Origin of the sequence: Bacillus sp. 0909A (assembly GCF_036765115.1) — a bacterium.
Lineage (GTDB): Bacteria > Bacillota > Bacilli > Bacillales > Bacillaceae > Bacillus > Bacillus mojavensis.
In genome coordinates this window covers 115,343-173,013 of the sequence record NZ_JBAIZU010000006.1, presented here as the reverse complement: position 1 = coordinate 173,013, position 57,671 = coordinate 115,343, and the positions used below count along the sequence as shown (strand labels likewise).

Annotated in this window: 57 protein-coding genes and 2 pseudogenes (2 of these 59 running past the window's edge); 41 read left to right on the top strand and 18 right to left on the bottom strand. The window is 44.2% G+C overall.

Features of this window, described 5'->3' with window-relative positions; genetic code table 11:
* From V6D42_RS18415 to V6D42_RS18390, 6 genes are all read left to right on the top strand, one after another.
* Positions 1-184: the end of a carbonic anhydrase gene (locus V6D42_RS18415; RefSeq protein ID WP_333514199.1), read on the top strand. Its footprint begins 344 nt before the window's first position; 184 of the gene's 528 nt are visible here — the last part of the coding sequence; the start codon falls outside the window, past its left edge; the stop codon is at positions 182-184.
* 62 nt (positions 185-246) lie between these two features.
* Entirely contained in the window at positions 247-537 is a 291-nt protein-coding gene (locus V6D42_RS18410) for a DUF6407 family protein (protein WP_333514198.1), read from the top strand.
* A 56-nt stretch (positions 538-593) separates the two neighbouring features.
* Positions 594-956, top strand: a complete 363-nt coding sequence (locus tag V6D42_RS18405; protein ID WP_333514197.1) for a DUF2294 domain-containing protein — start codon at positions 594-596, stop codon at positions 954-956.
* A gap of 654 nt (positions 957-1,610) precedes the next feature.
* The gene (locus V6D42_RS18400; RefSeq protein WP_003234907.1) at positions 1,611-1,913 is read left to right on the top strand and encodes an ArsR/SmtB family transcription factor; all 303 of its coding nucleotides are present in this window, start codon (positions 1,611-1,613) and stop codon (positions 1,911-1,913) included.
* 127 nt (positions 1,914-2,040) lie between these two features.
* Positions 2,041-3,213 carry an MFS transporter gene (locus tag V6D42_RS18395; RefSeq protein ID WP_333514196.1) on the top strand — a complete coding sequence of 391 codons (1,173 nt, stop codon included), beginning with the start codon at positions 2,041-2,043 and terminating at the stop codon, positions 3,211-3,213.
* A gap of 235 nt (positions 3,214-3,448) precedes the next feature.
* Entirely contained in the window at positions 3,449-3,790 is a 342-nt protein-coding gene (locus tag V6D42_RS18390; protein ID WP_333514195.1) for a hypothetical protein, read from the top strand.
* Positions 3,791-3,936: 146 nt separating this feature from the next.
* Here the strand turns inward: V6D42_RS18390 and V6D42_RS18385 are convergent, their stop codons facing one another.
* Positions 3,937-4,935: a serine hydrolase domain-containing protein gene (locus V6D42_RS18385; protein WP_333514194.1), complete on the bottom strand. Its 999-nt coding sequence runs from the start codon at positions 4,933-4,935 to the stop codon at positions 3,937-3,939.
* Positions 4,936-4,940: 5 nt separating this feature from the next.
* Positions 4,941-5,771 carry a MerR family transcriptional regulator gene (locus V6D42_RS18380; protein ID WP_333514193.1) on the bottom strand — a complete coding sequence of 277 codons (831 nt, stop codon included), beginning with the start codon at positions 5,769-5,771 and terminating at the stop codon, positions 4,941-4,943.
* Positions 5,772-5,905: 134 nt separating this feature from the next.
* Here V6D42_RS18380 and V6D42_RS18375 point away from each other — a divergent pair, with 134 nt between their 5' ends.
* From V6D42_RS18375 to V6D42_RS18360, 4 genes and pseudogenes are all read left to right on the top strand, one after another.
* The gene (locus tag V6D42_RS18375; RefSeq protein WP_333514192.1) at positions 5,906-6,886 is read left to right on the top strand and encodes an alpha/beta hydrolase; all 981 of its coding nucleotides are present in this window, start codon (positions 5,906-5,908) and stop codon (positions 6,884-6,886) included.
* A gap of 13 nt (positions 6,887-6,899) precedes the next feature.
* The gene (locus V6D42_RS18370; protein WP_268506168.1) at positions 6,900-7,571 is read left to right on the top strand and encodes a response regulator transcription factor; all 672 of its coding nucleotides are present in this window, start codon (positions 6,900-6,902) and stop codon (positions 7,569-7,571) included.
* Positions 7,568-8,554, top strand: a complete 987-nt coding sequence (locus tag V6D42_RS18365) for a sensor histidine kinase (RefSeq protein WP_333514191.1) — start codon at positions 7,568-7,570, stop codon at positions 8,552-8,554. Before V6D42_RS18370 ends, V6D42_RS18365 begins: the two co-directional genes overlap by 4 nt.
* 57 nt (positions 8,555-8,611) lie before the next feature.
* A pseudogene (locus V6D42_RS18360) lies at positions 8,612-8,874 on the top strand (hypothetical protein).
* Here the strand turns inward: V6D42_RS18360 and V6D42_RS18355 are convergent.
* Positions 8,859-9,629, bottom strand: a complete 771-nt coding sequence (locus V6D42_RS18355; protein ID WP_333514190.1) for a serine/threonine protein kinase — start codon at positions 9,627-9,629, stop codon at positions 8,859-8,861. The pseudogene V6D42_RS18360 and the gene V6D42_RS18355 overlap by 16 nt on opposite strands.
* A gap of 128 nt (positions 9,630-9,757) precedes the next feature.
* Entirely contained in the window at positions 9,758-10,615 is an 858-nt protein-coding gene (locus tag V6D42_RS18350; RefSeq protein WP_333514189.1) for a hypothetical protein, read from the bottom strand.
* A gap of 128 nt (positions 10,616-10,743) precedes the next feature.
* Between V6D42_RS18350 and V6D42_RS18345 the strand changes: the two genes are divergently transcribed.
* From V6D42_RS18345 to V6D42_RS18330, 4 genes are all read left to right on the top strand, one after another.
* A complete protein-coding gene (locus tag V6D42_RS18345) occupies positions 10,744-11,919 on the top strand; it encodes a DUF4885 family protein (RefSeq protein WP_333514188.1) in 1,176 nt (391 codons plus the stop codon).
* Positions 11,920-12,274: 355 nt separating this feature from the next.
* Positions 12,275-13,663 (top strand): amino acid permease, encoded by a 1,389-nt coding sequence (locus tag V6D42_RS18340; protein ID WP_333514187.1) that lies wholly within the window; start codon positions 12,275-12,277, stop codon positions 13,661-13,663.
* A gap of 111 nt (positions 13,664-13,774) precedes the next feature.
* A complete protein-coding gene (locus V6D42_RS18335; RefSeq protein WP_010332841.1) occupies positions 13,775-14,023 on the top strand; it encodes a sigma-G-dependent sporulation-specific acid-soluble spore protein CsgA in 249 nt (82 codons plus the stop codon).
* Between the two features lie 17 nt (positions 14,024-14,040).
* Positions 14,041-14,232, top strand: a complete 192-nt coding sequence (locus V6D42_RS18330) for a DUF5370 family protein (RefSeq protein ID WP_044162226.1) — start codon at positions 14,041-14,043, stop codon at positions 14,230-14,232.
* 30 nt (positions 14,233-14,262) lie between these two features.
* Here V6D42_RS18330 and blaOXA read toward each other — a convergent pair whose 3' ends face one another.
* A complete protein-coding gene (blaOXA, locus tag V6D42_RS18325; protein ID WP_333514186.1) occupies positions 14,263-15,072 on the bottom strand; it encodes a class D beta-lactamase in 810 nt (269 codons plus the stop codon).
* Between the two features lie 159 nt (positions 15,073-15,231).
* Between blaOXA and V6D42_RS18320 the strand changes: the two genes are divergently transcribed.
* Positions 15,232-16,485 (top strand): cytochrome P450, encoded by a 1,254-nt coding sequence (locus tag V6D42_RS18320; protein WP_333514185.1) that lies wholly within the window; start codon positions 15,232-15,234, stop codon positions 16,483-16,485.
* A 40-nt stretch (positions 16,486-16,525) separates the two neighbouring features.
* Here V6D42_RS18320 and V6D42_RS18315 read toward each other — a convergent pair whose 3' ends face one another.
* The gene (locus tag V6D42_RS18315; RefSeq protein ID WP_024120051.1) at positions 16,526-16,786 is read right to left on the bottom strand and encodes a hypothetical protein; all 261 of its coding nucleotides are present in this window, start codon (positions 16,784-16,786) and stop codon (positions 16,526-16,528) included.
* Between the two features lie 372 nt (positions 16,787-17,158).
* Between V6D42_RS18315 and V6D42_RS18310 the strand changes: the two genes are divergently transcribed.
* Positions 17,159-18,778: a Na/Pi cotransporter family protein gene (locus V6D42_RS18310; protein WP_442893256.1), complete on the top strand. Its 1,620-nt coding sequence runs from the start codon at positions 17,159-17,161 to the stop codon at positions 18,776-18,778.
* A 25-nt stretch (positions 18,779-18,803) separates the two neighbouring features.
* On the opposite strand, the gene V6D42_RS18305 is transcribed toward V6D42_RS18310, so the two are convergent.
* Together V6D42_RS18305 and glpT are read right to left on the bottom strand one after the other, a co-directional pair.
* On the bottom strand, positions 18,804-19,703 hold the full coding sequence (locus V6D42_RS18305; protein ID WP_333514183.1) for a glycerophosphodiester phosphodiesterase: 900 nt from the start codon (positions 19,701-19,703) through the stop codon (positions 18,804-18,806).
* A gap of 98 nt (positions 19,704-19,801) precedes the next feature.
* Positions 19,802-21,136 carry a glycerol-3-phosphate transporter gene (gene glpT, locus V6D42_RS18300; protein WP_333514182.1) on the bottom strand — a complete coding sequence of 445 codons (1,335 nt, stop codon included), beginning with the start codon at positions 21,134-21,136 and terminating at the stop codon, positions 19,802-19,804.
* 288 nt (positions 21,137-21,424) lie between these two features.
* Between glpT and V6D42_RS18295 the strand changes: the two genes are divergently transcribed.
* The 3 genes from V6D42_RS18295 to V6D42_RS18285 all read left to right on the top strand — a co-directional run bounded on the left by V6D42_RS18295 (position 21,425) and on the right by V6D42_RS18285 (position 23,934).
* The gene (locus V6D42_RS18295; protein ID WP_229149585.1) at positions 21,425-21,673 is read left to right on the top strand and encodes a YbeF family protein; all 249 of its coding nucleotides are present in this window, start codon (positions 21,425-21,427) and stop codon (positions 21,671-21,673) included.
* Between the two features lie 93 nt (positions 21,674-21,766).
* The gene (locus V6D42_RS18290; protein ID WP_333514181.1) at positions 21,767-22,684 is read left to right on the top strand and encodes a bifunctional helix-turn-helix transcriptional regulator/GNAT family N-acetyltransferase; all 918 of its coding nucleotides are present in this window, start codon (positions 21,767-21,769) and stop codon (positions 22,682-22,684) included.
* The gene (locus V6D42_RS18285; RefSeq protein WP_333514225.1) at positions 22,681-23,934 is read left to right on the top strand and encodes an MFS transporter; all 1,254 of its coding nucleotides are present in this window, start codon (positions 22,681-22,683) and stop codon (positions 23,932-23,934) included. Before V6D42_RS18290 ends, V6D42_RS18285 begins: the two co-directional genes overlap by 4 nt.
* A gap of 26 nt (positions 23,935-23,960) precedes the next feature.
* On the opposite strand, the gene V6D42_RS18280 is transcribed toward V6D42_RS18285, so the two are convergent.
* The 3 genes and pseudogenes from V6D42_RS18280 to V6D42_RS18270 all read right to left on the bottom strand — a co-directional run.
* Positions 23,961-24,389, bottom strand: coding sequence for a hypothetical protein (locus tag V6D42_RS18280; protein ID WP_268506184.1), 429 nt, complete (start codon positions 24,387-24,389; stop codon positions 23,961-23,963).
* 60 nt (positions 24,390-24,449) lie between these two features.
* Positions 24,450-26,627 (bottom strand): glycoside hydrolase domain-containing protein, encoded by a 2,178-nt coding sequence (locus V6D42_RS18275; RefSeq protein ID WP_333514180.1) that lies wholly within the window; start codon positions 26,625-26,627, stop codon positions 24,450-24,452.
* A 59-nt stretch (positions 26,628-26,686) separates the two neighbouring features.
* Positions 26,687-26,883 (bottom strand): annotated as a pseudogene (locus V6D42_RS18270) (EamA family transporter); the annotation flags it as partial.
* A gap of 209 nt (positions 26,884-27,092) precedes the next feature.
* Here V6D42_RS18270 and V6D42_RS18265 point away from each other — a divergent pair.
* The 12 genes from V6D42_RS18265 to trhO all read left to right on the top strand — a co-directional run bounded on the left by V6D42_RS18265 (position 27,093) and on the right by trhO (position 37,879).
* Positions 27,093-28,151: an iron-containing alcohol dehydrogenase family protein gene (locus V6D42_RS18265; RefSeq protein WP_333514179.1), complete on the top strand. Its 1,059-nt coding sequence runs from the start codon at positions 27,093-27,095 to the stop codon at positions 28,149-28,151.
* A 99-nt stretch (positions 28,152-28,250) separates the two neighbouring features.
* Entirely contained in the window at positions 28,251-29,405 is a 1,155-nt protein-coding gene (purT, locus tag V6D42_RS18260) for a phosphoribosylglycinamide formyltransferase 2 (protein WP_333514178.1), read from the top strand.
* Between the two features lie 150 nt (positions 29,406-29,555).
* The gene (locus V6D42_RS18255; RefSeq protein WP_333514177.1) at positions 29,556-30,494 is read left to right on the top strand and encodes a trypsin-like serine peptidase; all 939 of its coding nucleotides are present in this window, start codon (positions 29,556-29,558) and stop codon (positions 30,492-30,494) included.
* Positions 30,457-30,861 (top strand): DUF2606 family protein, encoded by a 405-nt coding sequence (locus V6D42_RS18250; protein WP_333514176.1) that lies wholly within the window; start codon positions 30,457-30,459, stop codon positions 30,859-30,861. Before V6D42_RS18255 ends, V6D42_RS18250 begins: the two co-directional genes overlap by 38 nt.
* A gap of 173 nt (positions 30,862-31,034) precedes the next feature.
* A complete protein-coding gene (locus V6D42_RS18245; RefSeq protein ID WP_333514175.1) occupies positions 31,035-31,931 on the top strand; it encodes an alpha/beta fold hydrolase in 897 nt (298 codons plus the stop codon).
* Between the two features lie 187 nt (positions 31,932-32,118).
* Positions 32,119-32,658, top strand: coding sequence for a CDP-diacylglycerol--serine O-phosphatidyltransferase (gene pssA, locus V6D42_RS18240; RefSeq protein WP_010332863.1), 540 nt, complete (start codon positions 32,119-32,121; stop codon positions 32,656-32,658).
* Positions 32,649-33,137, top strand: coding sequence for a DedA family protein (locus tag V6D42_RS18235; protein ID WP_010332864.1), 489 nt, complete (start codon positions 32,649-32,651; stop codon positions 33,135-33,137). The genes pssA and V6D42_RS18235 overlap by 10 nt, the downstream gene beginning before the upstream one ends.
* The gene (locus V6D42_RS18230) at positions 33,130-33,921 is read left to right on the top strand and encodes a phosphatidylserine decarboxylase (RefSeq protein ID WP_326231959.1); all 792 of its coding nucleotides are present in this window, start codon (positions 33,130-33,132) and stop codon (positions 33,919-33,921) included. Before V6D42_RS18235 ends, V6D42_RS18230 begins: the two co-directional genes overlap by 8 nt.
* Positions 33,922-33,978: 57 nt before the next feature.
* A complete protein-coding gene (locus tag V6D42_RS18225) occupies positions 33,979-34,254 on the top strand; it encodes a hypothetical protein (protein ID WP_326231960.1) in 276 nt (91 codons plus the stop codon).
* A gap of 105 nt (positions 34,255-34,359) precedes the next feature.
* On the top strand, positions 34,360-35,700 hold the full coding sequence (locus tag V6D42_RS18220) for an erythromycin esterase family protein (protein ID WP_333514174.1): 1,341 nt from the start codon (positions 34,360-34,362) through the stop codon (positions 35,698-35,700).
* A gap of 113 nt (positions 35,701-35,813) precedes the next feature.
* Positions 35,814-36,695, top strand: a complete 882-nt coding sequence (locus V6D42_RS18215) for an AraC family transcriptional regulator (RefSeq protein ID WP_333514173.1) — start codon at positions 35,814-35,816, stop codon at positions 36,693-36,695.
* Positions 36,696-36,910: 215 nt separating this feature from the next.
* Positions 36,911-37,879 (top strand): oxygen-dependent tRNA uridine(34) hydroxylase TrhO, encoded by a 969-nt coding sequence (gene trhO, locus V6D42_RS18210; RefSeq protein ID WP_010332869.1) that lies wholly within the window; start codon positions 36,911-36,913, stop codon positions 37,877-37,879.
* Between the two features lie 38 nt (positions 37,880-37,917).
* On the opposite strand, the gene gltP is transcribed toward trhO, so the two are convergent.
* The 3 genes from gltP to nagB form a co-directional block, all read right to left on the bottom strand.
* Positions 37,918-39,162 (bottom strand): glutamate-aspartate/proton symporter GltP, encoded by a 1,245-nt coding sequence (gene gltP, locus V6D42_RS18205; RefSeq protein ID WP_101860214.1) that lies wholly within the window; start codon positions 39,160-39,162, stop codon positions 37,918-37,920.
* A gap of 139 nt (positions 39,163-39,301) precedes the next feature.
* Positions 39,302-41,197 carry a glucose-specific PTS transporter subunit IIBC gene (ptsG, locus tag V6D42_RS18200; protein ID WP_333514172.1) on the bottom strand — a complete coding sequence of 632 codons (1,896 nt, stop codon included), beginning with the start codon at positions 41,195-41,197 and terminating at the stop codon, positions 39,302-39,304.
* A gap of 12 nt (positions 41,198-41,209) precedes the next feature.
* Positions 41,210-41,968 carry a glucosamine-6-phosphate deaminase gene (nagB, locus tag V6D42_RS18195; RefSeq protein WP_333514171.1) on the bottom strand — a complete coding sequence of 253 codons (759 nt, stop codon included), beginning with the start codon at positions 41,966-41,968 and terminating at the stop codon, positions 41,210-41,212.
* Positions 41,969-42,185: 217 nt separating this feature from the next.
* Between nagB and gamR the strand changes: the two genes are divergently transcribed.
* The 3 genes from gamR to V6D42_RS18180 all read left to right on the top strand — a co-directional run bounded on the left by gamR (position 42,186) and on the right by V6D42_RS18180 (position 44,532).
* Positions 42,186-42,893: a transcriptional regulator GamR gene (gene gamR, locus V6D42_RS18190; RefSeq protein WP_010332873.1), complete on the top strand. Its 708-nt coding sequence runs from the start codon at positions 42,186-42,188 to the stop codon at positions 42,891-42,893.
* 60 nt (positions 42,894-42,953) lie between these two features.
* A complete protein-coding gene (locus V6D42_RS18185; RefSeq protein WP_326330779.1) occupies positions 42,954-43,229 on the top strand; it encodes a DUF1648 domain-containing protein in 276 nt (91 codons plus the stop codon).
* Positions 43,230-43,464: 235 nt separating this feature from the next.
* Positions 43,465-44,532 (top strand): branched-chain amino acid aminotransferase, encoded by a 1,068-nt coding sequence (locus tag V6D42_RS18180; protein WP_168746842.1) that lies wholly within the window; start codon positions 43,465-43,467, stop codon positions 44,530-44,532.
* A 35-nt stretch (positions 44,533-44,567) separates the two neighbouring features.
* Here the strand turns inward: V6D42_RS18180 and mmuP are convergent, their stop codons facing one another.
* From mmuP to V6D42_RS18160, 4 genes are all read right to left on the bottom strand, one after another.
* Positions 44,568-45,980 (bottom strand): S-methylmethionine permease, encoded by a 1,413-nt coding sequence (mmuP, locus tag V6D42_RS18175; RefSeq protein ID WP_268444165.1) that lies wholly within the window; start codon positions 45,978-45,980, stop codon positions 44,568-44,570.
* A gap of 122 nt (positions 45,981-46,102) precedes the next feature.
* Complete coding sequence (gene mmuM, locus V6D42_RS18170; protein WP_333514170.1) at positions 46,103-47,050, bottom strand: homocysteine S-methyltransferase; 948 nt, start codon at positions 47,048-47,050, stop codon at positions 46,103-46,105.
* 130 nt (positions 47,051-47,180) lie between these two features.
* The gene (locus V6D42_RS18165; RefSeq protein WP_333514169.1) at positions 47,181-48,617 is read right to left on the bottom strand and encodes an alanine/glycine:cation symporter family protein; all 1,437 of its coding nucleotides are present in this window, start codon (positions 48,615-48,617) and stop codon (positions 47,181-47,183) included.
* A gap of 21 nt (positions 48,618-48,638) precedes the next feature.
* A complete protein-coding gene (locus V6D42_RS18160) occupies positions 48,639-49,622 on the bottom strand; it encodes a glutaminase (protein WP_333514168.1) in 984 nt (327 codons plus the stop codon).
* 301 nt (positions 49,623-49,923) lie between these two features.
* On the opposite strand from V6D42_RS18160, the gene V6D42_RS18155 reads away from it, so the two are divergent.
* The 7 genes from V6D42_RS18155 to V6D42_RS18125 form a co-directional block, all read left to right on the top strand.
* Positions 49,924-51,156 (top strand): sensor histidine kinase, encoded by a 1,233-nt coding sequence (locus V6D42_RS18155; RefSeq protein ID WP_333514224.1) that lies wholly within the window; start codon positions 49,924-49,926, stop codon positions 51,154-51,156.
* A 9-nt stretch (positions 51,157-51,165) separates the two neighbouring features.
* The gene (locus V6D42_RS18150) at positions 51,166-52,110 is read left to right on the top strand and encodes a DNA-binding domain-containing protein (RefSeq protein WP_333514167.1); all 945 of its coding nucleotides are present in this window, start codon (positions 51,166-51,168) and stop codon (positions 52,108-52,110) included.
* Positions 52,111-52,292: 182 nt separating this feature from the next.
* Positions 52,293-53,219, top strand: coding sequence for a 5-dehydro-4-deoxyglucarate dehydratase (gene kdgD, locus V6D42_RS18145; protein WP_333514166.1), 927 nt, complete (start codon positions 52,293-52,295; stop codon positions 53,217-53,219).
* Between the two features lie 31 nt (positions 53,220-53,250).
* On the top strand, positions 53,251-54,717 hold the full coding sequence (gene gucD, locus V6D42_RS18140) for an alpha-ketoglutaric semialdehyde dehydrogenase GucD (RefSeq protein ID WP_333514165.1): 1,467 nt from the start codon (positions 53,251-53,253) through the stop codon (positions 54,715-54,717).
* An 84-nt stretch (positions 54,718-54,801) separates the two neighbouring features.
* The gene (gene gudP, locus V6D42_RS18135) at positions 54,802-56,169 is read left to right on the top strand and encodes a glucarate transporter GudP (protein WP_333514164.1); all 1,368 of its coding nucleotides are present in this window, start codon (positions 54,802-54,804) and stop codon (positions 56,167-56,169) included.
* A gap of 35 nt (positions 56,170-56,204) precedes the next feature.
* On the top strand, positions 56,205-57,572 hold the full coding sequence (gene gudD, locus V6D42_RS18130) for a glucarate dehydratase (protein WP_333514163.1): 1,368 nt from the start codon (positions 56,205-56,207) through the stop codon (positions 57,570-57,572).
* A 69-nt stretch (positions 57,573-57,641) separates the two neighbouring features.
* Positions 57,642-57,671, top strand: the 5' portion of a protein-coding gene (locus tag V6D42_RS18125) for a FadR/GntR family transcriptional regulator (RefSeq protein WP_333514162.1). 672 nt of this gene lie beyond the right edge of the window; the window shows 30 of its 702 coding nt (coding positions 1-30); its start codon is at positions 57,642-57,644; the stop codon falls past the right edge of the window.

The following is a 57,671-nucleotide window of genomic DNA, read 5'->3' as shown; positions in this document are numbered from 1 at the left end:
GCTAAATGAAAATAGCAGTGGCACGATTGAAAAAAGTGTTGATATCATTCGCCAACATCCACTTGTGCCGTCATATGTTAAAGTTAGAGGTTTAATTGTTGATCATAAGGATGGGGAATCCTCAATTGTGGAGGTTCCTTCTAGTAAAACAGGTCAAGCCTTACCTGATCATTGCTTGTCATGATGGAGTGAAGTGGTCAGCTTCTACACCCATATATGGGAGAAAGCAGTTCTAAGGAGAATGTAATGGGCGCTAATTTATCTGATTTTGTCAAGAGAACAATAGAGGAAATGAGTCAGTTTGATCGTGATAATGTGGAATGCATGAAAAAAGTAATTAGAAAAGCAATTGATTTTTATCATTTAAAATCTTATGAAGAAGTTGAGGAAACCCATCTAAGGAGCATTCGTATTTTGCATGTACACTCTATGATGGAAGAAAATATGTTATCCAAAATGATAGTGGTCTTAAGAAACGGTAAGACTGATTTGGATATTGAAGGTGTATATGAAGGACATGTTGTAAGAGAATATTAATGAGACGAACTCACAAATAGAATATGCTGATTATTTTGCCAGGAGATGTTTTATATATGAAGAAATCGAAGGGTTCTTATGAATCAGAGATCAGTAAGTCCATTACGCAATGGGAGAAGGATTATCTTGGGCGCGGGTCTGTGTCTGTTAAGACTGATATATTGCGGGATATGATCATTGTTAATTTAAAGGGAATTTTAACACCAGCTGAATATACAGTTTGTGGATCAAAAGAGGGTATGTTATCTATCAAACAAACTCGTTCGGAGCTAGTTGAATCAGGGATAGAAGGTCTAAAGGATATCATCCTAACGATAACTGGAGAAGAAGTGAAAAGTTTTCATACTGATTTAAGCTCTCGGACAGGTGAGCGAGTGATGGTATTTAAATTAAGTAATGATCTGGAGAAAAAATTATAATCTAAAGAATTAAAATGTCTTATTAAACACTGCTGCTCAAAAATGTCTGCGATTACTAGTAGAGCTAAGTAGAGATCTGACACATTATAGTTATTTTTACTGCCGCTTCTTTTATACTACAGTTCTTGAATCATTGATGATTTCAATTCTAAACTTAAGCGGATGTAAAGAGATATTAATTCATAACACACTGTCTTGTTGTTCCTGAAGATTCAATGGTTCATTTCGGAAAAGATCTAACATCCGCTTTCTGTTACGAGCGGATGTTTTTTTACAGTCTATGAATGCATCACGGTTGAGATGTTGATAAGCCTCGTAACTTTGCAAAGAGTGTAAGATGTTTAACCCCTTTGGCTATTTTAGTCAAAGGGGTTTTTAGTATAGTTATTTGATTTAAGTTAGAGGAGGCCTGACTACAATTAACAAAGTCACTGCCGGGTTCCCCAATAAGAGTACAATGACATGATTATGAGGCCAATGATAAATTTAAGCGGGGAAAAAAGTCTTGAGTTTTTGATTATGCTGTCTTCAGTTCCTTTTCATGAATTAGCCAGAAATAAACCCTTAAGGATGAATATCTAAAAAAGAAGCCAGGCATCAAAAATTTTAAATAAACGGATTGACATATCGAAATATAACGATATAATAATCGATATGGAACCAATTGAAGTATTCAAAGCCTTATCAAATGAATCAAGGCTGCAAATTTTGCAATGGCTGAAGGAACCTGATCGTCATTTTGCACCCCATGAAGGGATTGATATGAATACAATCGGGGTATGTGTCAGTCAAATAACAGACAAATTGAAAATGACGCAATCGACGGCTTCCCAATATCTCACCATCCTTTTAAGAGCCGGCCTAATTAAGGCGGAACGAATCGGAAAGTACACGTATTACAAAAGAGATGAAGAAGCCATTGGGAAACTTGCTGACTTTCTTAAAACAGAGATATAAAAATAAACATCAAAAAGATGTTTATTTTTACGCCATACATATCGACATATTACGATGTGTTTATTTTTTATGATAACATATCGATAATTCGTGATATGTTTATTAATAATTAAGGAGTGAATGTTTTATGTCTAACACTTGGAAGATTTATATTTTAGCCATTGTCAGCTTTTTAGTTGGAACCTCAGAGTACATCATTTCGGGAATTTTAGATCAAATTGCTCATACTCTCGGGATCACTTTGGCTGCCGCGGGCCAGCTTATTACCATTTTTTCACTTGTATATGCTCTTTCTACACCCGTACTTATGGCATTGACAGCAAGTATGGATAGACGCAGATTGATGATGTATGCTCTTGGTTTGTTTGTGTTCGGCAATATCTTGGCCTTTGTCCTGCCTGGTTATGGATGGTTTATTGCAGCGCGGATCATTATGGCGATGGGAGCAGGTGTTGTTGTTGTCACCGCATTAACGATTGCCGCTAAGATTGCGCCGGAAGGGAAGCAGGGCAGTGCCATCGCTACGGTTGTTATGGGATTTACCGCTTCTTTAATCATTGGTGTTCCGCTTGGAAGAATGATAGCAACAGCATTAGGCTGGAAGTCTGTATTTGGTGCAATTGCTTTGTTGGGAATGATCGCAATGGCCGTTATATTCTTTACTCTTCCGCATACTGAAGGAGATAAGCCCGTACCTTTGCTTCAACAGCTTGCCCTTTTCAAAAAACGGAAAGTGGCGATGGGATTATCAATCACTTTCTTCTGGCTCGGGGGATATTCTGTTGCTTATACCTATTTGTCACCTTATCTCTTGAACATTTCAGGAATAAGCGACAATCTGCTTAGCGGTGTTTTGCTTATATTTGGGATTGCCAGTTTGGTTGGATCAAAGTTTGGGGGATATAGCACCGATAAATGGGGAGTGCCCTTTACACTCGTTGGCGGGATGACATTGCATATCGTCACACTGATTCTGCTGTCACTTGTCACCCATTCCTATGTCGGAGTGTTGGTGATTCTGATATTATGGTCGTTTGCCGCATGGTCTACCGGTCCGACACAGCAATTTCACCTGGCTACAATAGAACCGGAAATGTCAGGTGTTTTGCTTAGCATGAATCAGTCAATGATGCAATTCGCCATGGCAGTCGGCGCAGGAATAGGCGGGGTTTTTGTAGAAAACGTATCATTGGCCTCGATTACTTGGATTGGTGCATTAGGGGTTATGATTGCCATTATTGCATCATTGATGATTTTTCATTCACAACCGAAACAGGCGCTAAAAGATATCAATCAATAATATACTTCTTAAAATTCAATGGGTTCATTTCGAAAGATCTAACATCCGCTCGTAAATACAAGCGGGTGTTTTTTTATAAGCCCAAGTAGAAGGCACACTGAAGCTGAAAGAGATTTTTGCCGACGGAGATCTGAGGTACAGCAATTTATAATATACTAGGAATGGAAATAACGATATGGCGGAAGGGTTCTAACGCTTCTCGCCTGTAAGATCACTACTTTGAGGATGTGTCATCGTGAATCAAAAGACGTACATTGAAATGAGAAGGACATCGCAGTACATCAACAAATTGAGAGAGTATTCAGTGCTAATTGATGGGGCTGAGATGGGAAATATCAAAGATGGAGGGAGGCTGCGAATTGATTTGCCGCCTGGTGAGCATGTTATTCAAGTGAAGATTGCTTGGTGTACAAGCCCAACTTTGAGGTTTACTTTAGCGGAAGGAGAAGTGTTGAAGTTTAGATGCGGAAGTCCGCTTCGAGGATGGAAGTTGCTTTTGGCGCTTTTTTCTGTTTTGAGCCGTCCTGAAAATCATTTGTTTATCGAGCAGGAAGAAGAGAAAAAGGCTTTGTGGTGATTTTATGTTACTACATGGATAAAATATCGCTGAATTCTGTTTTGTGAAAGTTTAATTGACATAAGAAAGAATGGCAGCCTTCTCAATATCGTGCTCCTTAGAGCAGGCTGCCAATAAGGAATTCTCGTTTGTCAATTTTCATAATTTCATTGAGAAACTAAATACTCCTTAATCAATTGCCACCTGTCACGAGCATTCATGATGAACTCCGATGCAATGGCTACAACCAGGTTTTTCTCCGGAACACAGCAAATCACATTCCCGCCATCGCCTAGTGCTGAGTATGAAAAAACACTGTCCTCATCACGCAGCCACCATAGATAGCCGTAGTTATTAGCGTTCATCGCAGTTGATTGGTCAATCCATGATTCAGGAATGATCTGTTGATTGTTCCAAGTACCATGATTCAAATAAAGGCAACCAAACCGAGCCATATCCCGCGGAGTCATCGTAAGCCCCCATCCTCCGGTTGAGTTGCCGTCAGGGTCGTTCACCCAACCCTTCACATGTTTACCGAAAAGGTCATCAAAGCCATATGATTTCATTTCATATTGCGGGATCTCTTTCATGCCGATCGGTTTAAACAGGTGTTCGTTGGCAAACTCGCGGGCGCTTTTGCCCGTACTGCGGGTGATGATGTCTGATAGCAGATGCGCGCCAGCGGTGGAGTATTTAAATGTTCCGATGGTGCCTCCTTGACCCAGCATATCCAGCGTATACATGATCCAGTCTTGCTGCATGCATATCTTGTCGAGCGGTTCGTGCCAGTCTTCAAATGGATAGGGAGCTGTCATTGTGAGAAGATGGCGTAGGGTGATGTCTCGTTTCTGTTTGTCGGAAGTATGGGGTATATATTCCGGGAAAAAGTCGAGAACGTTTTGGTCGATGTTTTTAATGTAGCCTGCATTTATAGCGAGTCCGATTAGGGCGGATATGATGCTTTTCGTTACAGATGCCACATGATGCGTATCTTCCCGTCCATAGCCATGATCATAGCGCTCATAAACGATGCAGCCATTTTTCACAACCACAATACCGTTTATATTGCTGTATTCGGACTTTATCTTAGGACCAAGCTCAGACAGTTTTTCGGCGTCCATCCCCAAGGCTGCCGGGTCTTCAGTTGGCCAGTCGTTTCTTTGCATGACAGTTACCTCTCTTTTTTCTTTATTGGAAAATACACTTCGGTCACAATATCCTCTGGAATGGCGGCATGAAGATGATCAGTTACATACACTTCATAGGGTGATTGCGTTAATTCATAGCCTTTATCTTCGACCCATTCCCTCAGCTTAGCGTATACCGAGGTTAATTCTGCATATGGGCCTTTTAAAACAGACTTTGCGCAAAGGCCTCCGGGCAAATTTCGCGTACCCTTAACAGACTCCTCTATTGGAATCGCAAATTCTGTATCATTGCCGGCGGGGTTGTACTCAGGGCTGTGATAAATTGTCATGGGCGTGCCAAGCAAGGTAAGTTTATCAACAGCAATTTTTTCATATAGCCTGCTAAAATACTTTTCGTATCCTAGGGCATAGTCATGACTGCTCATCATTTTGCGTACATACAGGATGGTTATTGGCTGGGTTTCAGCCAGCACTACTTCTATATCGTCAAGCCATGACATCATTGGTTTGCCTTTCTCTGCACGCAGAATATCGAGGTTCAATTGTGTAAGGGTATATTCATAAGCATTGATCTTTTCCTGTACTTCTTTTCTTTTTCGATGCAGGGCAGAACCAAGCTTTTCTTCAGCCAGATCCTCTTCCAAATCGAGAATGTTTTTGATTTCTTCCAGAGAAAATTGATAGGACTTTAAACGGCTAATCAAGAGCATTTTTTTCAGCTGTCTGATCGAATAATATCGATATCCATTTTCAGGGTTAATGTCTTCGGGGTGGATTAATCCAATTTCATCATAGTATCGCAATGTTTTTGTTGATACTTTGCATATCTTCGAAAATTCACCGATCGATAGCAAGCGATCACCTCCATGCTCCAAATGTACACCTTTCCGTAAGGGCAAAGTCAAATGTGAAAATAAAATTTTCCAAAGTTAATCAGAAATTTATTTTTATACCGTATCCTTTCGGTATCACGTGAAAGGAGCATCATATGAAAACGTTATGGAAAGTCGTAAAAATCTTTTTTGGCGGCATAGTTGCATTGATTTTGCTTGGGGCTGTTTCCGTTTTTATCTACCACCATTACCAACTAAATAAGGAAGCAGCACTTCTTAAAGAAAAAGGCACAGTAGTCGATGTTGACGGTAAGAGAATGAATGTGTATCAAGAGGGAAGCGGGAAGGATACGTTTGTGTTTATGTCTGGTTCGGGGGTTGCTGCGCCTGCTTATGAGATGAAGGGGTTGTACAGCAAGTTTTCAAAAGAAAACAAGATTGCTGTAGTGGATCGTGCGGGCTATGGTTACAGCGATGTGTATAATGATGACAGAGATATTGATACAATATTGGAACAGACGAGAAAAGCGCTACTGCAAAGCGGGAATAAGCCTCCTTATATTTTAATGCCTCATTCCATATCAGGAATTGAAGCGATATATTGGGCGCAGAAATATCCTAAGGAAATTAAGGCCATTATTGCGATGGACATAGGATTGCCTCAGCAGTATGTCACGTATAAATTGAGCGGGATTGACAGACTGAAAGTAAGGGGGTTCCATCTGTTAACGGCGATTGGTTTTCATCGGTTTATGCCGTCTGCTGCCTATAATCCGGAGGTGATTCGGCAGTCGTTTTTAACTGATCATGAAAAAGAAATCTATAAAGCCATTTCATTTAAGCAATTTTTCAATGCTGATATGGCGCATGAGCTGTTACAGTCTTACCAAAACGGCAGGAAATCTGTGAATCTGCCGGTACCAAAAGAAACACCAATTTTATTTTTAGATGCCATTGCTGATCAATATAAAGACTCAAAATATACAAAACAGCAACGTAAAGATTATAAAGAACTTGCAGACCAATTAGAAGTATCAGAAGTGAGAGAGTTAAGGGGCACACACAGCATATATTTATACCAGCCTGATCAGATCTATCAGCTTTCTATGAAGTTTCTCAAACAAAAACTGAAATGAAAGGTTCGCTAAGATGAAGGGTTATCATATTTTAATCGTGGAAGACGATGTCATGATTGGTGATCTGCTGCAGAAGATTTTGCAGCGTGAGGGATACGATGTCAGCTGGAAAACGGACGGAGCGGATGTGCTTTCGGTCATTCAGAAGGCTGATTTGGTTATTATGGATATCATGCTGCCGGGTGAGGACGGGTATCAAATGTCTAAAAAAATAAAAGATGTAGGGTTAAATATTCCTATCATTTTTCTGTCCGCCCGCAATGATATGGACAGCAAGCTTCAAGGATTAAAAATCGGCGAGGATTATATGGTAAAGCCTTTTGATCCGAGAGAGCTGCTGCTGAGAATGAAGAATATGCTTGAGCATCATTATGGCACCTTTACGAGAATTAAACATTTGCATATTGATGCAGACACCAAAAAGGTATTCAATGGAGATTTGCATCATGAAGTGCTGTTTACCGCGATTGAGCGGAAAATATTCTTCTATCTGTACGAAAACAAAAACAGTATCTTAACGAAGGAACATTTCTTTGATTATCTATGGCAGCTTGAAGACAGAAACCCGAATATTGTGAATGTGCACATTAAAAAAATCAGAGCGAAAATTAATGATGTAGCGGGTGAGATCATTGAAAATATCTATGGAGAAGGGTATCGGCTGAATACCGTTGTGAAGAAATGAAGCTAAAGACAAAATATCAGTTGTTATTATGTACGGCCGTCATTAGTGTTCCGGTACTGTTGCTGGCAGTTAGCATTTTGATGTCGGTGATTTATGACAGCATGTTTAAACCGATCAATCATGGCATGCCTTTTCACAGGTCTTTTGCGTATCCGGCAATGCTGGCCGTATTTTTATTATCACTTTTTTTGTTAGCTTTTTTATTTTCAAAATCAATTCATTCTCTGCTGCGTAAAATCAATCTATTGAATCAAACCATTCGGCGTTTAGCGAGCGATAAAAAGATCCCCAATAAACTGGCAGTTAAAAACGATGATGAAATTGGCGAATTGATCAAATCGGTCAACTTGTTAATTGAACGGACAACGTACCGGGAACTGGAACTAAGACAGCGAGAGGACATGAAAAAGGAGCTGATGCAAAAACTAAGGCATGATATTAATACACCTTTAACAGCTCTCAGGCTGCAGTTATTTTATTTGGAGAGCCAGTGCCAGGATCAAACTGCATTTGAATCTTTGTACCAGCAAATTGAATATATTGCGGAATTAACGAATGATTTGAATCTATTTTCCACTGAAACGTTAGAGAGTTCATATATTATAAATGAAGAAGTACGAATAAACGATCTATTAGAAACAGCGGTGAAAAAGTGGGATTATTTATACAGTGTGAATGGGATTGAATTGCACTATAAGCCAACAGATCAAGATGTGATATGGATAAGCAACGGTTTATGGATGCAAAGACTGTTCGATAACATTTTTCAAAATACGCTAAAGCATTCGAAAGCTGAAAAGCTGGAAGTCAAGATAGAAAACGGCGCTGTTTCGATTCGCGATGATGGCATTGGATTTGACAGAGAACAAGACAGTGACGGGCTTGGGCTGAAGATTATTGAGGATGTATGCCGGCTGCTTCGTATTACCTATGTGCTGCAGACAAATGAAAATGGAACTGCGTTTTTGTTTTCGAAAAAGTGATCCTGCTATGTTTTTCTTTCTTTCAGAGAATTATATATAATAGGAAGCAGAAAAGGGGTGAACAGCATATGTTTAAAAAAATCATCAAAACAATCAAGTACCTCTCAAGCAGCTCGAGTGATCGCCATCGCAGACACCGGCACTACAGCAGCAGCCGGCGCCGCCATTACCGCAGCTACAGCAGCAGCTCTGGCAGAAGAAGACATTACGATCGTTATGGCGGCAGTCACCGCTACAAACGCCGTAGCTACAGCAGCAGTTAATACAAAAAAAGTTCTTGTTCCGCATTGGGACAAGGGTTTTTTTATGTCACTGATTGAATCGCGCGGTTCAGGTCTTCGCGAATAGAAGCGGTGTGCTGATATTCTTCCTCAATGCCCAATAATTTTTTCAGCAGCAGGGTTACTTCTTTTGTCAGCGTTAATTCCTCCAGCCAAGTGGCGTTTTTCTTCTTTTTCCCTTTATATTGAGAGTACAGCAGGAACAACAGGGTTTCACCGAGGTCGAAGAAGTCATCCCGTTTTCTGAGCTTTAATTCCTCACCTTCTTCACGAGATAACTGTTTAGCAAGGCCGAAATCGATGAGACATACGTTACCGTGATTTATCATAATGTTTGGCGTTCTGATGTCACTGTGAAAAATAAGACGTTCATGCAGGTATTCTACAATGTCCAGCAGCTGAGCCATCAGCTGTAATGCCATCAGCTCTGTAAACGGCTGTTTTTGATAAAATAACAATTCCTCTATATTATCGCCCTCGATCATCTGCATGACATAGTAGGCTTGTCCGTCTATGATGAAGTCTTCTATATAGGCCGGGATTTGCGGGTGGCTGATGCTTTTGAGCAGACCAATTTCCTGCTGAAATCGGACTCTTTCCTTTTGTTTTTTAGCTTTTGTCGGACGGAGCTGTTTTAAGACGTACGGTGTTTGCGTAAGGACATCGGTGCACACATAAACCAAGCCGTAGCCGCCCATGCCGAGGCATTCTTCGATTTTGTATTGGTTGTTCAGTATGACGCCGTCCTTCAGAGGGCGGTCAAATAATAGCTTTTTTAACTGTTTTAATGCCATTCGCGCTGCACTTCCCTTAGTTGTACTGATTATAGTTTATCAAAACAATTGCATCTTGGGCTAAGTCTATTCTATGGAAGCTTAGCATAAAAAAAGAGCCGGATCATGGAACCTGCCAGCTCTGTAGATTAAAACTGCTTTGTGACATCGTATTGATAATCTATTTTTGCTTTTACATTACTCATCGTCGATTTTGCAGTCGCTAATGTATTATATTTAAAGCTCCATACCTTTGCCGCACTGAGCTGGTCTGTTAAGGATATATCATAAGATCCCGAAGTTGAGCTATTCACAACAGCACGGCGCCATTCGTTGTTTTCACTCGTCATGATGATATGTCGTGTATTTCCCTGACTTGGTGTTTGAGTAGCGGTTGTTTGGACTCTTGTTACAATGGCATCACGAGGAATTTCAGATTGGTTTGTTAAGTCAAGCCTAATGACGCTGGAGTCAGAACCTGAGGGGCTAAGGTTTGTATTTCCTTTATTTTCAGCAACGCCACTGAATTGAAATGTTCCGCTGCCGGATTTGATTCGGTCTTCAATTGAAAGTGTGAAATACATGTTCCCGGTATAGGTGCCGCGCGACACTTTCACATAGAATGTATCAGTCGTGTTTTGGGCGTCGGCATTTGCATAAATAAAAGAAGAGAACGTATTAGGATTAATGACTTCTGTGCCTTGCGAAACAGGTACTCTGTTCTTATCGTAAATTTCAATTTTCATCCCTGTGTACGCACTCTGGTATGTACTCCTTACATATACTTTTTCTCCCTTATTGGCTGTAAATGTAAAATAGGCTTCATTTTGTCCGGCATCCAGTATCGTTGTATCTATATTCTTATATTTCCAATATCCGATTGGTGCTGCTGTATCAAATGAATTGTTTCCTGTAATAGCAGTGATTCCGGCTGCTGAAGCAGAATAAGTACATGTGAATAAAACAGACAGCATGATGGCGAAATGAATCATCCATTTTTTCCTCATGAAAAAACCTCCTTTTTTTTCCATCATACATAACAAAGTCCTAAGTGTAAATAAATGTTTTATAAGGTTAATATATACAAAGAGTTGCCGATAGAAAGAGAAGAGATAACTATCCAGGAGGGAATCGAATGCGTCTGAATCGTCAATTTATCCGCACCCAGCTCATGGCACAGAATATCACAAAAAAGATTTCGGCTGACATAGTCAGGAGTACATCTGCAGAGGTGTTGGAAAAGGCATACAACCGGCTTGAGACACGGTCCTCTGAGAAGGGAATCGATCAACTTAATTACTCAAAAACCAGTGTTGCGGCAAACAACGGTACTTTCAGCAAAGTGTTTCAATCAGCAAATGACCGAACAGTGACAGACACAGGGGAAGAAACTGTGATTCAATCCAATAACCCTTATGAATCTGAGAGCGACATCAGAATCAAAATTCTAGATGAAAAGTACAGCCGGATAAATGCGATAAACAAAACGAAGTCCGATCCTTTGGGCTATATAAAAGATAAATACCAACATTCGAAGTCTCCTTATTTCAGAAGTGATCTGTCTGCTGCAGAAAGACAGGCTGCTTACGATAATGAAACAGAATGGTTATTCAAAGGAAAGGCGCAAAACTATAACCTCCAGGATGCTGTGTTTCGCAATCTTACGTTTAATGGGGAAGTGGAATCGGAGAATGCAAAGGTGTTCCAGCGAAGCCAGGTTAACCAACAGCTTCAAGTGCTCCTGAATCGGAATCATATTCAAATCCCGGTGGGCACAGAGCTTACGTTTACCATTACACCTATCGATTATAAGGTAAAGGTGAGCGGAACGGATGACAAGGAGCTCATCGGGCAAGTTGAGCGATTGCTGCAATCTGGAGACAACAGCAAAGAGCTGTTTGTACATATCATGAAAAGCCAGGCCCGTGATTCATCACAATATTCCGAAGCGGCGTATCAAAAGTATCAAGCGGTTCGTGAGATGTACGAAGTCACAGGCTACCATTTGAAGGATTTAGCAGTTGTCGATGGCCGATACATCACACCTGACGGACATGATCTATTAGAGGTATATAAAGAAAAACTTGAGAATGATCCTGTGCAAAGACAAACTGCTTCCTATGCTATATCTCACTATGGTTCACAGCTCAGTAAAATGGCGGAAATCGGGTATGATGCCATCCCAGATTTCATACTGTCAATTGGCTACAGCAATGGATCTTTGAGAGATCTGGGGCAAAGCAAGGGCTATGGGACAGGTGATACGGAGTGGCTTGAAACATTAAAACGCCAAACTGGCGTGAATTATTAGGTAAGCTGTTCATCGTGAACAGCTTATTTTTTTTATGCCCATCTCATGAAAGCAGCTGTATCATATATCATTTTCATATTGTTATGATTTCATTATATTCATATAAAAGATTTTAATTGAAGTGATAGATCAAACCCATTGAATGAAAGTGTTTACCCGAAAAAAACAATTGTATTTTCCAGAGAAATTTATTATGATGAAATAAGTAATTTTGGAGATTATCTAACAATTTTATGATTGAATTTTCTGATATTTGTAGCTTGATAAGAAATGAAGAACGTTTTGGAGGCTGAGCTGCCTTTATGCTATTTCGGTTGAGCTGTACATGTATTCGTTTTTAAGAGGAGGAAGCGGAGTGGAAAATAAAGAATTGAAGAGGGGCTTGAGCGCCCGTCATATTCAGATGATTGCCTTGGGCGGTACGATCGGTGTTGGTTTATTTATGGGTTCTGCCAGCACGATTTCATGGACTGGCCCGTCTGTCCTTCTGGCTTATGCAATTTGCGGAATTTTTATCTTTTTTATCATGCGTGCAATGGGTGAAATGCTGTATGTGGAACCGAGTACCGGTTCTTTTGCAACATTTGGCCATCAATACATTCATCCCCTTGCTGGTTATATGACGGCATGGAGCAACTGGTTCCAGTGGGTGATCGTCGGCATGTCAGAAATTATCGCAGTCGGTTCTTATATGAAATATTGGTTCCCGGATTTGCCTGCTTGGATACCTGGTATCGTAGCTATGGCAATTCTTGGTGCGGCGAACTTAATTTCTGTTAAGTCGTTTGGCGAGTTTGAGTTTTGGTTTGCGATGATTAAAATTGTGACGATTATCTTAATGATTATTGCGGGATTAGGAATTATTTTCTTCGGCTTTGGCAATGGCGGAGATGCTATCGGTTTGTCTAACCTATGGTCTCACGGCGGCTTCTTTGCGGGCGGTTTCTCAGGATTTTTCTTTGCATTGTCTCTGGTTATAGCGGCTTATCAAGGGGTTGAGCTGATCGGGATTACTGCCGGAGAAGCAAAGGACCCGCAAAACACGCTGCGCAACGCGATTCAAAGCATTATCTGGCGCATTTTGATTTTCTATATTGGTGCTATTTTTGTGATCGTGACGGTATATCCTTGGGATGAGCTGAATGCACTTGGAAGCCCGTTTGTGTCTACGTTTTCTAAAGTTGGAATTACGGCAGCGGCCGGCATTATTAACTTTGTCGTTATCACGGCGGCGATGTCAGGCTGCAACAGCGGGATTTTCAGCGCGGGACGTATGCTTTATACATTAGGTGTCAATGGACAGGCACCGAAATTCTTTGCAAAGATTTCTCGAAATGGTGTGCCGCTGTATGGCACAATCGCAGTGCTGATCGGATTAGCTGTCGGCGTTGTGCTGAACTATGTTGCGCCGCCGAAGATCTTCGTATATGTATACAGCGCTAGCGTGCTGCCGGGGATGATCCCTTGGTTTATCATTTTGATCAGCCACCTCGGGTTCAGAAAAGCGAAGGGCGCTGCGCTAGATAAACATCCGTTCAAAATGCCGTTTGCACCTTTCACAAATTATTTGACGATTGCTTTCTTGCTGATGGTTCTTGTCGGCATGTGGTTTAATGATGATACTCGGATATCTTTAATTGTAGGGGTTATTTTCTTAGCTCTTGTGGTCATCAGTTATTATGCTTTTGGAATTGGCAAGCGCGTGCAGGCGGATGTTACGAAAAGAAATCAAGCAGCTGAATAAAACAGGAAAAAGAGACATTGACTGATGTCTCTTTTTTCATTTTTTGCGTATGGATTTTTCTCATTTCAGCAACCTATAGGATAAAGAACGCAAAGGAAAGGTGCTTATATTATGGATGTTACACTCGGTTATTTGCGGGAGTCACTTTCAAATCATCTTGAAAATGAAGTCTGTCTGCGGATTTGCAAGAAGATGCTGGCGAAGCGGTATGCCAATGAAGAGGAGTTTGTAAAGGATTTGGATGACGATGAGATGTCATATTTGAATCAGGTGCTGGAAAAGGAAATTAAGTATGCCCAAGACGAACAGGATCAAAAACGGGCCAAGGAATTAAATGAGGTGTATGAATTACTGCTTTGAGAAAGGCGGGAATGAAATTGGGTGCGATTGAACGAAGCGGATATACGTTTCAGCCGGAGTTTAGTGTCGTCCGGCAAAATGGGGCGATCCACGTGTATCATCATGGAGAATTTGTTGAAGAAATTGAATTCGAGTTTAACGGTGATTACCCGGATCATGATTTAATTGAAGAGCTTGTGAATCATTATTGCTTTGAGCATGACATTTAAGAGCCCTGTGCGTTTGCAGGGCTCATTCATTTATGAAGTGATCAGGCCATATTTTTTTAAAATATCAATTGTGATGTTTTTGGCTGTTGTACCGGAGTCATCAACATTGGTGACAAACGTATAGGAGCCGTGCTCTGTTTTGATGAACCCGACAAACCACCCTAATCCCATGTCTGTCAGACGAGTTCCGGTTTTGCCGTAAAGCGTATAATGATCTCCTTCTTCTTGAATCATCATGCGTTTGACGGTTTTCATGACTGTTTTGTCAAACGGGAGCTTCTCTTTGTAAAGTTTCTCCATAAAGGCTTCTTGTTCAAACGGAGAAATTGTCAGAGAGCTTTGCAGCCAAAACTGGTCGATTCCGCCGCTGATATCTTCGTTTCCGTATGACAGGGTATGGAGCCAGGTTTTCATTCTTTCCTCGCCGATGTCCCTCGCTAATGCCTGGTAATACCAGATGGCAGATTCCCGCATGGCTGAGCCAAGTGTATGGTCGCGGTTCCATGATTCGAATTCACGTTTGACGCCATCCCAGCGTTTGACATCATATTCATCCCGGACAGCTTTCACCTGCAAGCCGATTAAGGCATTGGTCACTTTAAAGGTAGATTGCGGAGTTTGTCTTTTGTTGGCCCGTTTCTTGTTGTAGACAAATGTCTGATCCTTTTCTAAATCATGAAGAATGAAGGTTCCGTCAATATCCTTGAACTCCTTATCCACATTCATTCGGCTGACATTCAGGTGCTTTTTTGTTTCATTGGCGGGCGCTTTTGCATGGAGGGACAAACCTCCTGAACCGGCAATGACCAGCACAAGAAAAGCATATATCCATTTCTTCATTTTGATCTCCCCTTTGTTTTGATCATCTACCTTTTCTCCATTTCTGTGTTTCTACCTTTAAAAGTAATGAAAAAATGCTTGGAAGCAAATACTGTCATTGGGTTTATCTTCGTGAGATAAAGTGAAAACAGAAGTAAAAAAGGAAGGCAGGGTTGCGGGATGAATGAGCAGATTCCACATGACAAAAGCCTCGATAACAGTGTGGCTTTGATGCGGGAAGGATATTTGTTTATCAAGAATAGAAAAGAACATTACCAATCGGATTTGTTTCAGGCACGCTTGCTTGGAAAAACATTTATTTGTATGAGCGGGGCGGAGGCTGCGAAGGTATTTTATGATACTGAACGGTTTCAGCGGCAGGGTGCTCTCCCGAAACGAGTACAAAAATCGCTGTTTGGCGTCAATGCGATCCAGACAATGGATGGCGACGCTCATATCCATCGAAAGCTGCTTTTTCTGTCATTGATGACACCGCCGCATCAAAAACGACTGGCTGAGCTGATGACAGAGCAGTGGAAAGCGGCTGTAACAAGATGGGAAATGGCGGATCAGGTTGTGTTGTTTGATGAAGCGAAAGAAATCTTATGCCGGGTGGCCTGCTATTGGGCGGGTGTTCCGCTGAAGGAAACGGAAGTGAAAGAGAGAGCGGACGATTTCATTGATATGGTAGACGCGTTTGGTGCTGTGGGACCGCGGCATTGGAAGGGAAGAAGAGCTAGACCTCGGACGGAAGAATGGATTGAAAAAATGATTGAAGATGTCCGCGGCGGCAGGATGAAAACAGAACATGGATCAGCGCTGCATGAAATGGCTTTTTATACGCAAGAGAATGGGAGCCAGCTTGATGCCCGCATGGCAGCCATCGAGCTCATTAATGTGCTGCGTCCGATTATAGCGATTGCTTACTTTATCTCGTTTTCAGCGTTGGCGCTGCATGAACACCCAAAGTATAAGGAATGGCTTCGTTCTGGAGGCAGTCAGGAAAGAGAAATGTTTGTGCAGGAGATGCGCAGATTTTATCCGTTCGGACCGTTTTTAGGAGCCGTTGTCAAAAAGGATTTTACATGGAATGACTGTGAGTTTAAGAAGGGGACATCAGTGCTGCTTGATGTGTATGGAACGAATCATGATCCCCGTATGTGGGACAATCCTGATGAATTCCGGCCTGAGCGTTTTAAAGAGCGGGAGGAAAATCCGTTTGATTTCATCCCTCAAGGCGGGGGCAACGCGGAGAAGGGCCATCGCTGTCCGGGGGAAGGGATTACCATTGAAGTGATGAAAGCGAGCCTGGATTTTCTCGTGAATCAGGTTGAATATGACGTGCCAAAACAATCGCTGCATTACAGTCTTGCCAGAATGCCGTCATTGCCTGAAAGCGGATTTGTGATGAGCAGCATTAGACGGAAAAGGTAAATATAAAAGCTCTCTTCCTTTTCGAAGAGAGCTTTTTTGATTACTTCTTTTTTTCATCGTAGTATTGAACAGGGTACATGGAGCCTTCGGATACCATTTTGTTGTCCTCAATGTCATGCGGGTGCGGGTGACCGGCTTTATCGACTGGGAACGTTTCCATATCTGGTTGTTTTGTTATCTTCATTTTCATGCTGTGAATGAATTCTCTTGCCTTTTGGCGGTTTGACGGGTCTTTTAATAGATAAGAAGTGATGCCGACAGTTGAAACAGCGAGACCGGAAAGTAACAGCTTTTGTTTCATGGTAATAACTCCTTTCTATTTTAAAAGTAATGTTTCCTGTATCATTCCCGTTTTGCTTAAGGCTAAACCTTTGCCGATTTTCTTAGGGAACAGTTTAGAGGTTATCCTGTTATTCTTTGCGCCGGGTATACTGAAAACCCAACGGGAAAGAATAACCTGTGATGAGAAAACCTTGCGCTATTACGTAAGGTTTTTTGTAGTCGATTGGTCATGTTCATCGCGAAATGTTACACCAATGTAAACGTTTAATAGGACCATAAGGCTCATTGTTAAGTTAATGTAAATTAAGTGGATGTTTTATTTACAATCATCTGAACTTGAAACATAATCGAAGAGAGTTTGCTGAATAATGTCTAAACAGAGGTGAACATGTTGGCGATTGACATACAAACATTACTGTTCGAATTTCTGGGAGGCCTTGGTATTTTCCTGATTGGGATCAAGTTCATGGGAGACGGGCTTCAGAAATCGGCTGGAGATAGACTAAGAAATATTTTAGACCGCTTTACAAGCAATCCGCTGATGGGCGTGTTAGCGGGTTTGATTGTGACGGTTTTGATACAAAGCAGCTCTGGAACGACGGTTATTACCGTTGGACTTGTGAGCGCAGGTTTTATGACACTTCGGCAGGCGATTGGGGTCATTATGGGCGCCAATATTGGTACAACGGTTACCGCTTTTATTATCGGAATCGATATAGGAGCCTATGCGTTGCCGATTATTGCTGTCGGCGGATTTTTATTGTTTTTCTTTAAGCATAAAAATGTGCAAAATGTGGGCCAGATTGTGTTTGGGTTTGGGGCCTTGTTTTATGGATTGGAGTTAATGAGCGGCGGCATGAAACCGCTTCGCTCCCTCGAGGCCTTTCATGATTTAACAGTCAATATGAGTTCAAATCCGGTTCTCGGTGTCGTCATCGGCACTTTGTTTACGGTTCTCGTGCAAAGCTCCAGTGCCACTATCGGTATTCTGCAAGGTTTATTTGCAGATGGCCTGATTGATATTAACGGCGCGCTGCCAGTGTTATTCGGGGACAATATCGGGACGACGATCACCGCGGTGCTGGCGTCTCTTGGAGCATCTGTTGCAGCGAGACGTGCTGCGGCTACTCATGTACTGTTCAACCTAATCGGAACAACGATTTTCTTGATTTTGCTCAAGCCGTTTACAGCTTTGATCTTATGGTTCCAGGCTTCGATGGGACTGGATCCTAAAATGACGATTGCATTTGCTCACGGAATCTTTAATACGTCAAATACGATCATACAGCTTCCTTTTGTCGGGCTATTGGCTTTGATTGTGACAAAATTGATTCCGGGCAAGGATTCAATGATGGAATACAAGTCGCATCTTGATCCGATTTTTATTGAGCAGTCTCCATCTATTGCTCTCGGACAAGCGAAGGAAGAAGTGCTGCAAATGGGGAACTTTGCGGTTCAGGGGCTGGAAGTCACAAAACAATTCTTGGTGACAAAACAGACAAAATACGCAGCAAATGCTTATCAGTTAGAGGATGCGGTCAACAATCTCGACCGGAAAATTACCGATTATTTGATTGAGCTTTCATCGAGCTCCCTCTCAGATCATGAATCTGAGGAGCATCATATGCTGATGGATACTGTCAGAGATATTGAAAGAATCGGCGATCATTTTGAAAATGTAATTGAATTGATTGAGTATCAGCAGGCTCACCGTGTCGTTATTACCGAATCAGCCATGACGGATTTAACGAACATGATGGATTTAACAATATCCACTGTGAAGGCATCAATGGAGGCTCTGCACCACAATGATGAACAAACTGCTGCTCATGTCATTGAAAAAGAAGATGAAATTGACAAGATGGAACGAAAGCTTCGCAAAAAGCATATTATCCGTCTAAATGAAGGACTGTGTACAGGACAAGCGGGTATCGTATTTGTTGATATGATCAGTAATCTGGAGCGTATCGGCGATCATGCGGTGAATATTGCGCAGGCTGTACTTGAGTGAAAATGATGAGAAAAAGCTTTGAATCCTAGGATTCAAAGCTTTTTTTGTAGTCTTTTTTCACATGATGAAATATATCCGGATAGTTGGTAAACACGCCGGTAACTCCCCAGTTGAGCAGGCGGCGCATATCTGCTTCTGTATTGACTGTGTAAGGATGCAAAAGCAGACCGTGGCTGCGAATCTTGCGGACATTTTCTGCATTCAATGCTTTATAATCCGGACCCGCGCCGACAGCGTAGGTTTTGATTTCCTCCAGATCAGCATCTGTCATGGAAGCCATTTGTTTTGCTTCCAACAATTGAACAGTCGGCAGGTTAGGCTGTAATTGATGAATTTTTAACAGGCTTTCTTTGCTGAACGATTGGATAATGACTTGGCCGCGCTTTGACTGCTTGCTTAACAGGTTATGTTTCTGTAAGGAAGCGATCAGTTTTTCCTCCATGCCTGGATAGGTGTCAGGCGATTTTGTTTCAATGTAATAGTTAGCATGTTTGCCAAAACGATGTAAGACCTCTTCTAATGTAGGAACTTTAAGGCCAACGTACTGCGGCTTTGCTTTTGCCGGATAAGCTTCATTAAACCAAGAGCCGGCATCAAGTTTCTTAATCTCCGCGAGCGTATGATCCTTCACCCAGCCCGTTCCGTTTGTGGTGCGGTCCAGTTTTTCATCGTGCATGACAATGAGTTTTCCGTCTTTAGTCATCTGTAAATCCAGCTCAATATAATCTGCTTTCATTTTCTGAGCGGTTTCGTAGGACAGAATGGTGTGCTCAGGCACATATCCGGAAGCCCCTCTGTGCGCGACTGTCAGGATCCGGTCAGGAGACAGCAGGTTTCCTTTTGAGGCTGCCGAAACAGGTGTAACCATAAACGACAGCAAACCAAAAGATAGGAGAACCAAAGCTAGTAATTTATTTTTTCGCATCTTTTCTTCCTCCTTATGAACAAGCAGTAACAGCTTTTATGTTAGATATCGGATGTAAATGGCGTGTTGGGAAAATATTAATCTTTTATAATCTTTTCTTAAACATGCTCCGCTCGTTTTCCCGTATTCCATGTCAAAGCCAAGAACACGATAGCCAGTATACAAGATGAGATCAGCATGATGAAGCCGCCGTTCCAATCAAATCGGTCAACGACAAGTCCCATAATGGCGTTTGCGAAAGCAGATCCGCCGATGTATCCGAAAAACCCGGTCAATCCAGCCGCAGTTCCGGCTGCTTTCTTCGGTGCGAGGTCAATGGCTTGCAGACCGATGAGCATCACAGGACCATAGATTAAAAAGCCGATGCTGATCAGAGCGATGTTGTCTACCAGCGGATGGCCGGCCGGATTCAGCCAGTACACCAATACGGCAATGAAAACACCCGCCATAAACAGAACGCCTGCCGGTGCGCGGCGGCTCTTGAAGAAGCGGTCGCTGATCCAGCCGCACAGGATCGTTCCCGGTATGCCGGCGTATTCGTAAAGGAAATACGACCACCGGGAGTCTTCCGGAGAGAACCCTTTGGCTTCTGTTAAGTAAGTAGGCGCCCAGTCCACTACGCCGTATCGCACAAAGTAAACAAATACATTTGCAAATGCGATGTACCAAAGAAACTTATTATTAAGTACATATTGAAAGAGGATTTCTTTTGTCGTTAATTCTTTTTCTTGATCTTTGAAAGCGTGTTTTGGATAGTCGTTCCGGTACTCTTCAATTGGCGGAAGTCCGCAAGATTGAGGGGTATCCCGCACCAAAAGGACAATTAAAAATGAAATCAGTATTGCAATAATGGCAGGGAAGAAAAACACGCTTTTCCAAGTGACAAACATAGCAATTCCAAGAGTGACAAGCGGAGCCAGAATTCCGCCGCCAATGTTGTGAGCGACATTCCAAATCGACATCTTCGTGCCGCGTTCACTTATAGAAAACCAATGGGCCATTGTTCTTCCGCATGGAGGCCAGCCCATCCCTTGGAACCATCCATTGATAAACATAAAAATAAACATGATGGTGACGCTCGAAGTTACCCAGGGCATAGAAACAAAAAGAATATTAACGATTGCAGATAAAAATAGGCCTGTCGCGAGAAAATACCTCGGGTTGCAGCGATCGGACACCATGCCCATAATAAATTTACTGAAGCCGTACGCAATGGATACCGCGGCCAGCACCAATCCAAGCTCGGTTTTTGAAAACCCCTGTTCCTGCAGATAAGGAATGGCAAAGGCAAAGTTTTTCCGCAGCAGGTAATAACCTGCGTAGCCGATAAAAATACCTATGAATACTTGCAGCCTTAGCCGTTTATAAGCCGCATCCGTCTTTGAATCATCCAGTCTCTCAATGTGAGGAGCCGGTTTAAATAGGTGAAACATCAAATCATCCCCTTTGCTGTTTGTGTTGGATGTGTGACGTGCCTCCTTTCTGACAAACAAAAAGAGCCAGAAAACACCCCTTGTCAAAAGGGGTGGGATTCCTGGCTCTCCTCATCTCCATCCAAGCTATTAACTTATCATGATAGCGCTTTCTTAAATTATCATAGTCTGGAGTGAATGTAAACGGGTAATTTTAAATGGAACCAAAAAGTAAATGTTTTCCTTTTAGTGATTGAGGTTATGTTTTTTTACAAGTAGCATAAAAATCTGGGAGGAGGCTGTTGCCAGGTGGATGAATTAGATATCGCATTCGGCATTTTACCGTTAGCGGTTATTGTGTTATCGGTCGCCGGGACTTATGTTTGTAAAAACGTGTATATGATGCCGTTGATTAGTCTGATTATTTCTCTCGTGCTTACATTTACGATTTTTAATCAATCATTTTTGGGATGGGCCGTTGTCTATAGTTTGTTTTCGCTAATTTTATCGTATATTACATTGATGGTGGTGAGGAAGAGGAAGGCATCTGGAAAATAAAATCTCGCCTCGCTTTTTGATATATCGTTGACTATAGCAACTATATGTGATTATAATTGCTTTAATCAACGATATAAGAAAGTGGGGATGAGTTTGAAAACTAACGAGTCAGTTGTGGGACTAAAATTCAGAAAGTTCAATCGATTTTATACGAATGTTCTTGGCTTCCTTAACGAGCACATTTATGACAGCCCGTTTTCCTTAACTGAGACACGGATTCTATTTGAGATTTACAATACGCCGAATTGTACGGCGAAAGATCTTCAGGATAAGCTTGGGCTTGACCGGGGATATGTCAGCAGAATGCTAAAACAGTTTGAAAAAGAAGATTTGATTTATAAAGAGAAGAGCAAAGCTGATGCCCGCCACCATTATATATATGTGACGGAAACGGGGGAAACCATTTATAAAAAGCTTGAGAAGAAAGCAAATGAACAGGTTGAGCTGATGTTGAAGGAAATCGATGACGAAGAGCAGCACAAGCTTGCGACAGCTATGGAGGAGATTGAAGCCATATTGTCTCAGTCGCTCTCATCCAAGACATCGGGTATTTCAATCAGAGATTATTATCTATCGGATGACATTCACCTTCTCATCGAAAAGCAAAGGCAATTTTATGCAGAAGCTCATGGCTGGGATAATACATTTTTAGCTTATCTCCATGAGACATTTGATGCGGAAATTGAAAAGATATGGATCGCGGAAAGCGGCGGAAAATTTGCAGGCTGTGTCGGATTGGTCAAACAAGATACAAAGACGGTGCAGCTGAGATGGTTCTTGGTTGATGCCGCTTTTCGGGGCAGAGGGCTGGGCACACAACTGCTTGAGCATCTCGTTACATATAGCAGAGAGATGAAGTTTGAACGGATTTATCTTTGGACAGTGAGCAGTATGGCTGAAGCCCGTCCGCTTTACGAGAAATTTGGATTCAGACTGAGTGAAGTGAAAGAAGAAACGCCATTATGGGGACAGCATCTGACAGAAGAGCGGTGGGATTTAGAACTGTCATGAAAAGACTCCACTATGCTTGGATCATTGTTTTTATCACCTTTTTGATTTTACTGGCCGTACAAGGTGTGCGCCTGTCGTTTGGTGCGTTTGTCGAGCCTTGGGAGCGGGAGTTTTCGCTGGATAGGGGCACCATCTCGCTGATTTCAACGCTGAGCTTTGTCGTTTACGGGATATCCCAGCCTGTGATCGGGCGGCTTGTGGACAGATGGGGCGCGCGGGCAGTTTTATCATGGAGCACGTTACTGACCGGGATCAGCATTTTCTCGACATGTTTTATCACTTCACCGTGGCAGCTCTTTCTGCTTTACGGGTTGGGGGTGTCACTCGGAGTTGGCGGAGCGTCGAATGTAGCAACAAGTGTGCTGGTGGTGAATTGGTTCAGCAAAAATCGCGGACTTGCCTTTGGAATCATGGAAGCGGGCTTTGGAGCGGGGCAAATGCTGCTGGTTCCCGGCTCGCTTATGCTGATCCATTGGTTTAGCTGGAAGCTGACGGTTGTGGCATTGGGGTTGCTGTTAATGGTCATTGTCCTTCCGGCAGCCCTTTTATTGCTGCGAAATCATCCTTCAGAGAAAAATGAAGAGCCGATCGGCGGGGCTGATAATGAGGAGGTAGAAACAGGATCAAAAACCAAAGCAGGCTCAGTAACTGCGATGTTTCGTATGAGGCAGTTTTGGCTGTTGATCCTTCCGTTTTTAATCTGCGGCTTTACGACTGTCGGGCTGATGGATACCCATTTGATTCCCTTTTCTCATGATCACGGTTTTTCTACAACTGTTACGAGCGCCGCTATCAGCCTGCTGGCCGGTTTTAATATCGCTGGTATCTTACTGTCCGGAATCGTAGCGGATCGGTGGAGCAGCCGGAAAATCCTGTGTTTTTTATATGCGGTGCGCGCGCTGTCGATTGTGATTCTGATTTACAGCCACGAACCCTACTTGCTTTTAGCCTTTGCGATTCTGTTTGGACTAGTAGACTTCGCCACGGTAGCGCCGACTCAAATGCTCGCGACCCAATACTTTCAAAACTACTCGATCGGCCTCATGATCGGCTGGCTGTCGCTTGCCCATCAAATTGGCTCTGCCCTCGGAGCATATGTGCCCGGCGTCATCTATACGGTAACGGGTGAGTATACACTGGCTTTTTATTTGTCGATTGGGATGCTTGTGCTGGCGAGTGTGATGAACGTGATGCTGAGGGAGCCCACGGCGGTCACGCGTGACAGTGCGGCTGTGACGGAGAAGGTGTAAGTGAGAAAAAGCATCTCTGGCTAGGATTATTCAGAGATGCTTTTTTTGTATTTTTGTTCTAAAACGAAGTCGATCATACCGACAATGCGGGTGTTTTCGGATTTTTGTTTGAAGTTTTGGGAGATTTGAATTCTTTTAGCATTTGGAAAAGATGCAACAATCCATAACAAGCCGATTAGCACAAACAACATTTGTATAGACATGGCTATTAAGTCATTATAATGAGTGCTGAAAAAAAATATATATAGAGTTATTAATGTGACGCAAAATACGATTTTAATAGAATGCTTGAAGGTGAGTTCAGGTTCAGTTAAGCACATTTTCATTTGGTTTAATGTCAATGAATCTTGTTTCATAAGATATGTCAATAATTCATTATCATTATTTCTGACAGGAAACAATTCAGTTTCAATTTTTTTGACTGTTTTCCTATAAATTTGCATATCAAATTTCATGTAGAATCCTCCTTGAAAATAAATCCATGAATACTCATAGAGTATTCATGGATTATAAAACTATCTAAAAGCTGCTAATAACGAACCGAACAGTACTGCCGCTGCTCCTGCCTCAGGTGCTAAGAGTACTAAAGCACCAATACCTACAACTACAATAATACCTGTACCTACCAGCAGCATGTTGTTTACAATAGTATCCCAATTTGGTGTGTATACTTCTTCTTCCGAATCTGGTAATCTAAAGTGCTTCTGTTTTATTTTAAACGTAATCGTAGTCGTAAGTCCAGTTGTAGCACTGTCACCTACTGGAATATCAGGCGTATAGATTTTAAATTGAATATTTAATGATTGAGCTGTCGGGTTCACATAAATTTCTAAAAATCCATTACGTACTGACAAGCTGAGACTGTTTAAAAGGTTTTGATAAGAATCAATTTGTGACGCAGTGAGAGACGTTTGGGTATCGCCCAATAAACCCGTGATATAGGCACCTGGTTTACCATTTGTAATGGTAATTGTGTTTGGTGAGCCTTCACTTGGTATGGTTGCCAGAAGTGATGTGGATAGAATAATATCCAACTCTGGTGATGTGAAAATGGTTTCTGTCGTGTCAAATTCAAACATCGCGTTTGCGAGACCTGATAGATTTTCTAAAGCTGGAATGGTAGATAAAATGTCTGTCAGTGTACGCAGTCTTGCATCATATACCGGATCAGACGGTGGATTTACATGGCTTACTCCAGAGTCTTTTCCTGAAAAGCCGTCTTTATCAATCCCGATGCTTCCAGAACCGCTTCCGATTGTTCCTTCATAAAATTGATCAAAGGCCCAGTTATTTGGCATCGGATAGCCGAGATTGCCGCTGAAGCCAGTTGACATATTTGCCACAAAACTATACTTTGTGAGTCCTGCTTCTTGGGTTCGGATACAAATATTTCTTGGTCCGTATACGCCTATTTCGTATTTAGGCGCAGTAGAAAATGTCTGCATTTTCGCAAAAGCTGACTTGATTTCCTGGAAATAAGGAATAATTTTATCTGTTACTTCATAATCGTAGGCATCAAAATCGACAGCAAAATAAATGGTCGTGCCTGACGGGAAACCTAATCTTCGAGCCGCTGAAGCAGCACTGTACGCATCTCTTGTGCCTTGGTCTTTTACAAAATAAGAAGATTGATAGCCGCCGTCTTGATAAATCGGAAAGACCTTTAATCCGGCATCAAAAATAACTGCAAGTTCTTCAGACGTCAGGGCTTTTGATGTGAGGCCATTGCTTGTCCGCACATTTCCGGTCAAATATCTGCCAACTGTTTTATAACCGTTATTCCGCAGTGTTTGAGCTTTTTCTGCAGTTATAATAGTAGCGGTATCACAAGCTGTAGCGGCTCGTGTTGTGTCTCCTGAGCTTGATAATAAAGCTTTAATGGTCGGCATATCTGCATAACCTGTTTGCGGCAGGCACATGAACTCTTGAAATGCTTTAACGGCTGAAACAACACCGACGCCATATTTGCCGTCAAACTCACCAGGGTCGAATGATTTTCCGTTGCAATAAAGGGCGTACTGAACAATTAAAATAAAGCCTGTTCTTGAATCACCGGGAGTTAAAGTAGGGCATAAGCTTGTTGTGCCGTTTCCGAAAAATCCATTAGCGACACTTGTGCTCATACCTTCTTCTTTTTGCAAAGCATAAATAAGGGCCTTGTTGGTATCGCGGGCATACAGTCCGTCACAAGGCATTAAACCGATATAGTCATTGTAGTCCCGGTTTAAGTTTTGTTGAATCTGACGGATTCTTGAATCGCCCCCAGACACTAGCTTAAAAGCGCTCATGTCCAATAAGGCTTTCATAATCAAGGTGGTGACAATTCCGTCCTGAGTTGTCAGTCCTGCAGCTTTCTGAAACTCCTTCACCGCATTTTCTGTTTTTTCGAAAAAGACGCCTGTAAAACCGCCGGGATTAAAGCCTTTGCACCATAAAGCCCCCTGTAAAATAAAATTCATGTTGCTGGGTTTTGAATCTGGAGCTTGGCGTTTAAGAGGCTTAAATAAGCGCTGTGTTGTCGGCCCGAAGTTATTAGCTGGCTCTGAGATACCTAGTTCAATTTGAAGCGCCCGAGTCAGACCGTAGATCGTATCCCACCCAGTTTTCCCGCTTTCTTCTACTGGGTTATACCCATGTTTGCCCCTGTACGTCTCGTTCAGCCACTGCTGTGTGATTAAAACCATTTCATCCATTTCGATTCCTCCATTCGTTTGATCGCGTTCATCTATAGGTGGCAAACGTAGGACGAGGTTTAAAAAAAGCCGATACGGCATCTTTTAAACCTGTTCATCTTTCCATTTCGCTCTTTTAGCTCTGAAAAGGAGTGTCCTAACAGTGTAAGCGCTCCTCCCAGAAGAGCAATCCATGTCATTTTTTTCTGCAAAATCAAGATAGAAGAGATGATTGTGATAATAGGAATCTGTAAATATAAGCGCTAAAAGAGAGAGCAGGTCGGAGACATTTGCGGTTCCATAGGCGTCAATACTCATCCGGCTTCCCGCATCACAGGAAGAGAAACTGCTCTATAATGCAGGACTTGCCGATGTTGATTCATTTTTCGGCGCTTATGCCATTGGCGGCTGGTTTGCGGGGAAGGCGGATTGACACCATTTGAAGGAGAGTGAGATGATTGATGAAAAAATGGAGGAGAGATGGAAATGCAGCCAGAAGATATTGTCCGAAGCGGTCCGAATCAATACATATGCAAACAAGGAATTGTAAAAGAGCTGCCGGTATTTGTGAAGGAATGGAAGCATCCTGTTGTTGTAACGGGCATTAAGTCGTATGAGGCATTTCTAACGTATGCTGCGATTCCGCCGGAGTGGAGAGTAATTCAGCATAAAGGGTATAGCTCGCCTGAAGCAATAAGGAAGATTGCGGAACAAGCGGCATCTGCTGATCTCATTATTGGGATTGGCGGCGGATCAGTGTTAGACACCGCAAAAGCTGTCGCAGATCGTTTGGATATTGAAGTCATAACTGTTCCGACAATCCCGGGAACTTGCGCGGCAAGCACGCCGCTGAGTGTGATCTATGATCAAGAAGGCAACTTTATCCGAGTCGATTATCATAAACGTTCCAGCTATTTGACACTCGTTGATCCGTTATTGCTGCTTTCTTCTCCGATTGAGTATGTTAAAAGCGGAATTGGCGACACGCTTGCGAAGTGGTATGAAGCGGAAGCGATTATCAGAAATACGAAGGAGCCTGTTTCATTAATGGTCCAAGCGGGGCTTAGGCAGTCTGTCTATATTCGTGATCTTTTGCTGCAAGAAAGCCTTAAGGCTGTTAAAAGTCTTGAGAAAGGGGAAGCCTCAGCTTCTTTCACAGCTGTAGCAGAAACCATTATTACTTTGGCGGGAACTGTAGGCGGTTATGCCGGACGCTTCGGCAGGATGGCGGGTGCCCATGCGGTTCACAACGGTCTGAGTTTTATTCCGGAAACCCATCATGTACTGCACGGACAAAAGGTGGCGTACGGCATACTGATTCAGCTTGCGCTTGAGAAGAGAAATCAGGAAATTAAAGAGCTGATTCCGTTTTATCAGCAGCTTGGCTTCCCGGTGAAACTGAGTGATTTAGGCATCCATAGGAATCAAGAGCATGCGAAGAAAGTTGTTGCGGCTCACGCGTGCAAGCCGGAAGAATCGTTATGTTTAATGGGTTCTTTTCGTGAAGCGGATGTTGTGGCGGCAATCAATGTATTGGAATCATAAGCTAAAATAAGGGTTTTCTTATTTTAGCTTTTTTATTGCGAAATTTATTTTTTGAATATTTCAGTTATAATGGTTTTTGAACAGATAGGAGGGGCAAAGATGTATCAATCAAAGAAGGTTTTATTGTTAGGCTCAGGTGAACTGGGGAAAGAGGTTGTGATTGAAGCCCAGCGTCTTGGGGTAGAGACGGTGGCGGTAGACAGCTACGAGCATGCTCCGGCGATGCAGGTGGCGCATAAAAGCTATGTCATTGATATGCTGGATCGTGAGCAGGTCAGACACATTATTGAGAAAGAAAAACCTGATTTGATTGTGCCTGAGGTTGAGGCGATCGCGACGGATGAATTGCTGAAGCTTGAAGAGGAAGGATTTCACGTGATCCCAAATGCGCGTGCGGCGAAGCTGACGATGGACCGGGAAGGCATCAGGCGGCTTGCGGCAGAAACGCTCGGGCTTGCGACGGCAGGCTATGAATTTGCGAATACATATGAAGAATTTGTACAGGCTGCAGCTCATATCGGCTTCCCATGTGTCGTCAAACCGTTGATGAGTTCTTCGGGAAAAGGCCAAAGCGTTTGCCGCTCTGAAGCGGATTTGGAGAGCTGCTGGGAGACGGCGATGGAAGGTGGACGAGTGAAGAACGGACGCGTGATCGTCGAGGAGTTTATCCCATTTGAATCAGAAATTACACTCTTAACTGTGCGTGCAGTGAACGGTACGGTATTTTGTGCGCCGATTGGCCATGTGCAAAAGGATGGAGACTATATCGAATCATGGCAGCCGCATGATATGACAGAGCAGCAAATTGAAGAGGCGAAGCATATTGCGAAAGCCATTACGGATGAGCTTGGCGGGTACGGTCTGTTTGGCGTTGAGCTTTTCCTTGCGAAAGACAAGGTGTATTTCAGTGAGGTGTCTCCTCGACCGCATGATACAGGTCTTGTGACGCTGGTGACGCAAAATTTGTCGGAATTCGCGCTGCATGTACGGGCGATTCTCGGCTTTCCGATTACAGAAATCACACAGCTTTCTCCAGGCGCCAGCCGGCCCCTCAAAGCACCGGAAGAGTCAGCGGATTACACTGTTGAAGGTTTGAAAAACGCGCTGGCAGTGCCAAAGACACAAGTGCGCGTGTTTGGAAAGCCGATAACGAAGGTTGGACGCCGTATGGCGGTTGCACTTTCTGCGGCTGACACCGTTGAAAAAGCGCGAGAAAACGCGAAGAAAGCGCTGGATCAACTATCGATTCAATAGAAATGAAATGGGCGGGCCTTGTCTTAATACATGGCCCGCTTTTTTTATCATCACATCCAAAAATTTTATCATAAGAATCGAATTCCTGATTATAATGTAAAAGTCTTCCAACGAAAGGCTGGTTGACATAAAAGGAGGGGGATGACTAAAATGAGAGTAGTCTCAAGATTCAGAAAAAAATGCATTGCAGGTTTTACGATTTTGTGTTTGGGAACGGCAGCGGCGGTATCTTTCGGAACGCCTGCAAAAGCGGCAGAGAACCCGCAAACCTCTGTCTCCAATACTGGAAAAGAAGCTGAAGTCAGCAATAACCAGACAACGAAAGCGGAATTGGTTTCTGATCCTTATGAAGGAACCGGAAAAACAAGCAAAACATTACAGGGTCTCATAGAATCAGAAAAAAACATTAAATCCTTAAAGCCTTCAAGTGTAATCGGATCTGATGAACGCGTCAGAATCTCAGGCACTACGTCATTTCCTTACAGAGCAACGGTTCAGCTATCTATCAAATATCCCAATACCTCAAGCACTTATGGGTGCACAGGCTTTTTAGTAAACCCGAATACTGTGGTAACGGCCGGACATTGTGTGTACAGCAAGGATCACGGGTGGGCTTCTTCGATAACTGCTGCGCCGGGCCGCAATGGTTCATCGTATCCATATGGCACTTATTCTGGCACGATGTTTTACTCCGTTAAAGGATGGACGGAAAGCAAAGATACCAATTATGATTACGGTGCAATAAAACTAAATGGTTCTCCTGGCAACACGGTTGGCTGGTATGGCTATAGAACAACAAACAGCAGCAGCCCCGTCGGACTTTCTACATCAGTTACAGGATATCCGTGTGACAAGACTTTCGGCACCATGTGGTCTGATACAAAGCCGATTCGCTCTGCGGAAACGTATAAGCTGACCTATACAACTGATACGTACGGCTGCCAAAGCGGCTCGCCTGTTTACCGCAATTATAGTGATACGGGGCAGACGGCCATTGCAATTCATACCAACGGAGGATCGTCATATAACTTGGGAACAAGGGTGACGAATGATGTATTCAATAATATTCAATATTGGGCAAAGCAATAAATACGGCAAACTGGCCGTTTTCATTTCTATTTTGTTTTTATGCGGATGCAGTTCTCAGGCGCATTCAGATTCTGCTTCGAAAGAAACAACGATCCCTGTGACCCTTCATGTGGAAGACGATGCCGGGTTACCGATGGAAGGCGTTCAAGTGACAATTGTCAAAGCGCCGGCATCAGATCAGGAGCCGAATACAGAGATTGGTGAGATTCTCGGTTTAACAGACAAAAATGGAGACATCACATGGGATACCGGCAAAAAGGGTGACTATTCCATCGCCTTGACGAAAAATGAAACGTCTGTGACGCATCAAGTGTCATTAACAAAGGACAAAAAAGATAAGGTTATTCCATTAATCTTTAAAGAGTAGACGGTTTTCCTTCAAGTTTAGGAAGAGCGTCTTTTTTTATTGATCTTCGTATACGATCAAACTATATACTGGAAAATTGTTATATGAGATAATAAGAATGGGTATTTTTTCTTACAAGAAAGGGCAGTCTCCTTTCTCTATTTATAAATGAAAGTCGGAGGAAAAAGAAAAAGATGAAACAGGATTCAATGCAGCTTGCCGCGGCTGAAGGCGGTACATGCTTTTACCAGGCTTATGATGAAAGCCTTTCTTTGTGGCCGATTGATTCGGAAGCTTTCTATGTTTCTACTCGTTTCGGAAAAACACATATCATGGCAAGTGGGCCAAAGGACGCACCTTCGCTTGTACTGCTTCACGGAGGACTCTTCAGCTCCGTCATGTGGTATCCGAATATCGCCGAGTGGAGCGGTCAATATCGTACATATGCAGTCGATATAATAGGAGACAAAAATAAAAGTATACCAACAGCCTCTCTGGATACGAGAGCTGATTGCGTTCATTGGCTGAAAGATGTTTTTGATTCACTTGGACTTAAGAAAGCACATCTGGCCGGATTTTCCCTTGGCGGGCTTCATACAGTAAATTTTCTGCTTGATATGCCTGAAAGAGTGGAGAGGGCAGTGGTCATCAGTCCTGCTGAAGCGTTTATATCATTTCATCCGGATGTCTATAAATATGCCGCAGGCCTTCGTGAGCCGAGCGGGGCGGATGCTTACATCAAGTGGCTGACGGCTGGCCGCTATCAGCTTCATCCCAAGCTGCAAAAGCAGATCGAGGCTGGAGTCAAGTGGCAGGATGAGAAAAGAAGCCTGACACCGAAAGAAAATGGCTTTCCCTACGTGTTCACAGACGCGGAGTTAAAGTCAATTACGGTTCCAATACTGCTGATGTTCGGCGAGCATGAAGTGATGTACCATCAGCAAATGGCTTTAGAAAGAGCTTCTGTGTTAGTCGCGGGGATTCAGACGGAAATGGTCAAAAACGCGGGTCACCTGTTACCTCTGGAGCAGCCGGACTATGTCAATAAACGTGTAATGTCATTTTTAGGCGAAAATGAAATGAGTACATAAATTGAAAAGACTGGCATTCATTGTTCAAAAGGTAACAAATGTTGTATAATAATAGAATTTGAGTGCTGCTTTTTTTCTGGCAGTCTATGTTATCATGTTTAATAGAGAGATTTTTCCTGTAACGCTGATTCGATATACAACGTCGTGTTGATATAAGGTTTTTTTCAATTGGAGGTTTGGTTACACTGTGAATTATATACCCAGTATGATTACGATAGGAAACTTTATTTGCGGGCTTTTGGCGGTTCATTCTTTAATATTTCACAACATCCATTCAGCAGTGATTTTCATTTTTACCGGCATGTTTCTCGATTTCTTCGATGGAATGGCTGCTCGTAAGCTGAATGCTGTATCTGATATGGGGAAAGAACTGGATTCATTTGCGGATCTGGTTACATTTGGTGTGGCGCCATCCATGCTCGCCTACAGTGTCGCTTTATATGCTCTGCCCTTTATCGGGATACTATGCGCGCTGGCTTACAGTATTTGCGGAATGCTTCGGCTCTCTAAATTTAATGTTGAACAAAGCAAGCTTCCAACGTTTATCGGAATGCCGATTCCATTTGCGGCAATGTGTCTCGTCATTTTATGCTTTGTGAATAACCCGATCCTGCTGGCGCTCGGCACATGCGGACTGTCTTATCTCATGGTGAGCAAAGTGAAATTTCCTCATTTTAAAAAACACGCAGCAGAAGCAGAAAATCTGGAGTCCGAAAGATGGAATTAGTGCAGCAGCTGATAGCGGATTATGGTTATCTCGCTATTTTTTTGATGCTTGTTCTTGGGATTATAGGATTGCCGATACCCGACGAAGTCATGATGACAATCGTCGGTTATTTTACGCATATTGATGTGCTGAATTATGAGCTTGCCATTTTTATCAGCTTTGTTGGAGCCCTGTTAGGCATGATGATCAGCTACATAATCGGCAGAAAGGCCGGGCGTCCGTTTATCGATAAGTATGGCAAATGGGTCGGTTTGAAGGAAAAAAGAATGCTGAAAGTAGAAAAATGGATGAAAAAATACGGACCGTATTCTCTTATATTAGGTTATTTTATTCCAGGCGTCCGGCATGTGACGTGTTACTTTTCGGGAATCGGCAAAATGGAGCTGAAAACGTATATTGCATATGCAGCGATCGGCGCCTTTTTGTGGTGCTTTGTTTTTATTACAATCGGAAGGGTGATAGGGATTATTCATGTTTAATACGGCTGTAAAGATTCTGTACCGATCATTGATAGAACTGACGAATCATCGATTATCATCCTGCCTGATCAAAGGATTTTGTGAATCGAAAATCAGTAAGCCGGTCATTCCGCTCTTCTCTAAACACTTTCAGATTAACTGGAATGATGTAGACGGAACGGCCGCTGATTACGGTTCGCTTTCCGAATTGTTTATTCGGAATATCAATTTGGAGCGGCGCCCTGTTTCAAATGAGGCGCATGCTGTGGTCAGCCCCGTTGACGGTGTCGTTCAGACGATAGGGACAATCAATCATAATCAAACCTTTACGGTAAAGGGAAAAGACTATTCATTCGCTGAATTGACCGGCTGTAAAAGCGCTGATCATCAATACAACGGTGGATATTTCGTTGTGCTGTATTTAAGCCCGCGGCATTACCACCGCTTTCATTCGCCGATCAGCTGCACATATCAAAAGCTGGCAGAACTCGGAAACCGTTCATACCCGGTGAATCAGTTTGGGTTAAAATACGGAAAAGATGTACTGTCGAAAAATTACCGAGTTGTTTATGGGTTGAATAGCGGCAAGCGAAACGTGCTGATGATTCCTGTCGGCGCGATGAATATTAACTCAATCGTGCAGACCAGCACAAGTGATCAATTGAAGATCGGCGAGGAGCTGGGGTACTTTTCATTTGGTTCAACCGTCATTTTGATCTTTGAAAAAGACGCGTTTCAGCCTTCCGCTGATTTAACAGAAGGCCAAGAAGTCCAAGTCGGACAATTGATAGGTTATGGAGAGTAAAGAAGAGGAGCTCGCAAATGGAAGCGGCGCCTCTTTTTTTGAAGAAAGGTGAGAGTGATGGAAAAACAAATTGTCAGCTGGATCACACATTATCAGCAAACCGGAGATGGAGCGGCTCTTCACAAGGTGCAGGAAGCGTGCTGGCCGATTGTTGAAATAGTTCTGCAAGAGGCGGCAAGTGATGCAGAGCAAGTGAACGATTTGCGCCACAAAGGATTGGAGCGGTTTCCATTCATCATCAGCAAATACCAATCGGATGTGCAGCTTCCGGTTGAGACGTTTTTGAGAAATACATACCGGTTTTATTTTCATCAGGCGATGAAAGGCTCTTAAAAAACGGCTTCTATCAGTAGAAGCTTTTTTTTATAATGAAAAGGAAACTTTTTCAATATCTATCTCGTAACTACTAGGGAACCTAACAGAAAAGGGGAGATAGATTTGAAACGTAAGTTAATAAAAATAACCTTGCCGCTGCTGATCGTCTGTCTGGCGCTCTCTTCTTTTGCGGCGCCCGCCCGTGCTGCTTCTGAAGAAAAACATTGGGATCGCTGGATTAAACGGAATGCCCATCCACTGGATTCTTCCGATGCTTCAAACAAAGATCTTCGATTTCTGAAGAAAGTGCTGAAAGGAAAACGAATTGTTCAGTTAGGAGAAACCACACATGGCTCAGGTGAGATGAACGCAACAAAGGTCCGTATGATCAAATACCTCCACGAAGAACTGGGATATGATGTACTGGCCTTTGAGTCTGGCTTTCCCGAAGCAAATGCATCCTACCTTCACATGGATCAATTAACCCCGAAGAGCATAATGAAAAATTCCATTTACCCCGTATGGCACACAGAAGATGTGATTGAACTGTTTGATTATATGAAAGAGCAAAAAGCGAAAGGCGATCCGCTTATTCTCACTGGATTTGATATTCAAAGCCTCAAGAATTCATTCGACGGTGCTGCGAATCAATGGGTAAAGGCGGTGGACCCTGAAAAAGCCAAGCTGCTTTCCCAATCAGAACATGATTTTTTCAGCTTAGTGTCAAACAGCAAAACGCTGGAAGAATTTACGCAAAAGAAGGAAGCGCTTGTGAAAAACTACCGGGAGCTGATCAAGTTCGGTGAAACACATGCTTCAACGCTAAAAGCGCACCTTCCGAAAGAGCCGAAAGCTTATGAAATCTTTGTGCATTCCCTTCAGCTGAGAATTGACGTAATGGAAACATACATGCTGGAAGAAATGAAAGAAAAGCTATTGGAGTATCCGGAGAATGTGGAGGATTTTTCATTCTTTATGAGAGACCGCATGATGGCTGAACAATTTCAGTGGGTTGCGGAAACGCTTTATCCAAAAGAGAAGATCATTGTCTGGGGTCACAATTACCATCTTCGCAAACAGAATACCAAAATGATAAAGGACTGGGTACAGCTAAACGGACCTAACATGGGTGATTATTTGCCTGAGCGGCTGAAAAAACAGACCTATACCATTGGAATCTATGCGTACTCTGGAGCCAGTCTGGATAGCTCCGATAATAAGACCGTTAATCCAGTAACAAGTCCGCCGCCGGCTGGAAGTCTCGAAGACTTGCTGAAAGCTGCGAACCATCCATCGGTCTTTGTTGATTTTCTTCATACCAAAAAAAGCAAAGGAACTTCATGGATGTATACGCCGCGTACAGCACTGTATTGGGGTTTCATGGAGGAGCAAATGATATTGAAGGAACAATATGACGGTGTGATTTGGCTGGAGCATATAACGCCTTCTGTTATTATAAAGTGAGGAAAGAAGATCCCCTGTGTAAACACACAGGGGATTTTTAATATCGCAAACATAATCAAAACATGTAAGGCGGGATCTATTATTCTGAAACAGAAAGGAGATTAAATTGTCCCATGTATTATGAAAAAGCTGTTCAGCAAACCATTGATTGGCTTGAATCCCATTTGCATGAGCCGATATCTGGCAAGGATATTGTAAACGTTTCAGGCTTTTCTAAATTTCATTTTCATCGGATTTTTCAAAAAGAAGTTGGCATGTCGGTTGTTTCTTATATTCGTTTAAGACGTCTTGCGAATGCAGCAGCTGCTTTGCTTTATACAGATGTTCGCATTATCGACATTGCCTTGCATTATCAGTTTGAATCTCAAGAGGCGTTTACCCGGGCCTTTAAAAAAATGTATCACATGCCGCCGGGAGCATACCGAACATTTATGAAACGTTTTACTGCAAAGAAGGAGGAATCTTGGATGGAGAAAAAAATGAAGGGTTGGGTATTAAGCGGCAGTCATCCATTTCAATTTGAAATGGGGGTTGATCGGGAAAATGTGCATCAGGGCAAGGCGTCGGGGTATTTAAAGTCAACAATGGTGCAGGAGGTCGGGGAATTTGCGACAATGATGCAGCAATTTAAGGCGGACCGTTATCTCGGGAAAAGATTGCGTTTATCATGTTTTATCAAAACAAAAGGCGTAAAGCATTTCGCGTCGCTTTGGATGCGGGTTGACAGTGCGGCTGAAGATGTTCTTCAATTTGATAATATGAGCAACAGACCAATAACAGGAACAACCAATTGGAATCATTACGCTGTTGTTTTAGATGTTCCTGAAAATAGTGCTGTCATTTCATTCGGCGTTCAGCTATCGGGACCTGGCCACGTGTGGCTGGATCATGTTGTTTTTGAAGAGGTAGACGAGAGCGTTCCTTCAACAAATCTTGAAATGCCGGGAGAGCTTTTAGATGAGCCTGTTAATTTATCGTTTGAGGAAGAATTATAATTGTAGTTATCTGAAAAATACATGTTATTTTTTATTAGTAAATGAATGGAAAATACTATAGTTTTTCCGCGAACCCACTCGCTGCCTGGGTTTGTAAGAGTTTGGATATTTTTATCAGTCTGGGCGGATGTGTTCATCTTTGAGATGTTTTCCTGTATGATATAGTAAGAGTGTGCATAACAACTAACTATATCATTGAACAGGGTGTTTATATCATGGAAAAACAATACAGAGTATTACTTTACTATAAATATGTTCCGATTGAAGAGCCGGAGGTGTTTAGAGAGCAGCATCTGGCTTTTTGTAAGGAGCTTGGTTTGTTAGGCCGTATTCTTGTGTCAGCTGAAGGGATTAACGGTACGGTATCAGGTACGTTTGAGCAGACTGAACAATATATGCAAGCGATGAAAGCTGATCCACGATTTGCGGATATGGTGTTCAAGATTGATGAAGAAGAAAATCATGCGTTCAAGAAAATGTTCGTCCGTCATAAAAAAGAGCTTGTGACGCTTCGCCTTGAGGATGATGTGGACCCGAATGAAACAACAGGAAAGCATTTGAAGCCTAAAGAATTCTTTGAAAAGATGCAGGATCCTGATACAGTCGTCCTCGATGCGCGTAATGATTATGAGTATGATCTCGGCCATTTTAGAGGAGCTGTCCGTCCTGATATCGAGGCGTTCCGTGAATTGCCAGAGTGGATCGAAGAAAATAAAGAGATGCTGGAAGGCAAAAAGATTTTGACATACTGCACGGGAGGCGTGCGCTGTGAAAAATTCTCAGGCTGGCTGATGAAGCAAGGCTTTGAAGATGTATCACAGCTTGACGGCGGAATCGTCACATACGGAAAAGATCCTGAGGTGCAAGGAAAGCTTTGGGACGGCCAATGCTACGTATTCGATGAAAGAATCAGCGTGCCGGTTAACCGTGTCGAGCATGTCATTGTCGGAAAAGACTACTTTACGGGTGAACCGTGTGAACGGTATGTCAACTGTGCAAATCCATCATGCAATAAGAAAATCATATGTACACCGGAAAATGAGTACAAATATATGCGCAGCTGCAGCCACGAATGCCGCACGAACCCAAGAAACTTATATGCACAAGAACACAATATGACGGCGGAAGAAGTTAGCGCCAGACTTGCAGCGATTGAAAAAGAAGAGCACGCTGCTGCTGAATAATATGGAAAGAACACCTCTCATGCAGAGAGGTGTTCTTTTTACATGCTTTCTGTTTGTCCGTTTGCGGCGGCCCATTCTTTTTGGCGGAAGGCCTTTTCCCATTTAGAAACCACGATGCAGGCGACCGCGTGTCCCGGCACATTCACACCTGTTCGGGCCATATCCATGATGCGGTCCACGCCTGCAATAATCGCGACGCCTTCAGCAGGCAGCCCCACAGCATTTGCAGTCGCCAAAAGAACGACAAGGGAGCCCGACGGAACAGCGGCGATGCCTTTGCTGGTCATGACAAGCACAAGCATCATGAGAAGCTGCTGTGACAGCGTCATGTCTACATTGAAGGCCTGTGCCAAGAAAATACAGGAAACCGATAAGTATAGGCTTGATCCGTCACAATTCAGCGATAAGCCGGAGGGAACGACAAATGATACCACCCGTTTCGGACAGCCGTATTTCTCCATTCGATCCATAAGCTGAGGAAGAATGGTTTCGGTGCTGGTTGTGGAAAACGCAATCAGAAACAGATCCCATATCATTTTCAGCACTTCAAAATACTTAAAGTGAAAAATGAGACCAACAAGCGGAAAGAGGACAAAGAGGATCAGAAACAGACCAAGAAAAACAGTACCGACTAATTTAAACATGGGGAGGAGGAGTTCGATGCCATATTGGCCTACAGAGGCGGCCATCAAGGCAAGCACGCCGATAGGAGCGGTCACCATGACAATTTGCGTCAGTTTAAACATAATCTGAGCGACTGATTCAAAAAAATTCATCACTGGTTCAGAGGCTTTGCCGATACCAGCGGCGGCAACACCGAATAAAATCGCAAAGAAAATGACAGCGAGTAAATCATTTCTGGCCATGACATCAATAATGTTTGTCGGGATAATATCGAGGATCATTTGTTTGATATCCACGACTTTCTCTGTATAGCCGGAAAGCTCATGAATATCTTTTTTCGCTAAGTGAGAAAGGTCCAGCCCGACGCCTGGCTTTAAGACATTTGCCAATAAAAGTCCCAGGCCCAGCACCAAAGTGGTGATCACTTCAAACCAGATTATGGTCTTTACGCCGAGGCTGCCCATCTTTTTCATACTTCCGCTTCCAGCAGCTCCGATGACAATGGTAGAAAATACAATCGGCACGACAATCATTTTAATCAGGCGGATAAACCCGTCACCGACAGGCCTGAGCGCCATTCCGAAATCAGGAAAAAAGTGGCCGATCACAGCGCCGATAGCCAATGCGATTAAAATTTGAAACGCGATAAATTTTTTCAAATGAATCCCCCTTTAGAATGATATGATGAGGCTTATTCATACCATTCGTGAATCAAATGCAAACCCCTTTTTTAAAAATTTATTTTGGTAGCGCTTTCATTATGTTGGCTAAAAAGTCCCCCGCATCAGGGGGACTTTTTTACTTTATGTTCATACGGTTCATCTCTTCCTCAGATACATTGGTGAAAATAATAGGCGTTATGGCGGAAGCGGCATGCTGCTTAATGTCATTCAAATCAAAGGTTAAAAGCAGTTCGCCTTGTTTGACGGTTTGGCCGCTCGTGACATGAGCTTCAAAGCCTTTACCGTTCAGCTTCACCGTATCAATGCCGACATGAATCAATATTTCCGTGCCGCCAGCGCTTGTGAAGCCAATGGCGTGCTTTGTCGGAAATATCGATACAATTTCGCCGTCAGCGGGGGCAACGACTTTTCCTTCTGTGGGATCAATCGCAAAACCCTCACCCATCATTTTTTCTGAAAACACTGGGTCAGGCACGTCGGATAGGGAGAGTATTTCTCCCTGTACCGGATAGATAAAAGACTCTTCGGCAGGAGGCTCCTGCTGGGTCTGGGCTTCAGCATCAAGCGCCGCGGCGGTAGCCGGGACGCCTCCAGCCATAATCGTTTTGATATCGTCTTTTAAAGCATCTGACTTTGTGCCGAAAATCGCTTGGAAGTTGTTGTTCACTTCTAGCACACCTACCGCCCCAAGCTGTTTTAGTTCGTCCTTGTTCACTTGGCTTGGCTGATGAACGGTGACACGCAGCCTTGTAATACATGCGTCGAGGTTGGCGATATTTTGCTGGCCGCCCAGCGCCTGCAATACGTGGAAGGCGAGCTGGTCTTTTGAAACAGGAGATTTGGCTTCACTTTGATCACCTTCATCTGCTTCACGGCCGGGTGTTTTCAGGTTCCATTTCAAAATCGCATAACGGAACAAATAGTAATAAATGAAGGCGAAAACGATCCCGACAGGAATGACGACCCAGCCATTTGTCGAAAGCCCGTAATTCAGCACATAGTCAATTCCTCCGCCCGAGAAGGTGTAGCCGTGACGGACATGGAGTAGATCACATACGACAAAGATGACACCGGCAAGAATAGAGTTTATTAAATAAAGCACAGGCGCGACGAACAAGAAAGCAAATTCAACTGGCTCTGTAATTCCAGTGAGCATAGACGTAAGCGCTGCTGAAATCATGACGCCGGAAATCATTTTCTTTTTTTCGGGCCGCGCGGTATGGATGATGGCAAGCGCGATTGCCGGCAGACAGAAAATCATGTAAGGGAAATCGCCCATCATAAAACGTCCCGCAGTCGGGTCTCCCGCGAAGAACCTTGTCAGATCGCCGGTTACGGTATTGCCTGTCGATGGATCAGTGTATTCGCCCATCATAAAATAGAAAGGTGTATAAAAAATATGATGCAGTCCAAAAGGAATCAGTAAGCGATAGATTGTTGCATAAAAGAACAGGCCGACCGTTGAATCGGCAATTAAGCTGCTGGCGGCGTTTATTCCGTTCTGAATTAGCGGCCAAACAAATGAGAAAATAACGCCGATGACCAATGAGCTGACCGAAGTAATAATCGGGACAAACCGTTTTCCTGAGAAAAATCCAAGGACGGGTTGCAGCTCTATTGATGAAAAACGCTTGTACAAATATGCGGCAAGCAGCCCGATGATAATGCCGCCGAATACCCCCATATCAATCAGATGCTCGGCCCCTTCATAAGGAGGCTGAAGGCCGAGTAATTTTCCCATGTTATCCAGGGTGACGGTTAAAATCAAGTATCCGATGACAGCGGCAAGTCCGGCCACTCCTTCGCCGCCAGCTAAACCAATCGCGACACCCACGGCGAAAATCAGCGGCAGGTTATCGAATACAACGCCGCCCGCATCCTTTATAATAGGAATGTTCAGTAAATCCTTGTCACCGAAACGGAGCAGCAGACCGGCTGCCGGCAGGACGGCAACCGGAGTCATCAAAGCGCGGCCAAGCTGTTGCAGAATTTGAAATGCCTTTTTAAACATAACAGTCTCCTTCTATTTGTTTGATAAGTATGATAAGTTCTTCAGTTTTTGAGCTGCTTTTGGATCGGCAATAACGGTAACGTGATTGTGTTGTTGAAGAATCGAGGCTGGTACCTCCGGTGTCACAGGGCCTTCAGCCATTTTTTGGATCGCGTCCGCTTTTTCCTCGCCATTTGCTAATAACACAATGTGTTTACTGAATTCCATGATCGTTTTGATGCCCATTGAAACGGCAAGCCTCGGCACAAGGACAGGATCGCCACTGAAAAATCTGGCATTTGCCTGTATCGTGCTTTCAGACAGCCTGACGATTCGTGTCCGGTCCTCAAAATCAGAGCCGGGTTCATTAAAACCAATATGCCCATTCGAGCCGATGCCAAGGATTTGCACATCAATGCCTCCCGCCTGGCGGATAAGCTCCTCATACACTTTGCACTCAGCCTCAAGCTGCGGGTTGTCTCCTTGCGGGATATGAATATGGTCAGGCTGAACATTGATATGCTGAAAAAGATGCTCGTGCATAAATTTGTTATAACTTTGTGGATGAGATGGAGAGAGGCCTGCGTATTCATCCAAATTAAATGTTATAACCTTTGAAAAATCAATTTCGCCTGCCTGATAGTCTGAAATCAGTTGCTTGTACAAGCCGACCGGCGTGCTTCCTGTTGCCAGGCCGAGAACGGCATCTTTCTTAGCCTGCACACATTCCTTAATAATGACAGCGCTTAACTTACAGAGATCTTCATAATGATCAGCAACGATGATCTTCATCTGACACCCCCTCAATGGAATAGACAAGCATCATATTTGTTATGATCAATTTATGATATTTGTCATTACGAATTTAGCACCGTTATCATAAAATTGTCAACGTTATTTTCTGAAAATTTGTTACGAAAGAGAATACAAATCTTTCAAAATAGGAAAGCAGATGGTATTATGGTTTCATTCAAAAAGATCGGTTTACATACAGAATGGGGAGGATGAAATGGCAGCTTTATATTCTGTTATCAAATTTAAAATTATTGAATTAATCAAGTCGGGCAAATATCAGGCGAATGATCAGCTGCCGACAGAGAGTGAGTTTTGCGAGCAATATGATGTCAGCAGAACAACTGTAAGACTTGCTTTGCAGCAGCTTGAGCTTGAAGGATATATTCAGAGAATCCAGGGAAAAGGAACTTTTGTATCGGCAGCTAAAATCCAAACGCCGATTCCGCATAAGATTACGAGTTTTGCAGAACAAATGAGGGGGCTGCGTTCTGAGTCAAAAGTGCTTGAACTTGTGGTGATCCCTGCTGACCATTCCATAGCCGAGCTGTTGAAAATGAAAGAGAATGAGCCTGTCAACAAGCTTGTCAGAGTCAGATACGCCGAGGGTGAACCTTTGCAATACCATACCTCATATATACCTTGGAAAGCGGCACCGGGATTGGTGCAGGAAGAGTGCACTGGATCTCTGTTTGAATTATTAAGAACAAAATACAATATCGAAATCAGCAGGGGTACGGAATCGATAGAACCGATTTTAACGGATGAAACGATCAGCGGACACCTGTTAACCAATGTTGGAGCGCCTGCGTTTTTATCGGAATCCCTCACCTATGATAAAAATGAAGAAGTAGTAGAATATGCTCAAATTATTACAAGAGGCGATCGAACGAAATTCACCGTAGAACAGTCATATCAATCGTAAAGCAATGGGAGATAAAGAACGTTTTATTGTTTTAGGAATGTGATGAGGAGGAATGGTTCTATGTTTCTATTGATGAATGAAAAAGTGGTGTGGGGGTCTGTCATTGCGGCTGTCATACTCTCTATGGTCTTTTATCCATTTCTTCCGGCAGATATGCCGATTCATTATGATGTAACGAACAGCCCGGATTCGACGGTCAATAAGCTGGCTGGAACAGCTATCTTGCCGGCCTTGATGATTGTTTTTGCATTGGCGCGGAAGGTCAACTGGCAGTTAGGGATCGCGGTTTATATTCTGCTGATTTGTCATGCTGTCATTTTGTTTTTAGCAGTTTAACCAAAACAGCCGGAAAAATCTCTGGCTGTTTTTTCTTTAACTTCACCTTCATCTTACACGAAATGTAGTGTATAATAGCCGAAGACGATAGAGAATATTCTGACATTTATAATTGAGCCCTCTTATATCATATGAGAACGGAAAACCGCCTGTAAAAAAAGAATGGCATTACCGATCTGCAGCTCAAAATTGACAGAAAATTTAAACAAATTAATCTGGAAAGGTGTGCTTATCAGTGAACAAGCTTATTGAACGAGAGAAAATCACATCAAAGAAGGAAAAACCAGACCCATCATCCTTAGGGTTCGGCAAATATTTTACAGATTATATGTTTGTGATGGATTATGAGGAGGAAAAGGGCTGGCATCATCCTAGACTTACTCCTTATGCACCGATTATGCTCGATCCATCTTCTTCTGTTTTTCATTACGGCCAGGCTGTCTTTGAAGGCTTGAAGGCATACAGAACTGAAGATGGCAGGGTGCTGCTGTTCAGGCCGGAGCAAAATATCAAAAGGCTGAACAGATCATGTCAGCGAATGAGTATGCCTCCTCTAGACGAAGAGCTGGTGCTGGAGGCACTGACGCAATTGGTCGAGCTGGAAAAAGAGTGGGTCCCGAGGGAAAAGGGAACGTCGCTGTATATTCGTCCGTTTGTGATTGCCACTGAACCGAGTCTCGGTGTAAAGGCATCAAAAAACTATACATTTATGATCGTGCTTTCGCCTGTCGGCTCTTACTATGGCGATCAGCTGCAGCCGATTAACATCTATGTGGAAGATGAGTTTGTGCGGGCAGTCAATGGCGGAGTCGGAAATGCCAAAACGTCAGGAAATTACGCGGCGAGTCTTCAGGCACAGCAGAAGGCGAATGAATTAGGCTATGATCAGGTGCTGTGGCTGGATGCCATTGAAAAGAAATACGCGGAAGAGGTAGGGAGCATGAATATCTTTTTCGTCATAAATGGAGAAGTTGTGACTCCTGCATTAAGCGGAAGCATTTTGAGCGGGATTACACGAGCTTCTGCTATTGAGCTGATCCGAAGCTGGGGCATCCCGGTCCGGGAAGAAAAGATATCTATCGATGATATTTATGCAGCATCCGCACGAGGGGAATTGACAGAGGTATTCGGCACAGGGACGGCTGCAGTTGTTACGCCTGTCGGCGAACTCAATATTCATGGAAGAACGGTAATTGTGAACGACAGGCAAATAGGAGAAATCTCAAAAAAGCTGTATCAAACGATAACTGACATTCAGCTTGGAAAAGTGAAAGATCCGTTTCATTGGACAGTGGAAGTATGAGGATAGAAAAAGAACCTGCCTTGGGGCAGGTTCTTTTATTTTGAATGGGTCATATCGGCGGCCGGACGGCTTTTGCGGTTTTTCGTATAATACACCGCATAGCAGATAGCCATAAATGGCACACCGCAATATAACGCGATTCTTTGATTCGGATCAAAGGCAATGCCAATTACGGATGCCAGACATAAAAGAAATGCGGCAATCGGCACAAATGGGTACCAAGGCGTTCGGTATTTCAAATCTGTGACCTTGTTTCCCGCTTCCAGATAACGTTTTCTGAACATGAATTGAGAAGCGGCGATGCCCATCCAAACGACAACGACGGCAAAGCCGGAAATCGACACGAGGATAACGTACACCGTGTCTGGCGCAAATACGCTGGACAGTAATGACAGGATGCCGCCGATCATGCTGAACACCAGCGCGTTTAACGGAATCCCCTTTGATGTCAGCTTTGCAAATGTTGGGTGAAGCGTCTGTTCTTTTGACAGTGACCAAAGCATACGGGACGATGCGTAAAGTCCGGAATTAGCGGCTGACAGGATGGCTGTCAGAATAACAAAGTTCATGATGTCAGCTGCGTACGGTACACCGACTCTGTCAAAGACTGCAACGAATGGGCTTTTGATGACGCCCGCCTCTTGAATCGGAATCAGCCCTGAGAGTACAAAAATGGTTCCGATAAAAAAGAGTGAGAGACGCCAGACCGTTGTTTTAATCGCTTTTGGTATGGTTTTGTCGGGATCGACGCTTTCTCCCGCGGCAATTCCGATCAGCTCCGTTCCTGAGAAGGCAAAGTTGACAGACAGCATGGTCATGAAAATGGGGACAAATCCATTCGGAAAGAGCCCGCCTTCCGCTGTGAAGTTTGAGAGCATCGGAGCGGCGCCCCCGTCTTTGATCGGGATGATGCCGAACATAGCGGCGCCGCCTAAAAGAATAAATAATACGATGGCTAATACTTTAATGCTGGAAAACCAAAACTCTGATTCAGCGAAAAACTTGACCGAAAATGCGTTCAGCAGGAAAATCAACAAAGCAAAAACGGCGCTCCACATCCAAACAGACGTATCGGGGAACCAGCGCTGCATTAACAGGCCTGCCGCTGTGAATTCAGATCCCAATGCAACGGCCCATGTGAGCCAGTACAGCCAAGCGACCGTAAAACCTGTGCCCGGTCCTATGTATGTTGCTGCATAGGTATGAAACGCGCCTGTCACTGGCATGGCTACAGACAATTCGCCAAGGCACAGCATGACCAAATAGACAATTCCCGCGCCGACTAAGTACGCAAGTATGGTTCCGGCAGGGCCTGCCTGCTGAATGGTATAGCCTGAGCTTAAGAACAGACCGGTTCCAATGACGCCTCCTAATGAAAGCATAAAGAGGTGTCTGCTTTTCATACTTCTCTGAAAGCTTGTCTCATTCTTGTTGTGAGCGGGTTTCATCTTTTTCCAACTTTCTATACGGCGATTTGATGGCTTCCTAATAAAAAATCTCATGTCAGCGGGGGACACGAGATTCCGGCAAGCCGGCTTTTAAGTTAGAATATACAAACAATTCCGATAAGTCAAGTAGTTTTTAAAGTCCGGACCCAGCCGGCGATTTCTTTAATATCCTCCGGTTTTGTCCGGCAGCAGCCGCCGATCAGCTTTGCTCCGTTTTTAAACCAGATGCGCGCGCTTTGTCCGTAAGGCTCGCCGCATGCTGCGCCGTTCCACGTTTTGGTGTCCGGATCATACTGTTCGCCTGAATTCGGATAGACGATAATCGGTTTAGATGTGTTCTTCTTTAGCTCAGCTATTAATGAAGAGATATGCTGAAGCGGAGTGCAGTTGATCCCGACCGCCGCCGCTTGGCTGTGCTGATCAAGCCATGACGCGCAGTCAGCGGCAGGGGTTCCGTCGCTGATATGCAGACCGTCTTTTGCGCTGAAGCTGAACCACGCATATGTGTCAGGAAATTCCTTCAGTAGGCGGACAATTGCTTTTGCCTCAGTGAGACATGGAATCGTTTCACATGCCAAAACATCCGCACCGGCGTCAATCAGGGCTTTCATGCGGGGGCGGTGAAATTCAGCCAGCTCGTCCTCAGAGATTCCGTAGTTTCCGCGATACTCGGAGCCATCCGCAAGATAGGCGCCATACGGGCCGACAGAGGCCGCAACGATCGGTTTTGGCCGATTCAAACGGTTTTCTTTCTGTGCCCAAAATTCATCACGGGCTTCGGCAGCGATGCTGACGGACTTCTGGATAAGCCGGCGGGCTTCCGCTTCGCTGAGCCCGCGTGCGGCAAAGCCTTCAAACGTAGACTGATAGCTGGCGGTGATCGCACAGTCGGCACCTGCAGCGAAGTAATCGGCATGAACTTGTTTGATCAGCTCAGGCTGCTCCATCAGGATTTTTGCCGACCAGAGACTGTCATTCAAGTCGCAGCCTTTACGTTCAAGCTCAGTTGCCATCGCGCCGTCTAACACGATAAGCGGGTATGTATCTAATAGATGCTGAATTGGATTCATAGGCTGTTCTAATCCTTCTTTCTGATTTTTTGAAAAGATATGAAAATGGTAAAGGACGTCTTAACGTTTGTCAATCAACCGAAAGATAAAGGTGTTCAGATTCCATTGATCTGAACACCTTCTGCATGCATTATGATATTTGTTTGTTATGAGGACCAGCAGGAGTTTCTGAAAGCTCCCAGCATTCAATCCGCTCATGATCTTTTATGACATCTTTATAAAAAACAGGGTCTTTGCCCGCTTTTTTCTGCCGGGTATAGTCCTGGAGAGCCGCAAAAACCACCTTCGACAATAAGAAAATGGCGATTAAGTTGACGACGACCATCAAGCCCATAAACAAATCGGCCAAATCCCATACAAGCTGCACCTTGGCCACACAGCCAAACACGATCATTGCAAGCACGCCGATGCGATAGACGAAGATCAGTTTTTTGCTTTTGTTCAAAAAGCCGATATTGGTTTCGCCGTAATAATAGTTGCCGATCAAGGCACAGAATCCGAATAAGAGGATCAGGATGGCGAGAAAGCCTGATGCCCATGGCCCAATATGGGAGCTGAGAGAGGCTTGAGTTAAGGCGATTCCGCTCAGTCCCGGGGTATGATAGGCGTCTGAAAACAGGATGATAAAGGCCGTGCTTGTACAAATGACCAGCGTATCAGTAAGCACACCAAATGCCTGGATCAGCCCTTGTTTTACAGGATGGCTTGTCGTCGCGGTGGCAGCGGCATTCGGTGCGCTTCCCATTCCCGCTTCGTTTGAAAAAATCCCCCGTCTGACACCCTGCATTAAGGCCGCTCCCAAAGCGCCGCCTGCCGCCTGGTCGAATCCAAACGCGTTTTTGACAATTAGCGCAAAAACGGCAGGAAGCTGGGTGATGTTTGTGAGAATCACGAAAAAAGCGACTCCGATATACAGGACAGCCAAAACAACAACAATATATTCAGCCAGTTTTGCGATGCGTTTGACTCCGCCAAAGATAATCGTTCCAAACACAGCGATTAAAATGAGTCCAAGTGTCAAGCGGTTTGTGCCGAACGCGTTTTCAAACGCGAGACTGACCGTATTTGATTGAACCGAGTTAAAGACGATACCGAACGACAGCGTGATTAAAACGGCGAACAAGGCGCCCATCCATCTTTTGTTCAGTCCTTTTTCCATATAATAAGCAGGACCGCCGCGGAAGCCGTTTGCATCTTTCACCTTATAAATTTGAGCCAGTGTACTTTCGACAAAGCTTGACGCTGACCCGATAATGGCAATAATCCACATCCAGAAAATCGCACCGGGCCCGCCCAGCGCAATCGCAATGGCAATACCCGTAATGTTTCCGGTGCCGACACGGGCTGCCATGCTGATACAAAACGCTTGAAACGGAGAGATGCTGTTTTTCGAGCGGGATGCAGCGCCTTCCTTTAACACCCTGACCATTTCCTTCAGCATGCGAACCTGTAAAAATTTAAGCTTGAACGTAAAATAGATTCCCAGAGAAAGAAGCAATACAATTAATAGCTTTGACCACAAAAAATCATTTGCGAAACCTACGATATGTTCCAGGAATTGCTGCATACAATCACCTCGTTTTTTATTTTAAAAAATGCTGAGTTCCCACTCCTGTGCGATGTGCTTCAGCAGCATGCCGCCAGTCAGGCTGTTGCCGTATTCATCAATGGCAGGCCCGTAAATGCCGATGCCGCATCCGTTTTGGAAAGGCTGCTCTCTTCTGGCGCTTGGGGGAACCAACGCCATGATGCCGCCAGAGACACCGCTTTTGGCCGGCACCCCGACAAATGCCGCATATTTGCCGGAGGCGTTATACATGCCGCATGTCAGCATTAAAGCCTTGGCGAGCTTTGCCACATCCTTTGGAATCACCTGCTGGCGGTGAATCGGGTGATAACCGTCATGAGCAAGGATCAGGCCGATCAATGCAATGTCTTCTGTCGTGCCTTCCATGGCACATTGCTTCAGGTACACCTCAAGCGTTTCTTCTACATCGGCTTCTAAAAAGTTTGTCTCTTTTAAATAGTAGGCCAGTGCCCTGTTGCGGTGGGCGGTTTCCCATTCAGACCGGAAAACTTCCTCATGTATTCTGGGCCGTTTCCCTATTAATGTTTCAATGACAGAGTACAGATACTCCAGCCTATCGCGGGCTGTCTCTCCCGGAAGAAGCGAGGCGATTGTAATGGCGCCCGCGTTAATCATGGGGTTAAACGGTTTTCCGGGCTTGTGCATTTCGAGACGGATGATTGAATTAAAGGCGTCACCTGTCGGCTCGACATCGACGCGGTCAAGCACATAGGGAATACCGCGGCTCATACACGCAGCGATAAAGCTGATGACTTTTGAAATGCTTTGCAGGGTAAAAGGGACGTTCCAATCGCCGGCATGTATCATTGCTCCATTAGGCTCCAATATACAAATGCCGAGATGTGAGTCATTGACATTTCCTAACGCGGGGATATAATTTGCGCTTTGTCCATTGGCGGAAAAGGGGCGGTAATGTTCTACCCATTCATACAGCTGCGACGCCAGATTCTTTTCTTCCGGGCGTTCTTTTATCAGTTCTTTCATCAAATTCCTCCTATCTGTTTTAGCTATTTGGGACTGAGGCGGAGTATAATCGAAGACAGACGAGGCGTTAAACGCTTTCATGAGTGCGGTAAGGTATCATAACTGTATAATAGAGACTACAGAATCATACAAAATACGACAAAAAATGTTCGAAAATAAGCCGTTGGTTTTATAAAAAGCTTACATACTGGGTCGAAAGAAATTTGCAGGTTTTTTGTCCTTTCCTCAAAATAAAAATGAGGATGTGATCATAATTAAACTGGAACGTTTTTTTGAGAAAGACGCATATATACTGGCGCTCATGCTGATTACTGTGCCGCTTGCAGGTGAACTGAAATTTTATCCCCTCAATGAAGAGTTCCGAATCAGCTTCGGCGCGCCGGCTTTTTTCTTTTTCTTAGTGCTGCTGCGGCATGTGTCAGCTGTATTGCCGGGGTTTTTGACTGGAACATCGGTTTTCGTATTTCGTGTCTTATTGGAATTTTGGGACGGAAGACACGCTGGACTGATTCCAATCCTGTATGATCAAGCGTCAGGCTTTTTCTTTTACATGACGTTTGCATGTCTGTTTTATGTGTTGCGGGCGAACCGCTATCGTGATCGGCCGGTTATGCTCGGTTTTTACGGATTTATGATTGAAATTGCTTCCGATAGCGTCGAGCTGGTCGTTCAGTTTCTTATTTTTCATACAGTGGTGACGCCTGAAAAAATAACGGATATCGCGGTCGTTGCGATTTCTCATACATTTATTGTGATCAGCTTTTTTAACGTGCTGAAGCTGTATGAAACGCAGTCCAGAGAAAAGCAGACAAGGCGGCAAAATGAGCACATGCTGATGATCGTGTCGAATTTATATGAAGAAACAGTGCATTTAAAAAAGACGCTGAAAACGACAGAGCATGTGACAAACGAATCCTATCAGCTCTACCGGGAAGTGAAGGGCAAGGACGATCAGCTCGGCGGCAGGATCTTAAGGCTGGCAGGGGAAATTCATGAAGTGAAAAAGGACAACCAGAGGATATTCGCCGGGCTTTCGAAACTGATTTCCAATGAAAGTTTTAAAGATTATATGAATGCATCGGACCTTTTCCGGCTTGTCATTCGCATGAATGAAAAGTACGCTGAATCATTAGGCAAACAGATCAATTTTCACTGCGCAATAGAGGGTGAGCACGACGATTATCATGTATTTATCGTTCTTTCTGTCATTAATAATTTGACGGCGAACGCAGTTGAGGCAATGGGGGATGAGGGGTCGGTCAGCCTAAGGCTCCGTAAGACAGATGAGAGTATGATAGAATTCCAGGTGGAAGACAATGGTCCCGGCATCTCGGAGACATTAGGGGATATTGTGTTTGATCCGGGCTTTACCTCAACGTATGACGAGTTTGGCACGCCTTCAACCGGAATTGGGCTTTCCTACGTCAAGGAAATCGTGACAGAGCTTGAAGGAAACATCAAGTTTCACAACCAGCAGCAAGGAGTGGTCTTTACCATCAGGCTGCCTGCCAGGCATTTGATTCAGAAAGGATGAACGGATAATATGCGTTTTTTTATCGCTGATGATGACCGTGCGGTGCGGTCAATTTTAAGGCAGATCATAGAGGATGAGGATCTTGGAGAGGCTGCGGGTGAAGCGGAAGACGGAAGCCAAGTGGAAGGGCATATATTGCAATTTAAGCAGATTGATATTTTGTTAATCGATTTATTAATGCCCGGGCGGGATGGAATTGAGACCATACGCCGAATCAAGGACTCTTATTCCGGGAAAATCGTGATGATCTCGCAGGTGGAAGCTAAAGAAATGGTCGGAGAAGCGTATTCTCTCGGCATTGAATATTTTATTCATAAACCGATTAACCGTATTGAAATTGTAACTGTTCTACAAAAGGTGAAGGAACGGATCCAGCTTGAAAACTCAATCGGAGATATCCAAAACTCTTTAAGCCGGCTGGTCAACCGAACCGAACGGAAAGCACGGTCTCAGTATAAAAATGACAACAGCTTAAAAGAAGCGGGAACATTCTTGCTATCCGAGCTCGGCATGATGGGTGAAGGCGGCGCTCATGATATGATGGCGGTCCTTCAGTATTTAGCTGAGCATGAACAATCTGAGCCTTACGAAAAAAATATCCCTTCTTTAAAACAAATTTTCACACAAGTAGCGGAACGAAAGCTTGGAGCTGCGGCATCACAAACGGAAATCAATCGTGAAATGAAAGCCTCGGAACAGCGAATCCGCAGAGCCATCATTCATTCGCTGGACCATTTTGCCTCATTGGGCACAACTGATTTTTCGAACCCTAAATTCGAAACCTACGCATCAAAGTTCTTTGATTTTCCGGTCGTCAGCCAGAAAATGAAAGAAATTCAATCCAAAGAGGCAAAACCCCTCGCACCTGCCAGAGTGAATATGAAAAAATTTATCCACGTATTTTTTTTAGAAGCGAAGATTTTGAACGAAACGATGAAAGAAAGAAGTATGTGAAAAAACAGCCGGCTAGCAGCGGCTGTTTTTTTATGCGGAATGACTTTTTTATGAAAAGTCAGAAAATAAAATTATTGACTTATTGTTTATTTGTCTTACAATAAAACAAAAGGATATACAGCCGCATAAATTTAAAGCGTTTTCAAATGAGCTGTTTACACAAATGACAGGAGGTTTTGTACATGAGCCGTATAAGAAAAGCACCTGAAGGGATTTTAGGTTTTCCGGTTGCGCCTTATAATACACAAGGAAAGCTGGAAGAAGAAGCTCTGTTTCAAAATATCGAGTTTTTGCTGGAAGAAGGCTTGGAAGCGATTTTTATCGCCTGCGGGTCAGGGGAGTTTCAGTCCCTTAGCCAGAAAGAATACGAAAACATGGTCGAAGTCGCGGTTTCGGCTGCGGGAGGAAAGGTCCCGGTCTATACGGGAGTGGGCGGCAATCTCAGCACCGCGCTTGATTGGGCGCGTATATCGGAGAAAAAAGGCGCTGACGGCTATTTGATCCTTCCTCCGTATTTGGTGTATGGCGAACAGGAGGGGCTGTATCAGTACGCCAAAACGATTATTGAAAGCACTGACTTGAATGCCATTCTGTATCAGCGCGACAATGCCGTATTTTCTCTTGAACAGATCAAGCGGCTGACGGAGCTTGAACAGCTTGTTGGTGTGAAAGACGGAGTGGGGAACATGGATTTGAATATCAACCTCGCCTATACAATCGGTGACCGCTTGGGATGGCTTAACGGAATGCCGATGGCTGAAGTGACGATGCCGTCCTACCTGCCAATCGGTTTCCACTCTTATTCTTCAGCCATTTCGAATTATATTCCGCATATTTCCCGGATGTTCTATGAAGCTTTGAAAAACGGAAACAACGATGCAGTGAAGGAACTCTATCAGCATGTCATTCTGCCGATCAACGATATTCGGAAGCAGCGGAAAGGGTACGCGGTATCCTTGATCAAAGCCGGCATGGAGATTATGGGGATGAATGTGAGAAATACAGCCAGACCGCCTGTCGGGCCGGTTGAAAAAGAACATTATCAGCAATTAGAAGCCATTTTAAAGCAAGCGGCGGATCGTTTCCCGAAGAAGGCCGCGACGGTTTGACGAACATAAAAACCTGAAAGGGGCAATGGGCATGACTGTAATCACGGAAAAAAACACATATCTCAATTTTATTAATGGAGAATGGGTCAAATCTCAATCAGGCGATATGATCAAGTCGGAAAATCCTGCCGATGTGAACGACATCGTCGGCTATGTGCAGAGTTCAACGGCTGACGATGTGGACCGGGCCGTCACCGCCGCTCATGCGGCAAAAACGGGATGGAGAAAGCTGACGGGTGCAGAACGGGGCCAATTGCTGTACAAAACTGCCGATATTATGGAACAGCGCTTAGAGGACATCGCCGCATGTGCGACGCGTGAAATGGGAAAAACCCTGCCGGAAGCAAAAGGAGAAACCGCTCGCGGCATTGCGATTCTTCGCTATTACGCCGGCGAGGGCATGCGCAAAACAGGCGATGTCATCCCGTCTACTGACAAAGACGCACTGATGTTTACAACCCGTGTCCCGCTCGGTGTCGTCGGTGTGATTTCGCCGTGGAACTTCCCGGTCGCGATCCCGATTTGGAAAATGGCGCCGGCATTGGTGTACGGCAATACTGTTGTCATCAAACCCGCAACAGAAACTGCCGTTACATGTACGAAGATCATCGCTTGTTTTGAAGAAGCGGGGTTTCCGGCGGGAGTCATCAATTTGGTGACTGGCCAAGGGTCAGTTGTCGGCCAAGGCATTGCCGAACATGACGGGGTCAATGCCATTACGTTCACGGGTTCGAATCAGGTTGGGAAAATCATTGGCCAAGCCGCTTTAGCGAGAGGCGCCAAATATCAGCTTGAAATGGGCGGGAAAAATCCAGTGATCGTAGCGGATGATGCTGATCTTGAAGCGGCAGCGGAAGCCGTGGTGACAGGCGCTTTTCGTTCAACGGGCCAGAAGTGCACCGCAACGAGCCGTGTCATTGTCCAAAGTGGAATTTACGACCGCTTTAAAGAAAAATTGCTGCATCGCACAAAGGAGATTACGATTGGAGACAGCTTGAACGAAAACGTCTGGATGGGACCGATCGCCAGCAAAAATCAGCTTGATAACTGCCTATCGTATATTGAAAAAGGCAAACAAGAAGGCGCTTCCCTTTTGATCGGAGGAGAAAAGCTGGAGGATGGAAAGTATCAAAACGGTTATTATGTGCAGCCTGCCATTTTTGACAACGTGACATCTGACATGGCGATTGCCCAGGAGGAAATTTTCGGGCCGGTCATCGCTCTGTTAAAGGTGGACACGATGGAGGAGGCTTTAGACCTCGCCAATGATGTAAAGTTCGGATTAAGTGCATCTATTTTTACGCAAAACATCGGCCGTATGCTTTCATTCGTTGATGAGATTGAAGCCGGGCTTGTTCGGGTCAATGCAGAAAGCGCAGGGGTTGAGCTTCAGGCGCCATTTGGCGGCATGAAGCAATCAAGCTCTCACTCCCGCGAACAGGGTGAGGCTGCGAAGGACTTTTTCACGGCGATCAAAACCGTATTTGTGAAGCAATAAAGGTGCTGGAAAGAGGCGTTCGTCTCTTTCCGAGCCTTATTCAGCCAGCATGTGATTCTCTACTTTGGCAAAGGAGAAGATATTATGAAAAAAGACCATGCGAATATTTCGCCGGCGGGCAAAAAAACCTCTGTACGCTGGTTCATCGTGTTTATGCTGTTTCTTGTGACATCTATTAACTACGCAGATCGTGCGACACTTTCGATTACGGGAGATTCCGTCCAGCATGACCTTGGACTGGACTCGGTCGCTATGGGGTATGTGTTTTCTGCTTTCGGCTGGGCTTATGTCATCGGGCAGCTTCCCGGAGGCTGGCTGCTGGATCGGTTTGGCTCAAAGACGGTTATTGCGCTAAGCATCTTTTTCTGGTCATTTTTCACGCTGCTGCAAGGGGCGATTGGCTTTTTTACTGCTGGCACAGCGATTATCCTGCTGTTTGCGCTGCGCTTTTTAGTCGGGCTATCTGAGGCGCCTTCATTTCCCGGAAACGGCAGAGTGGTTGCTTCCTGGTTCCCAAGCTCCGAACGCGGTACAGCTTCAGCCTTTTTTAATTCAGCTCAATACTTCGCAATCGTCATTTTTTCTCCTTTAATGGGCTGGCTCACCCACTCTTTCGGCTGGCATTCCGTCTTCGTAGTGATGGGGGCCGCGGGAATTCTTCTGGCTTTTATCTGGTTAAAAATGGTATATGAACCGAAAAAACATCCGAAGGTTAACAAAGCCGAGCTTGCGTACATTGAAGAAGGCGGCGGGCTGATCTCGATGGATGACAGTCAAAGCAACCAGGAAAAAGAATCAAAATGGCCGTATATCAAACAGTTATTGACCAACCGCATGCTGATTGGCGTATACATCGCACAATACTGCATTACAACTCTCACCTATTTTTTTCTCACATGGTTTCCGGTATATTTGGTTCAGGCCCGCGGAATGTCCATTCTTGAAGCGGGGTTTGTGGCTTCTCTCCCGGCGCTGTGCGGATTTGCGGGCGGCGTGCTTGGAGGCATCGTGTCTGATTTTTTACTGAAAAAAGGCCGTTCTCTCACCTTTGCGAGAAAAGCGCCGATCATTGTCGGCATGCTGCTGTCTTGCAGCATGATTATCTGCAACTATACAGATTCAGCGTGGCTCGTCGTTGTGATCATGTCACTCGCGTTCTTCGGAAAAGGCTTTGGCGCATTGGGCTGGGCTGTCGTGTCGGACACGTCACCAAAAGAGTGTGCGGGATTAAGCGGAGGTTTGTTCAACACATTCGGAAACATCGCCTCGATTACGACGCCGATTATTATCGGCTACATCGTGAATGCCACAGGGTCTTTTAATGGCGCCCTCGTCTTTGTTGGCGCTAATGCGATTGCAGCAGTCCTCAGCTATTTGCTGCTGGTCGGGCCGATCAAACGGGTCGTATTAAAGAAACAAGAGCAAGACCCCGATCAATCGTTGCCTGTCTAATATTTTATGAAAGCGCTTTATAAGGAGGAGAAAACATGAGTTCATCAATACAAGAACAGGTTCAAAAAGAAAAAAGAATGAATATTCCATCAATTACTGAAATGAGAGTAATTCCAGTCGCGGGGCATGACAGTATGCTGCTGAATTTAAGCGGCGCCCACAGCCCGTTTTTTACCCGGAATCTTGTTGTCTTAACGGACAGCAGCGGGAATCAGGGAGTGGGCGAGGTGCCGGGCGGAGAAGCTATTCGCCGCACGCTGGAGCTTGCAGAGCCGCTTGTTGTCGGTAAATCGATCGGCGCGTACCAGTCAATTTTGCAAACAGTCAGAAAGCAGTTTGCGGATCAAGACAGGGGAGGCCGCGGAATCCAGACGTTTGATTTGCGCACTACAGTCCATGCCGTTACAGCGCTGGAAGCGGCTTTGTTAGATTTGCTTGGAAAGTTTCTTCAGGAACCAGTCGCGGCCTTGTTGGGAGAAGGACAGCAGCGGGATGAGGTCAAGATGCTCGGTTACTTATTTTACATCGGTGACCGAAGGCGGACGACATTGCCGTATCAAAGCAATCAGCAGTCAGATTGCGATTGGTTCCGCCTCCGCCATGAGGAAGCGCTGACGCCTGAGGCCATTGTACGTCTTGCCGAATCCGCACAGGAGCGCTACGGCTTTCAGGATTTCAAGCTGAAAGGCGGGGTGCTGTCAGGAGAGGATGAAATCGAAGCTGTCACTGCATTATCAAAACGTTTTCCAGAGGCAAGGATCACCCTTGATCCGAACGGGGCGTGGTCATTAGAGGAAGCCATTGCATTATGCAAAGGAAAGCATGATGTGCTCGCGTATGCAGAAGATCCGTGCGGGGCGGAATATGGTTATTCCGCACGTGAAGTGATGGCTGAGTTCCGCCGCGCGACAGGCCTGCCGACCGCGACAAACATGATAGCGACTGACTGGCGGGAAATGGGGCACGCGCTTCAGCTGCATGCGGTCGATATTCCGCTGGCTGATCCTCATTTCTGGACGATGCAGGGATCGGTGCGGGTTGCGCAGATGTGCCATGATTGGGGACTGACGTGGGGCTCGCATTCTAATAATCATTTTGATATCTCCCTTGCGATGTTTACCCATGTCGCGGCCGCTGCTCCGGGACGCATCACGGCGATTGATACCCATTGGATCTGGCAGGACGGACAGCGTTTAACCAAACAGCCTTTAGAAATTGCTGATGGCTGTGTGAAGGTGCCTGATAAGCCTGGGCTTGGCATCGACATTGATATGGAACAAGTCGAAAAAGCGCATGATCTCTATCGAAAAATGAAGTTAGGCGCACGGAATGATGCAATCCCTATGCAGTTTCTGATCAGCAATTGGGAGTTTGACCGCAAGCGCCCGTGTCTCGTGCGATAAGTTTTATTCTAAATATTGTCATAACGAATATTTTGTCTTACAATTGAACAACTGAAGGGAGAGTTGTTCGTGTACGAAGGTTTAGAAGATCTGAAGGTG

Bases quoted from the DNA above. Each gene is read 5' to 3' on its own strand.
- V6D42_RS18410 (WP_333514198.1), top strand. From the start codon at position 247: ATGGGCGCTAATTTATCTGATTTTGTCAAGAGAACAATAGAGGAAATG.
- V6D42_RS18405 (WP_333514197.1), top strand. From the start codon at position 594: ATGAAGAAATCGAAGGGTTCTTATGAATCAGAGATCAGTAAGTCCATT.
- V6D42_RS18400 (WP_003234907.1), top strand. From the start codon at position 1,611: ATGGAACCAATTGAAGTATTCAAAGCCTTATCAAATGAATCAAGGCTG.
- V6D42_RS18395 (WP_333514196.1), top strand. From the start codon at position 2,041: ATGTCTAACACTTGGAAGATTTATATTTTAGCCATTGTCAGCTTTTTA.
- V6D42_RS18385 (WP_333514194.1), bottom strand. From the start codon at position 4,935: ATGCAAAGAAACGACTGGCCAACTGAAGACCCGGCAGCCTTGGGGATG.
- V6D42_RS18375 (WP_333514192.1), top strand. From the start codon at position 5,906: ATGAAAACGTTATGGAAAGTCGTAAAAATCTTTTTTGGCGGCATAGTT.
- V6D42_RS18370 (WP_268506168.1), top strand. From the start codon at position 6,900: ATGAAGGGTTATCATATTTTAATCGTGGAAGACGATGTCATGATTGGT.
- V6D42_RS18365 (WP_333514191.1), top strand. From the start codon at position 7,568: ATGAAGCTAAAGACAAAATATCAGTTGTTATTATGTACGGCCGTCATT.
- V6D42_RS18355 (WP_333514190.1), bottom strand. From the start codon at position 9,629: ATGGCATTAAAACAGTTAAAAAAGCTATTATTTGACCGCCCTCTGAAG.
- V6D42_RS18350 (WP_333514189.1), bottom strand. From the start codon at position 10,615: ATGAGGAAAAAATGGATGATTCATTTCGCCATCATGCTGTCTGTTTTA.
- V6D42_RS18345 (WP_333514188.1), top strand. From the start codon at position 10,744: ATGCGTCTGAATCGTCAATTTATCCGCACCCAGCTCATGGCACAGAAT.
- V6D42_RS18335 (WP_010332841.1), top strand. From the start codon at position 13,775: ATGGATGTTACACTCGGTTATTTGCGGGAGTCACTTTCAAATCATCTT.
- blaOXA (WP_333514186.1), bottom strand. From the start codon at position 15,072: ATGAAGAAATGGATATATGCTTTTCTTGTGCTGGTCATTGCCGGTTCA.
- V6D42_RS18320 (WP_333514185.1), top strand. From the start codon at position 15,232: ATGAATGAGCAGATTCCACATGACAAAAGCCTCGATAACAGTGTGGCT.
- V6D42_RS18315 (WP_024120051.1), bottom strand. From the start codon at position 16,786: ATGAAACAAAAGCTGTTACTTTCCGGTCTCGCTGTTTCAACTGTCGGC.
- V6D42_RS18305 (WP_333514183.1), bottom strand. From the start codon at position 19,703: ATGCGAAAAAATAAATTACTAGCTTTGGTTCTCCTATCTTTTGGTTTG.
- glpT (WP_333514182.1), bottom strand. From the start codon at position 21,136: ATGTTTCACCTATTTAAACCGGCTCCTCACATTGAGAGACTGGATGAT.
- V6D42_RS18285 (WP_333514225.1), top strand. From the start codon at position 22,681: ATGAAAAGACTCCACTATGCTTGGATCATTGTTTTTATCACCTTTTTG.
- V6D42_RS18280 (WP_268506184.1), bottom strand. From the start codon at position 24,389: ATGAAATTTGATATGCAAATTTATAGGAAAACAGTCAAAAAAATTGAA.
- V6D42_RS18275 (WP_333514180.1), bottom strand. From the start codon at position 26,627: ATGGATGAAATGGTTTTAATCACACAGCAGTGGCTGAACGAGACGTAC.
- V6D42_RS18265 (WP_333514179.1), top strand. From the start codon at position 27,093: ATGCAGCCAGAAGATATTGTCCGAAGCGGTCCGAATCAATACATATGC.
- purT (WP_333514178.1), top strand. From the start codon at position 28,251: ATGTATCAATCAAAGAAGGTTTTATTGTTAGGCTCAGGTGAACTGGGG.
- V6D42_RS18255 (WP_333514177.1), top strand. From the start codon at position 29,556: ATGAGAGTAGTCTCAAGATTCAGAAAAAAATGCATTGCAGGTTTTACG.
- V6D42_RS18250 (WP_333514176.1), top strand. From the start codon at position 30,457: ATGTATTCAATAATATTCAATATTGGGCAAAGCAATAAATACGGCAAA.
- V6D42_RS18245 (WP_333514175.1), top strand. From the start codon at position 31,035: ATGAAACAGGATTCAATGCAGCTTGCCGCGGCTGAAGGCGGTACATGC.
- V6D42_RS18235 (WP_010332864.1), top strand. From the start codon at position 32,649: ATGGAATTAGTGCAGCAGCTGATAGCGGATTATGGTTATCTCGCTATT.
- V6D42_RS18230 (WP_326231959.1), top strand. From the start codon at position 33,130: ATGTTTAATACGGCTGTAAAGATTCTGTACCGATCATTGATAGAACTG.
- V6D42_RS18225 (WP_326231960.1), top strand. From the start codon at position 33,979: ATGGAAAAACAAATTGTCAGCTGGATCACACATTATCAGCAAACCGGA.
- V6D42_RS18215 (WP_333514173.1), top strand. From the start codon at position 35,814: ATGTATTATGAAAAAGCTGTTCAGCAAACCATTGATTGGCTTGAATCC.
- trhO (WP_010332869.1), top strand. From the start codon at position 36,911: ATGGAAAAACAATACAGAGTATTACTTTACTATAAATATGTTCCGATT.
- ptsG (WP_333514172.1), bottom strand. From the start codon at position 41,197: ATGTTTAAAAAGGCATTTCAAATTCTGCAACAGCTTGGCCGCGCTTTG.
- nagB (WP_333514171.1), bottom strand. From the start codon at position 41,968: ATGAAGATCATCGTTGCTGATCATTATGAAGATCTCTGTAAGTTAAGC.
- gamR (WP_010332873.1), top strand. From the start codon at position 42,186: ATGGCAGCTTTATATTCTGTTATCAAATTTAAAATTATTGAATTAATC.
- V6D42_RS18185 (WP_326330779.1), top strand. From the start codon at position 42,954: ATGTTTCTATTGATGAATGAAAAAGTGGTGTGGGGGTCTGTCATTGCG.
- mmuP (WP_268444165.1), bottom strand. From the start codon at position 45,980: ATGAAACCCGCTCACAACAAGAATGAGACAAGCTTTCAGAGAAGTATG.
- mmuM (WP_333514170.1), bottom strand. From the start codon at position 47,050: ATGAATCCAATTCAGCATCTATTAGATACATACCCGCTTATCGTGTTA.
- V6D42_RS18165 (WP_333514169.1), bottom strand. From the start codon at position 48,617: ATGCAGCAATTCCTGGAACATATCGTAGGTTTCGCAAATGATTTTTTG.
- V6D42_RS18160 (WP_333514168.1), bottom strand. From the start codon at position 49,622: ATGAAAGAACTGATAAAAGAACGCCCGGAAGAAAAGAATCTGGCGTCG.
- V6D42_RS18155 (WP_333514224.1), top strand. From the start codon at position 49,924: ATGCTGATTACTGTGCCGCTTGCAGGTGAACTGAAATTTTATCCCCTC.
- V6D42_RS18150 (WP_333514167.1), top strand. From the start codon at position 51,166: ATGCGTTTTTTTATCGCTGATGATGACCGTGCGGTGCGGTCAATTTTA.
- kdgD (WP_333514166.1), top strand. From the start codon at position 52,293: ATGAGCCGTATAAGAAAAGCACCTGAAGGGATTTTAGGTTTTCCGGTT.
- gucD (WP_333514165.1), top strand. From the start codon at position 53,251: ATGACTGTAATCACGGAAAAAAACACATATCTCAATTTTATTAATGGA.
- gudP (WP_333514164.1), top strand. From the start codon at position 54,802: ATGAAAAAAGACCATGCGAATATTTCGCCGGCGGGCAAAAAAACCTCT.
- gudD (WP_333514163.1), top strand. From the start codon at position 56,205: ATGAGTTCATCAATACAAGAACAGGTTCAAAAAGAAAAAAGAATGAAT.